Here is a 57,671-nt window from a genome sequence, read left to right as displayed (position 1 = left end):
TTTCTGCAACTATGCCTCCAATGCTGAAGAAGATCGTTGAACGTTTCCTTCGTGACCCTGTAACGGTTGACGTTGCTGGTAAAAACCACACTGTAGACAAAGTTCAACAACAGTTCTGGGTAGTGAAAGGTGTAGAGAAAGATGAAGCGATGTCTCGTCTTCTTGAAACTGAAGAAACTGACGCGTCAATCGTATTCGTACGTACTCGTCAAGATACTGAGCGTCTGGCTGACTGGCTATCTGCACGTGGCTTCAAAGCAGCTGCACTGCACGGTGACATTCCTCAGTCTCTACGTGAACGTACTGTTGATCACATCAAACAAGGTGTTATTGACATCCTAGTTGCAACTGATGTTGTAGCTCGTGGTCTTGACGTTCCACGTATTACGCACGTATTCAACTACGACATCCCATTTGATGTTGAGTCATACATCCACCGTATCGGTCGTACTGGCCGTGCTGGACGTAAAGGTAAAGCGATCCTTCTAGTTCGCACTAACCAAATTCGTATGCTTCGCACTATCGAGCGTGTAACTAAGTCATCTATGGAAGAAATCCAACTTCCTCTACGTGACCAAGTTGCTGAAGCTCGTCTAGCTAAGCTAGGCGCTGAGCTTGAAGCAGAGAAAGAGCACAAAGCACTAGACAAATTTGCTGAGTTGGTAGAGAAACTACAAACTTCTCTAGACATCGACCCTGCAACACTTGCTGCTATGCTTCTTAAGCGTCAGCAAGGCAAACGTCCTCTGTTCTATATTGGCGAAGACCCAATGGTTGAAGCAATTGAGCGTGACAAGCAACGTCGTAAAGAGCGCCGTGAAGGTGGTCGCGACGGCGGTCGTAACTTCAACAACCAAGACTGGGATACTTACCAGCTTCAAGTTGGTCGTGAGCAAGGCGTTCAAGTTAAAGACATCGTTGGCGCTCTAGCAAACGAACTAGGTCTAGGTAAAGGTTCTATCGGTGCGATCAAACTAGCTCAAGGTCACACATTCGTACAGCTACCTAAAGCAATGACTTCAGACGCGGCGAACAAGCTAAGCAAACTACGTATCCGTCAACAAGATGTTGGTGCTGTAGTATGTGACTTCGATGATTTCCGCGAGTCTCGTGGTGGTCGCCGTGACGGTGGTCGTCGCGATGGTGGTCGTCGTGATGGCGGTGGTTACCGTGGCAACCGCGAAGGCGGCAATCGTGGTGGTGATCGTCGTGAAGGCGGTCGTCGCGAAGGTGGTTTCCGTGGTAACCGTGACGGCAACCGCGATGGTAATCGTGAAGGTGGCGAACGTCGTTTCGATCGCAACCGTGGTGGTGATCACCGTGGTGCACATCGTGGTGAACGTGGTCACGGTCGTGGCCGTCGTACAGACGCATAATCACGAGTGATTAAAGCGACGGTTTAAGTTGCTACAAAAAGAATTGAAAGCCGAGCAAAGCGCTCGGCTTTTTTATGCGCGTCTAATACGGTTTTGCTTTTCATCGTGTTTGTTTACCCAACTTATTACTTCGTCTAAGGGCAGGGCAGAACAAGTAACCCTGAATGATGTCACAGCCTCGACTTCTCAAAAAATGCAGTGTGTCCATGTCTTGAACGCCTTCTGCTACGACCGAATACCCTAATCCATGTGCTAGCGCAATCGTGTTCTCAACGATAGAGCGGGAGCCTTCAGTGCGGCTTGCTGTGAAAAGAAATTAACCAGCTTACCTTGAAACGTATTATCAATCTTTCGACGTTTTTGAGGTTATCTCATAATTTGAATCAGTCATTGGCCTTCAGGTTGTGTCATGTCTTCGATAGACTCAAAGTAGTATTTACGATAAGGGAGCCCAGTAAGAGCGTCATGGACGGCATTGCGCTTCTCTCTTTCAGCAACAGTATGAAGCTTTAATATCGAATCGTTGCTCCACTTAATCACCAGCACGACAAAGATACTGCCGCCAAAAAGTATAAGAGAAACCCCCGTTTCTAAGAGAGAAGTAATAGGTTTTTGCATGATAGCGTGCAAAAAAACGGCATAAGCAAAAATGAAACAGCTGATTAACAATAATAGGAAAGTCCACCCGGTTACGTCAGTTTTCGAGCAGATGTTTTTTGTCATCTGCCATCCCCAGCAGAGCAAAATCAAACCTAAGATCACTAATAGAAATGCAATAGTGGGCACATTATTACCCCGATTTATTGATTGGTTTGTTATTTTTGTTCACCCAATAAACAACGTAGCTTATATATCTGACTTTGTACAAATTGACCTATTCATAAATTATGTTTAACAAGTGATATTTTTTAGTCTTCAAATAAAATCAAAACTTGCTACAGATCAACAAAATTTGTTCAATCAAATCGCTTTTACTAAAAGATTGTTGAAAGATTAAAAAATTATTGAATAATAGAGGGGCAAACAAGAAGTACGCAGCGCACAAGCGCTATTACAACCTCTGCTCTACAACAGGATAACTATTTCATGTCTAATTCGTTTGTACTGGTGATCAACTCTGGTAGCTCTTCATTAAAATTTGCTGTTATTGATTCTGAAACCGGTGAAGCTTTGGTATCAGGTATTGGTGAGTGTTTTGGCCTACCTGAAGCTGAAATCAGTTGGAAATATCAGGGAGAAAAAACCGTTGAAGCAATTCCAGCTGGCGGTAACCATCATCAGTACGCTGTTGAGCGAGTGGTAAAACTACTCGAAACTCTAGGTTTGAGCTCAAAATTTGTCGCTGTAGGCCATCGCATTGTCGCAGGCGGTGAAACCTTTAAAGGAACTGTGAAAGTTGATGAAACAGTTATTCAAGAAGTAGAGCGCCTTGCTGAACTTGCACCACTTCATAACAAAGCGAACGCTGAAGGCATGAGAGCGGCAATGGCGGCGTTCCCTTCACTGCCTCAATTTGCTGTATTCGACACTGCTTTCCACCAAACAATGCCAGCCAAAGCCTTTATGTACGCACTTCCTTACGAGCTTTACGAAGAGCATAAAGTGCGTCGTTACGGTGCTCATGGCACAAGCCACTACTACGTAAGCCGTGAAGCAGCGAAAATGCTAGATAAGCCGGTTGAAGAAAGCAGCTTTATCACTGTGCACTTAGGTAACGGTGCATCAGTGAGTGCGGTTAAAAATGGCGAATGTGTTGATACAAGTATGGGTTTGACGCCGTTAGCTGGCCTAATGATGGGCACTCGCTGTGGTGACCTCGACCCAAGTGTTATCGAGTTCCTTTTCCGTAAAGGCTGGGAAAAAGACGAAGTGTTCGAGATGATGAACAAGAAGTCAGGTTTCTTAGGTGTATCTGGTGTGACAAGTGATGCTCGTGGCGTACTAGAAGCAATGGAAGCGGGGAATTCACGTGCGAAGTTGGCATTTGAGATCTTCACTTACCGCGTTGCGAAATACATTACATCCTACCTCGCGGCTCTGGATTCATTAGACGGCATCATCTTCACTGGTGGTATTGGTGAAAACTCACTACCAATTCGTCGTGAAATCTTGAAAAACCTAAAACTGTTAGGTTTTGTTGAAGATCAGAAAGGTAACGAAGATGCAAGATTTGGTAACGCAGGTGTTATTGCAACATCTGAGTTGTTAGGTGCCAAAGCTCTTGTTATTCCTACTAACGAGGAATTTGTGATAGCCAAACAATCGGTTGAGCTATTGTAATATATAACGAAAACAGAAAGTTAAAAGCGAGCCTCGTGCTCGCTTTTTTTACTTAAAGCAATTTGACAATTACTCTTTGGGTTTCAGAGCTTCGCGCTTTTCGATTAAAAAATCCATCAAGACGCGGATTTTTTTCGGCATATGCTCTCGTGAAGGTATATACAAATAAAACCCTGGAAACTCTTTGCACCAAGGTGTCAGAACTCGGGTCAATCTTCCCTCATTTATGTGCTTTTCCACCCATAAATCAATATGCTTCACTAAACCCACACCCTGTATTGCAGCTTGTAACATACTATAGTCATCATTAAAAATAGCATTGCCTTTAGGCTCGAAAACGAGGGTGCGCTTTGCAACATCTGGAGAGGTTAGCGACCAATGATCAATTGTTCCGCTAGAGGTAAAACGATAAGCAAGGCAATTGTGATCTTCTAAATCCTCAGGAGTTTGAGGTAGTCCATTTTGCCTAAAGTATTCAGGAGAGCTCACTATTGCCGTTGTTAACGGCGGAGTAATAGGGATCGCAACCATATGTTCATCTAAGCTTAATCCTAAGCGAATGCCAGCGTCAACGCCTTCTGCGACGATGTTAGAAAACCCATCATCCATGATTAGCTCTAGGCGTATTTTAGGATAACGAGAGAGGAACTCACCTAGATAGGGCTCAATAAGCAGCCGAGCAGCGGTTCTTGATACACTGATACGGATTAATCCCGAAGGCTCAAGATGAGAGTCGTTCAATTCGTTAACGACCTGCTCAATGTTCACCAATGAAGGTTGCAAAATATCAAGCAGACGTTGGCCTTCTTCCGTCAGCGACATACTTCTGGTGGTTCGATTAATTAACCGAACTTGTAGCTGTTGTTCTAACGCTTTTAGGTGTTGTGATAAGGCAGCACGGGTTACCCCCATTTCTAAGGCTGCTTTAGTGAAACTGCGATGGCGAGCAATATGTGCAAACCACGTCAGTGATGAAATTAAAGAAGGTTCTATTCTCATTTGTTAAGTATAACTAAACAGTCATGTAGATAAAACGATATTTATCCGAAACAGTGTGTTGACTAATATTACATCGAAGCTTAGGTCAGCCTGAGATGAACAGTTAACCTCTAATGGAGAATGTCGCTATGTCTAAAGTCACTTTCAAAAATCTCAATGGTCAAGGTATTGAGATTTCAGCGGTTATCAACTTCCCTACAGATTTTGATGCAAGTAAACAATATGCGGCGGTTGTTGTTTCACACCCAGGTGGTGGCGTAAAAGAGCAAACCGCAGGCCTATATGCGAGTAAACTTGCAAAAAGCGGCATAATTGCCATTGCGTTTGACCGTTCGTATCAAGGTGAAAGTACAGGTGAGCCTCGCCAAATGGAAAACCCTTACACGAGTACTGAAGACGTGAGCGCAGTCGTCGACTATCTGACAACGTTAGAGTACGTCGATAACGATAAAATTGGCGCAATGGGGATTTGTGCTGGTGCGGGCTATAGTGCAAATGCAGCGATCAATGATCGTCGAATCAAAGCACTGGGTATGGTTAGTGCCGTAAACATTGGCCAAATGTTCCGTAATGGTTGGGATAATTCGGTTAACGATGCTGACGCTGTTGGTTACTTAGAATTTGGTTCGAATGCTCGCACAACCGACACGAATGGTACAGAATTCGCGACTATTCCTCTAGCTCCGATGCGTGAAGAAGATGCCTCAAATGCAGAGCTACGCGAAGCTTGGGAGTATTACCACACACCACGTTGTGAACATCCAAATGCGCCGGGTTTTGCTCTAACTCGTAACTTAAACCAGATCATTACTTACGATGCGTACCACAAAGCGGAAGCATTCCTAACTCAGCCAATTCTTGCTGTCGTTGGTAGTGACGCAGGCAGCAAATGGATGAGTGATGACCTGATAGAACGTGCAGCGAGTTCAGATAAAACCTTGTATGCCATTGATGGTGCAAACCATATGTCGCTTTATGATGTTGCCGAATACGTCGATGACGCAGTATCCCAACTCGCATCTTTCTTCCAACGCACTCTTTAATATTCCCGATGAAAGGCTCAATTGCTTCGAGCCTTTCTGCTCTCAAGGCTTTTTACTCTTAAGGTATTGATTATGAATATGCAAAAAATCACTTTTAGAAATGCTGATATGGCTTGGGATATGTCTGCATTAATTTTATTTCCAGAAGGCTTCAATGAATCGAAACGCTACCCAACAATGATAAGCGTTCATCCTTTTGGTAGTTGTAAAGAACAAACATCCAGCGCTGTCTATGGTAAAGCCCTTGCTGAGTTAGGTTACGTCGTGATCGCATTTGACGCGAGCTTCCAAGGAGAATCGGGAGGATTGCCTCGCTACGTAGAAGACCCAAGTCAACGTGTTGAAGATATCAGTCGCGTTATCGACTATGCAGTAACTTTACCATATGTCGATGAGAATAGAATTGGTGGACTCGGTATCTGCGGCGGTGGTGGTTACATGATCAATTCAGCCCTAACCGAAAAGCGCTTGAAAGCTGTCGTAGGTATTACGCCTGTTAACTTAGGCCGCTTGTTCCGTGAAGGCTTTAGTATGTACGACCCTATCGCCAATCTTGAAGCTATGGCTGCACAGAGAACAGCCGAAGCTCGCGGCTCAGAGCTGAAAATCGATGAACTTCTTCCTCCAAATATTGAATTTGCAAAAGAAAATGGATTAACAGAACGAGACGTGTTCGAAGCTACTGAATACTACAAAACATCACGTGGACAAACCGAAGGTGGTGCAACTCGTATGCTGTTTTCACATGCACAGAAAACACTGAGCTGGGATGCCTTTGCATTTGCCGAAACGTTATTGACTCAGCCTGTTATGGCCGTGGTAGGGCAAAAAGTCGGGGCGTTTGGTGCTTATCGTGATGGGCAGGAAATTTATGGCCGCTCTGTCCAATCAAAAGACCGACAGCTGGTTAATTTGGAAAATTGGTCTCACTATGAACTGTATGACCATCCAGAAGCAGTCGGCATTGCAATGGACAAGGTTTCTGCATTCCTTGAAACACACTTAAAATAATCTAATAAGTTAGAAGCGTTTTGTAGAGTTGCAAAGCGCTTATTTTTAACAGCGTAAGATGTAGTTCGAAGCGAGTAGGTCGGTAAATCTTCGTGCGAATAACCTCATCCACAGGCTATTGACTAAATACCACTGCCAAATACTGTTTAAGACAATGTACACTGAAACCTAATTAAAGGCGTTAGATAGGAATGAAGTTTAATTTATGCGCAAATCAGATAAGAAGGTCGAGAATCTAATTAGAGAAGTGTTGACCGAAGTTTGTGAAGATACGCTAAAAGGCTACGATGGCTTTCTTTGGGTGACTCATACCGTCAAATTCTCTTCTTTTCCACAAAGTTTAGAAATAGTCTGTGTATTCGAAACGAAGCAAGATCGAGCTAACTTTTTTGAAGGAGAGGGCCGCCAGCATGTTTCCACAACTATTCAAAAGGCATTTAATAAGGTAGGAGTGCAACTAAAGAACGTCAGTAAGCAAATCAGTTACGATACAAAACAAAAGCATTAGCGCAGGCAGCAATGGTCCGTAATAAAATGGTGCTTGGCTACCTTGCTATAAAAATGCAAAGGGCACTGGATGGGCAATGAAGCTTCAGCTCACTTAGATATACATCGGTGTAACTACGAGTTATGGATTGTGAATACGGTTGGTTTTCTAATGTTGCCTTAAGAGGCCATGATTAGTCGTTGACAATGAGTAAAGTACAAACTTCTGCATGGTGGATATCCGCAGAAAATTATTGAAAAGAAAGGCTCTAGCTGGAGCGGTCTATCATTTTCTTTGGGTTACCTCGACTATGAATAGCTTAATTGCTATGTTTCGCAAAATATATGGATATTCTTCTGCTCGTTATCTTCAGATGCCGTGCAGAAGAATGTGTTTGCCGGCTGAGGGAAAAATGAAAACCAAAATAATAATGTCTTTTCTACTCGCTACATTATGTGTCAGTGTCAGCGCCAGTACGAATGAGCCGAAATACCATTCTGCGCTAACAGTCAAAACGGGATTCAGTGAAGACAGAGACAAGCCTGTGGAAGTCTATTATTGGTATCCCACAACGAACGAAAAAAACAACTTCTCGTTTGGTAGGGGGAACATTTTTAAATCAGTCGAAACGCAGTTAGATGCCCCTTTAGCAAGTGGAAAATTTCCCGTTGTGCTTTTGTCGCAGGGCGGAACACGGTCAGCGTTTTCCCACAGTGGTTGGATAGCCTCGAGCCTGGCGCAACAAGGTTATGTCGTTGTGGTACCAAAGCCTCCTGCACCGAACGAAATCAATGCAGAAATGGCTGTTGATGAAATCACATTCAGAACCAGTGATTTGGTGCTTGGGCTGAACGAATTAAGTTCGGTCGGGATACTGTCCGCAGGCGTAGATACTGATGCAGTGCAGGGGGTCGGCTTTTTTCTGGGCGGCACATCTATGCTGATGCTCTCCGGAGCGCAAATAAGCCCGGAGAAATATCGAACATCGTGTCACAACGCCACCAATGTAGACTGTCATTGGTTACGTGAAAATAACGTTGATATTACCAGCATCCCGGATCAAAAATTCCCCCGATTTCAGTCTGAAAACAAACTGAAATCGGTCGTCGTTATCAACCCTGAGCTAACGAAAACTTTTGTCCCTGAAACTCTGGCCTTGATGAACAATGCTATCACCGTGGTGGCGCTCTCTGATCGGCTACATCCCGCACTGACACCAGCCGAATCACTTGTTGCTCTTCCCAATGTGACGTTTCAAGAGATCCCCAGTGCGAGTCAGTTTAGTGCGTTCTCAGAATGTACTGAGCGTGGCATTAAAATTCTCGCATCAGAAGGGGAGGAAGCACTTTGCCAGGAGCGTGACGAGGTTTCCAGAAAGGACAATCATCAGCACATTTTGGATGTAATTCTGGCCAGGTTAACAAAGTCATAAGAGTGCAACAATGAGGAGCTTTCTTACACATTGTGTGCTTGGACCAGCAAAGCGAGAAGTAAGTTTTTGCAGGCTTATCCTTTCACCATAGTGCAAGGCCTACTAGTGACCGTGTTATTTGCTCTAACTAAGTACTTGTACCAACATTTTGAAACTTAGAAGAACACACAAAATACCAACGATTTTCTTAAGAACTTTATTTGGGAAATACGCTGCACAACGCACGCCGAGGCTAGTAGTTAAGTAGCTACTAATGGAGAAGCTGAGCATTGCAGGAAGGTATATGTATCCTAATACTAAGTTGTTCCAATCTGTGTTTCCCCATCCGTTTAACATGTAACCGAGGCTTCCTGACAGCGCGATAGGGAAACCTATCGCAGCAGAGGTACCAATAGCACGTTTTACCTCAAAATTTTGCTGGACAAGATAGGGGATGATCAACCCCGCACCGCTTATAGAGACAAGTGCTGATACAGAGCCAATCACCGAGCCTACAGTGATATTACCGATAGCTCCATGTGGGTTCGGGTTGTACTCATTTTCAGTGTTGAGGAACATCTTATAAGCAACATACAACATGAATACGCTAAAAAAGCCTGCCAGATAGACGCCTTGTAGATACGATGCTACGAATGTGGCGCAAAATGTTCCGACTAGAACTCCGCTCAACATTTTTACTACCATTGTCGAGTCTACATTCTCTTTTTTGTAGTGAGCGCGCATGCTGCCCAATGTTGTAACAATCATCGAAGCCATTGATGTCCCCAACGCAAGATGCACTACTTCCGTATCAGCTATTCCCTGTAGTGAAAATAGAAACGCAAAAATAGGGACGGCCATTCCACCACCACCCACACCAACGAGTCCTGCGAGAAAGCCAATGCCCAAGCCTGCTGTAATGTAATAGATAATAAAGATAGGTTCGTTCATGATGGTTCTGCCTTCGATAAAATGGTCGTTGCTAAAATGTTACTCGAACGTGAACTTGCTATGGTAACGTTAAGAGGACAGAAAATAATGAATAATGGCCAAAATGGAATTGAGTAAATAAAGTGACAAACTCTGATTACAGCGAATGGAAAAATGGCGCCGCACTGATCGCTAAGGAGTGGCAGCATGAAAGGAGCGACTTCAACCATTTGGATCAACGGCCACATAATTGGCACAGTCATCATCGAGGCCAGTTACTGTGTATAGATGAAGGGCTAATACAGGTAAAAACCGATGAAGGAACGTGGATACTACCACCTCACCGAGCTGGTTGGATCCCCCCGGGTGCGATGCACAGTGTTTATTTTTGTGGTTCTCTGAAAGGTCGTTCATTACTGTTTACTCCAGAGAGTTGTGAGCGGTTTCCAATGAGACCTTGTGTTATCCAAATGAGCGATGTGTTGAAAGCCCTATCGGTTAGAGCATCGATATGGAGCAAAACAGACGATCTATCCATACAGTCTTTACGTATTCTTGCCGTAATATCCGATGAAATCGTCAATAGCCCTCATGAGTCACTCCACATCCCGCTGCCCAGAGATCCGAGACTGCAAAAAGTTACTCAAGCAATTTTAATAGACCCAAACAGCAAGCATTCTGTAGAGCATTGGGCCAATATTGGGGCAGTCTCATCTCGGACGTTAAGACGATTGATTCGAAGTGAGTTAAACATGAGTTTTAGTGAATGGCGGCAACAAGTACTGCTAATACATTCATTAGAAATGATAGCTCGAGGGGAATCGGTGGGAGATATTGCACATGCTTTAGGTTATTCGACGCCCAGTAACTTTATTGCGATGTTTCGTCGGGTCTATGGCGATTCACCCACGCGTTACTTTTCTAATCGCGGAATATAATTTCCGTGCTCGCATGCTCATGATGTTCCCCTAATTATCTTTAATCAAAAAAGGTAAATATTGAAAATATTAATTGTTATGTTATAACATTTCCTTGTTTGGGGCTCTACAATTTGTTGTTTAAAGAATTGATCTCACAACCAGTAGTCTCCTATTGAGAGAGAGTAAACGTTGATTTCTTCACAAGCGCTGTCTGACTTGACTCTACATGGGGTGGGACTGTGTCAATATGTCCGTGAACTAGAGCGAAATCGTAACGATTACTAGGTCTCATAGCCCTAGAAAATCAACGTTATTAAAACCTTTACCTGACCTTTTTAACGCTTGGGAGGAAGATATATGAGCATTGATGTAGTTGAGAACCCGCTTCGTGTCCAAACAACATCATCGTTGGCGATATCGACATCAGCGAACATACTTAGCGACATCTACAAACCAGAGCACAATATTGCCATATGGCAGCGAACGCTCTCGAAAGAGTTGACGAAGGACATTAATCTGATGCTGGCTCAGGAGCCTAGATTGGCACTGGTACAAAGTGTCACGCCAGATGATGCTGCACAATGGGTACGAAGCAAGTTAGAGGGCTATGCGTGTGCTGATGCGCTGAGTGAAGATGTTGCTTTAATCGTCGATATGTTCTGCTGTTTGTTTGAGGTTAAAGAAGCAGGTTTGAGACTAACTCGCCTAGACAGCCCGATGTGCCCGAAATTTCACTTTGATCGTGTGCCTTGCAGACTTGTCATAACTTATACCGGCCGAGCGACCGAATGGTTAACCAACGATACCATTGATCGCACTAAACTCGGTGCCGGTAGTCTTGGTCAACCTGATCACCTATCGGGCTTATACGACTCTGAAAGTGCCATACGACGAATGCAGCCTGGCGATGTTGCCCTGCTCAAAGGAAGTGGTTGGGAAGGCAATGAAGCCACTGGACTTATACATCGCTCTCCACATGTTGCAGATAATGAACGTCGCTTACTACTCACATTGGATTTCATCTAGAGATATGAGAAAGCTCAAAACGGTAGATGACGTCATGAAGCAGGTAGAGAAAATCTGCCTGCTGCGAGGTAAACAACTCACTACTAAACGGAAATTGATACTGACTTCGCTGCTATATGCGGAGAAGCCGCTTTCTGCCTACGAACTAGTTGACTACTGCAATCACAACTTTTCTCAAAACATTCAAGCGATGTCGGTTTATCGAATACTCGATTTCCTTGAAGCAGAGCACTTTGTCCATAAGCTCAATACATCTAGTAAATACGTCGTTTGTTCTCAAATCGCGTGCGATCAGGAGCATGGCGTTCCACAGTTTTTGATTTGCTCTCAGTGTGGAAAGGTTAGTGAAATAGCGGTTGAAGCCAATGTTATTTCTAGCGTATGTGCGAAAGCCATACAAGAAGGCTTCACCGTTCTTAGCTCACAATTTGAGATTTCCTGTGTTTGCGATGAATGCGCAAACCGCCCCCTATGAGGCAGACACACGATCTCCCCTTATAGCTTCACAAGGTGACCGAGTATTGGCCACATTTATAAATTATCTAAAAGAATGAATTATGTCAGCAACATTGATTAAAAACGCTCGGGTGGTCAACGAAGGAGCCATTACCGAAACAGATTTACGTATTGTTGATCAAAGAATTGACAAGATTGCTACTAATATATCCGTACAACACGGAGATATTGTAATTGATGCTAAAGGGGCTTATTTACTGCCAGGCATGATTGACGATCAAGTGCATTTCCGAGAACCTGGGCTGACACATAAAGGCACAATTGCAAGCGAGTCGCGGGCAGCGGTAGCCGGCGGTATTACAAGCTACATGGAAATGCCCAATGTTAGTCCGGCTACAACGACTATTGACTCGTTAGAGCGCAAGTTCGCTCTCGCTAAAGAAAGCTCGTTTGCGAATTATTCTTTCTACCTCGGTGCAACCGAAGACAATCTTGAACAGATTAAACAACTTAACCCCAAACAACATTGTGGTGTGAAAGTATTTATGGGGGCATCAACAGGAAATTTGTTAGTCGAAGATCCGCAAGCGTTGGAGTCAATTTTTCGTGACTCTCCAGTACTCATTGTTACTCATTGTGAAAGTGGGACTGTTATTAAACAAAACCAGCAAAAGCAAAGGCTTAAGAAGCCAGGTTTCACTATCGAAGACCATCCCATTTTGCGTGACGAAGAGGCCTGTTACGCTTCATCTTCTTATGCGGTAGAACTTGCCAAAAAGTATCACAGCCAACTGCATGTGCTGCACATCACAACGGCGAAGGAGCTAGCACTTTTTGACGAGGGAGACATTCGAGATAAATCAATCACCGCGGAGGCTTGTGTTCACCATCTTTGGTTCAGCAACAAAGATTATGGCGCTCTTGGTAATTTGATCAAATGTAATCCTTCAATCAAGTTTCCTAGTGACCGCGATGCGTTGTTAAAAGCGTTAAATACGGGGCAAATAGATATCATTGCAACAGATCACGCTCCTCACACTTGGCAAGAAAAACAAGTGCCTTACGAGCAGGCTCCAGCCGGACTGCCGTTAGTTCAGCATGCGTTACTTACTCTCTTCGAGTATGTCCGTTTAGGTCATATGAGTTTGACTCAAGTAGTCGAAAAAACTGCGCACAACCCGGCCATTCGCTATGGCATTCAAGGCCGAGGTTTTATTCGTGAAGGTTACTACGCCGATTTGGTGTTGGTTGATGCTCATACCCCAACACGAGTTAGCAACGAAAACAGTTTATATCACTGTGGTTGGTCGCCTTTTGCTGGACATGAATTTTCAGCTCAAATTCAAAAGACTTGGGTCAATGGCGCGCTAGTTTATGCCAATAACAAAGTCATCGATAAACCAGCTGGAGCGATGCGTTTATCCTTCAATCGTTAAGTCGCTGACCGCAAAGAAAGAGCCATAAACAAACTGGAAGCATTATGTTAAGAAGAAACCCAACGGGCCATATGCCACAGGTGTCCTCAACAGCCTTTATCGATCCAACCGCTATTATCTGTGGCAAAGTCATTATTGAGGATAACGTTTTTATTGGACCCTATGCTGTTATTCGAGCTGACGAAGTTAATAACCATGGAGACATGGAAGCTATCGTCATCAAACGTGACACCAATATCCAAGATGGTGTCGTAATTCACTCTAAGGCAGGGGCTGCGGTGACCATTGGTGAGCGCTCATCCATTGCTCATCGTTCGATTATTCATGGTCCTTGCCAGGTTTGTGATGATGTTTTCATTGGCTTCAACTCCGTCGTGTTCAATAGCGTCATCGGTGAGAGGTGTGTTATTCGTCATAACTGTGTCGTCGATGGCCTCGATTTACCCGCTTATTTCCATGTACCACCGATGACCAATATTGGTGTCGGTTTTGATTTAGAGAGTATCTCTAAAGTGCCGCCAGAATATTCAGCTTTTTCCGAATCCGTCGTTTCTGCCAACCATGAACTAGTCCAAGGCTACCGGAGAATTGCCAATGAACTTTAATAAGCCACTGATTTCGCGAGTGCCGACTAACATCATCACTGGCTTTCTCGGGGTGGGGAAAACATCGGCAATAATGCACTTATTGACCCATAAACCGAGTCATGAACGTTGGGCTGTATTGGTCAATGAATTTGGCGAAGTTGGTATTGATGGCAGCTTGTTACAAGGCCAAAAAAAACAACAAGACCAAGTGTTTATTCGAGAGGTCCCCGGGGGATGTATGTGCTGTGCAGCAGGTCTTCCGATGCAAATCGCCTTAAATCAATTATTGTCTGAAGCAAGGCCAGATCGATTGTTGATTGAGCCTACAGGCCTTGGTCATCCTAAAGAAGTACTGCAAGTGCTATCGACCGAGTATTATCGTCAAATTCTCGCTTTGCAAAAAAACATTACTTTAGTCGATGCACGTAAACTATCGGATCCTAAGTACACTGAGCATGAAACGTTTAACCAGCAAATCACTATCGCAGATACAGTGGTAGGTAATAAGCGCGATCTCTATCAAGATGAAGATGAGCAAAAGCTGACGGCTTATATAGCAAAGCTCGGTCTGCGGGAAACAAAAGTGATTTTCGCTGAACATGGCGCTATCCCTTTTCATGAATGTGAGGGAGCGACTCGTATTGACGTGCAAAAAACGCCCTCTGTTCTTTATCGTGAAAGAGAGAAAAAGTCACTTGTTCCTGAGTTGCCTATGCCTGAGAGCGGCATTCTAAAAGCAACCAATCAGGGGGAAGGTTTCTACAGTATCGGTTGGCGTATATCCGCTGAAAACGTGTTCGAACATCAAAAGCTGAGATTATTGCTGCTCGACCTCAAGGTCGAACGAATGAAAGCGGTTTTTATCACGGGAAGCGGTATTTTTGGTTACAATCTAACATCAGATGGACTCACAGAATTTGAACTAGACGAGTGTTCAGAAAGCCGCCTAGAACTGATCTCTTCCGGTCTAGATGACCAATTTGAAGATAGATTATTTCGATGTTTGGAGAAGGCATCATGATAGAAAAGAGAAAACTCTCCTTTTAACCATAATGTCTTACCTCCTTAAAATTCTAGTGGGGTTTCTTTTAAAGCTGCGCTTAGGGCACTTATGCTGCCGTATTAGGGTGGGGTTAGTACCCGTATTTTCTGCCTATGCGGTTCAGGCACAGTTTTATTCATGGGGTGAGGTATCCACGTTACACGTGGCCTAATTACTTGCTTTAAGTTACACGGAAGAAACACGTCTTTTTTTAGCGAGGGCCATTGCTATATTTGCGGTACTGTAGGCGCTCTCATTGATAAAGTGCGGGTAAATTTCCCCTTTGCCATTCCAATGGATATCATAACCAGCGAAAGTCGCTAATAAAGGTGCTCCTGGTTTGACCGCCTCAAAATCTCTGCCACAAATAGTAGGGTGTACTAGTGCTTGCCGCATACCCTCTTGATCAAGTGGAACCCTGATTTCTTCGGTGTAAAAAAACGCCTCATAATCGCTCAGTAAGCCTATTTGGTTGAGGTTGTGCTTTTCAACATAGTCCAATACTGCGGTAAGCATCTGTTTCATCAACTCCAACGTACTGTACTCTAGCGCACCATGTGCTTGCGCCCCGACCTCAATCATTATTCCATATTGCCCAGCAGTACAAAGGTAAGGTTGCTCTTGCCATTCTTTTCGCTCTTCGAAAAGGACATGTGCTGATGGCATTCGTTGTTTGACGTACGCGCCCAGTTTCCGATAAAACACATCGTTAGAAAGCAAAATCAACGTCGCTCCCATATTGCTTGTTGTATTGTGCAGGTCAACAATCAACAGTTTTTCTTGGTTTGCATATTTCTCGATAAATTGATGTGCAATCTTGCTTTCATGCAAACCAGGACAATGATTGCTATTCATTGCTGAGAACTCGCGATTTAAGTCTGTATCGATGTATCGGACGTTGTGTTTTACTGCTTCGGAGTTTGCGATGATCGAGCAGGCTGAAAAGGTTGATCTATTGACAGAGTAACGTTTTTCTTTGATTAGTTTATGTAAATAAATACCAGAAAGTTCGTTTCCGTGTGTTCCTGCAACGATAAGTGCTGAATTGAATGTGTTCATTATTGAGCCTTCTCAAAGAGAATGGGTTGAATGACTGGTCTTCTCTTAGCCAATCCAGTGAACTGAATAAACGTTTACTAAACTGAGTAAAAATAATCCTAGATATGTTATAACATAACAATCGTTGTTATTGATACTTAGTTTCTCATGAGTCAGTTTAAATTTATTGCTTTAATCGTTGCTGTGTTTTGTTTTTCGGTCGCTTTGCTTCTACCTACAGAGGATGAGCCAAATCAAGATAGTCACAGCACTCAACTGAATCAAAGCAGTGATTCGTCATCACCTCCATCATCAAAGATAGTGGTTCCCTCAGATATCAGTTTGACTCCGTTGCCTAAACCTAAACCTAAACCTAAACCTAAACAAATACACTACATAGTTAAAGTGGGAGATACGCTCAGTGGTATCTTCGCTCAATTGGGTCTCCCTTACGGTATTTTGCAGCAAATTCTCTCAGTTGATCTTGATCACCTCCAGCTAGATATGATTCAGCCCGGTGAAGAGCTTGAATTAGTGATGGATGACATGGGGCAATTGAGTCGACTAATTTATCATATGAGCCTTGTAGAGAGGGCTATCTACACTAGAGAAAACGATGGCTCCTTCTCTTACGAATTTCAGGAAATTTCAGGGGAATGGCGTGAAACCTTATTTTCGGGAGAAATCAAAGGGAGTTTTTCAGTCTCGGCACATCGAGTAGGATTGGCATCAGGCCACGTCGCAAATATTACGCAGGTGATGAAAGATAAGATTGATTTTGCGCGATCTCTTAGAGCCGGTGACCGTTTCGATATATTAGTGAAACAGCAATATTTAGGTGAACACAAAACTGGCAATAGTGAGATTAAGGCTATTTCTTTTAACTTAGCGAGGGGCGAAGTCGCTGCATTTCTAGCCGAGGATGGACGGTTCTATGATAGAGCTGGTAACAGTTTGGAGCGAGCGTTTAACCGTTATCCTGTCGATAGGGCATACCGCCGAATCACCTCTGGGTTTAACCCTAAGCGTAAACACCCAGTGACGGGAAGAGTCACCCCGCATAACGGAACGGATTTCGCGACACCAATCGGTGCGCCAGTTTATTCTACTGGGGATGGAAAAGTAATTGCGGTCCGCAAGCACCCTTATGCCGGTAATTATTTAGTGATTGAACATAACAGTGTGTACAAAACTCGTTACCTACACTTGAATAAAATCTTGGTTAAAAAAGGTCAAGTTATAAAGCGTGGGCAAAAAATAGCCCTCTCTGGGAATACTGGTCGTTCAACCGGACCACATTTACATTTTGAAGTTTTAGTTCGTAATCGTCCGGTTGATGCAATGAAAGCCGACTTACCTATCGCGAAGTCGCTTCCTAACATCCAGAAACCTTCATTTTTGGCGCGAGTATCAGAGTTTGATTATCTAGTAGAAACGAAAAACTGAGTCCCGACAATTTGTTGGGGCTCAGTTATGCTATTTTGTGTTGTGAGGTTGGAGCAATAGGTGAGTCTCAATATGTGTTCCTAGAAGAATAATGACTGCGATTTTTTCTTTTACGTGCGCCCACATCCGCAACATCGGACGCTTTGCAACAACCTCCGCCTTTGATCGGCCTACGTGAAAACATCACACCAATCGCGAGCATCGCAATACAACTTAGGAAAATAAGAACGGTAAGAACTAAAGTCATAACACCACCTCCTATAAATCGCTGTATTGTCATCTTTCTCCAATTTTATAAACAAAGCAATGGTCGTTTTGTAACCACTTATTGTTTTTATCAATAGTCAGACCTTTGCTGGTGATGAAACGTGCTGAGAAACGAAGGCGAGTTCTGAAAAATCAGTCTCTGTGGTCTTTACCGATTCTTAAGCTTTGGGTCTAAGACAGCAATTGGATTCCTTCTATAACTCATCAAATTGTTATGTTATAACATGTGTTTATTCAGAGTTTGTAGGTCAAAGGTATGCCATCAATTCCAGTCACTATTTTGCATGGGTTTCTCGGGTCAGGGAAAACCACTTTTTTACGCAACATTCTTCAACAAGCCGATTCTTCTGGTATTGATCTTTCCGTTATTGTGAATGACATGAGTGAGTTAGACGTTGATGGCGTGCTTATCTTAAATACCGATGCGGTGAGTGAAGAGCAGGGCAACTTTGTCACGATCAGTGGAGACAGCATCAGCAGCCCGAGTGGTGTAAAGCAGCTCGATAAAGCCCTTAAAAAGCTCTGCGCAGAAAAATGGCCAGAATGGATTGTGATTGAAACGTCGGGCAGTAGTCATCCTTTGCCTTTGGTTGAGTATTTTAAAAACAACGCACAATTCGCACTCAAAGACGTAATTACGTTGGTGGATGCGACTTGGTTGCGAGATGACTATCGACAAGGTTCTGCCTTAATCCCTAAGTGGCAGGAGAACGTGCAGCAGGGTGTTCGCGGCGTTGAAAACTTGTTGGTAGAGCAAATCATGTTCTCAAACCGTATCATGCTCACCAAGACGGACAAAGTGGACGACAATACCGTTCGCAACATCGCGCAGGCGATTCACCCGCTTAATGTTTACACCGAGATAATCAAAACGTCATGGGGAAACTTAGATATCCGCATGTTGAAAGGTGAGCAAGACTACAATTTCTTCCTCGTTGAGCAGTTAACCGCAGAACTTCGTGAGACGGCGAATGAGCCGTTGAATCTCTCTGATAAAGACGAACAAAGCCTTGTCGCCAAAGTGATCAAAGATGATCGACCTTTTCATCCTGCGCGTTTGTGGAATACCTGCCATCAGTATTTAACTAAAGGTGTGTTCCGCAGTAAGGGGTTCTTTTGGTTCCCAACTCGAGACGATGTTTCACTACTTTGGAGCCAAGTAAACGGCAATGTGGGGCTTGAAATTACAGGCTTTTGGCGCGCTTCGGTAATCAATGACGAATCGCAAAACTTCACAGAGGAACATCGTCAAATCCTACAAGATAAGATAGACAGCGTTGAAAGCCGCTTTGGTGATCGTCGTTGTCGCTTAACGGTGATTGGGCAAGAAAACGAAGTCGATGTGTTTATTGATGCGCTGGAAAACTGCTTTTTAACGGATGTGGAATTGGAGCAATGGCAACAAGGGGCAACATTTGAAGATCCTTGGCCAAAGAAAATAGCTAAGTTGAGCCAGAAGAAGACGGTTTGAATGCGATGGTGAGGATTCCCTCGCTGCATGTTTGCTCGGGTTGTTTCGAGAACGGACTTACTGAATTGGCTCGGTATACCAAAATTGGCTCTGTGTAACGAGAAAGCCTCTCGAATGGTGAGAGGCTTTTTTGTATCTCAGTCGTTTACTGTTCCCATTCAGGGAAAGGGTCTTCCAGAGATAACCAATAGTCGAGTCCTTGCTCCATCTCATCTTCTGTTAACAAGCATTCGTTAAGACGAGCAATCAATTTCTCTTGCTCTAATCCCTGACCAATAAACACCAATTCTTGTCGCATATCGCCGTATGGTTCTTGCCAAATGTCGTTTATAGCATCTAGGTAATCTTGATCCGTCGGCCATTCCTCCTTCGGAATCGCTTTCCAAAACATACCCGCAACACCATAACGTGCGATGCCTCCCGCTTGGCTCCATTGACCGACAAACTCTGGTCTGGTTGCTAGCCAAAAGTAACCCTTGGAACGAATCAGTTTGCCGTAATCTTTCGCATTGTGGAGGAAGTCGTAAAACTTCTCTGGATGGAAAGGGCGTCTCGCATGATAGGCAAAGCTGGAAATGCCGTATTCTTCGGTTTCCGGTATGTGCTCGCCTCGCATTTCCTTCAACCAACCTGGGGCTTGTTGTGCCTTTTCAAAACTGAAGCTTTGTGTGTCGAGTACCGCATCAAGTTCTACTTCACCATTCGAGATAGGAAGAATAGTGGCCGATGTATTAAGAGTTTTAAGAATCGCAAGAAGCCTTTCGATTTCTGATTTCTCAGCAAGGTCGGTTTTACTTATCAAGATAACGTCAGCGAACTCTACTTGATCAACGAGTAAGTCAGCAACGCTGCGTTCATCGTCTTCACCTAATGATTCGGCTGTCTCTGTTAAGAACTTAGCTTCATCGTAATCACGCAGAAAGTTAATCGCATCAACCACCGTAACCATGGTGTCTAAACGTGCAACGTCTGAAAGTGAAAGCCCGTTTTCATCGGCAAACGTAAAAGTCTCTGCAACGGGGAGTGGCTCGGCGATGCCAGTGGACTCGATAACTAAGTAATCGAATCTGCCTTCTTGCGCGAGTTTAGTGACTTCTTCAAGCAGATCTTCACGCAGGGTACAACAGATGCAACCGTTACTCATTTCAACCAACTTTTCTTCACTGTGGTTGAGAGAAACTTCATTCTGAACGGTCGCTGCATCGATGTTGACTTCGCTCATGTCGTTGACGATGACCGCGACTTTTCTGCCTTGTCTATTGTTAAGAATATGACTTAAAACGGTTGTTTTTCCTGCGCCTAGAAAGCCGGACAAAACCGTAACAGGGAGTTTCTGGGTGTTCATGCTCATGCTCTTTATAGTGTAATGTTATAATATAACAATTAATATAGTCGGTGATCTTAACTCTGGCATCAAGCAGTTTGTGAGTGTGTCGAGCACTGCACCTTATTGGCGGCTTTATTTGTCGTTTAGTTGCACAGGTTCAGATGTCCGGAATTTAGAGATCGAACTCTTATCTCGGTGTGGAGGTTCTATGAACGAAGAGAAAAAGCATGTCATGACAGAAGAAGAAATTCTTGCAGCGCCCGAGGCGGATTATATGAATGAAGCTCAGCTCGCATTTTTTGAAAACCGATTATTTGAGCTTTATGAATCGACGTTAGCGCATATTGAACGCGCGAAAGAAGAGATGATTGCGCCAATGGAATTCAGTGACGAAAGCGATAGGGCGTCCAGTGAGGAGCAATCTGCAATCGCATTAAGAATCATAGACAGAGAGCAAAAGCTGTTACCTAAGATTCAACAATCGTTAGCTCGTTTGCGCGCAGGGGAGTATGGTTACTGTTTAGAGTCCGGAGAACCTATCGGCATTCCAAGGTTATTGGCACGACCTACTGCTGAATATAGTGCAGAAGTAAAAGCTCAAATGGAGTCAAAAGAGCACTGGTATAAACACTAAAGCCTCACTATCTTATGACGTCGATATTCTTCTCGTTCACTTGTTTTTTTTTGATGTTCTCTGAGAAGTCTAAAGCGATGGCGACTACCGTTAGGTATGGTAGTCATTACCTTTGAGATATTAATAGTTATCGATAGGATAGAAGTAAGTTCTGTATTGTAAATAACGCATCATTTTTGTTTTTCTGAATGAGCTCTCGCTATGTTAGCGTCAAACATTTTCTCTGCTACTTCAAGCTGATCTTCTATCCTTAAAGCTAAATTGGTACTGGAGAAGTAGCAATGATTGACTTTGTGGCAACTTTTATCTTTTTCTTTGCTGTCATCGATCCCATAGGTACTGTGCCCGTTTTTATCGCAGCCACAAAAAGCTATGAAGAAGTGGCAAAGCGTAAGGTCGCTCTGTTTGCGACTCTATTCTCCGCTGCTATCCTACTGTTTTTTGTTGTTGCTGGTGAAATCATACTTACAGCAATGCGTATTCCCTTGTCTGCGTTTCAAATCTCGGGCGGTATCGTATTGTTCTTGTTTGCTTTGACTATGATATTTGGTGAGAGTAAACCAGCAGAAGAAATCAGAACGCTCAATAGTCATCATGATACAGCAGTTTTTCCTCTAGCCATTCCATCAATTGCTAGCCCTGGCGCAATATTAGCCGCCGTTTTACTCACAGAGAACGTGCGGTTTAATATTTGGGAGCAAGTCCAGACCGTGGCTATGATGCTGCTGGTACTATTGGTTGTTTATATCTTGCTATTAATGGCCAGCGGCATACACAGGATTATTGGGAATACAGGAGCTAGTGCTGTAAGTCGGATCATGGGGTTGATATTAGCCGCTGTGGCCACGACCAACACTCTGAATGGGATTGAAAGTTACTTTGACCTTTAAGGCTGTTTCGCAAACTGAGCTGAAGGTATACGTTAAGAGCTAATTTTACGGCGAGATGACCGACCACCTGACAATCACTTTTCTGGCTGTTACTTCTAGCCGGATGTAATCCTTCAGGCTACTCGTGACGACCTTGTTTAAGAGGACCACGGAAAAGTTGAAAGTAAAATGCATAGATGTTGAGGGTATATATCAGATGGGGGAACTGGAGCAACACTTGCCCCCCATTGAGCTGTGCCAATACTCAAAGATTAGCTGCTAGAAAACAATATCGATAATTTCTCCGCTTAGGCACTACTCTATAATCTTGTAGTCTCGCAGTATATAGAGCCTAGCATGGAGGAATTTATTAGCTTCAACGTGCCAAGACAAGACTTTTTCATGCCGTGAGAGTATCTGAAAAGTCGGGAGGCTGAGAAGTTTATTCAGTATGGCTCTTATTGGGCAGTTTATGGATCAGCCAGTAACCAAGACTCATACTAAGAACTACAGCCGCAATTCCAATCAGGTACATTGGAGACAAGGTTTCAAAGTCTATAATAATGACCTTTCGGGAGATTGCCATCAGCGCGGTGGCCATGACGATTTTTACATGAATAACATTTTCTCTCAGGTAAATAGTTATATTGATGAAAATTTCAATAGCAATTAAAACGGCCATAAAAGCACCAAAAGTGGCTAGCATATCTGAAATCGTCAGAATGAGTTTAGGTGGCGTGATAAGTTTTTGATATATCGTCCATGCAACATCTATCACACCCATGACGATTACAAACAACATAACTATCGACAATACTCTTACAGACCAATGAATCACTATCTGTAATTTTTTTGTTAACTTATCATTTTTATCGACTTCCATGGCCCTGTTTCCTTCGCTTGTTTATGTTCACTTAACCTTCATATGTTGAAGCTAGACAATTGAATACATGTCGTTTAAAGCATAGTTGCTGTGGTGAGAGATAGAAGCGTCCGAGGGAAGGAAGTTATGAAACTTAGGAGTGGGCACAATGTTGGACACATAATGTAATCTCTGGTGTCATGCGTTATTACCTCATTGCCTCATTTCTGATCGTGACGAATCGACTGATGAGGTGGTGATTCATCACCTTCACGGCAAACTGAATGAGCGAATACCACAACGTATTGATACTGGGCAAATCGATGCGCTTGTTGCTCCGTGCGTTGTTAATAGAAATACAAGCGAATAAGGAGTGGGTAATCGCTCAAAAGTCGGGTGGAAAAGCGGTAAAACGGCGAAAATTATTGGAACTAAGTCAAGGCCCTTTTTTTAAATGAAAAGGCTTATTGATCTGAACACACCACTTCTCCATATAAGTATATCCACAAATATAAACCTCAAATTGGCGATAAAGAGCTTTAATATTGATAAATATATAAACAACTTGGGTGCTGAAGAAATTTCAGTATACTGCGCTTAGGTTACACTGGAGAAAAAATCGCCGTATTCCCTGCGGGGTCCTTTGATAAGAAATAGAAATCGCGTTTGAATATGCAACCAAACGATTTTGCCGCTTGCAGTTTATTCGGTATACAAATAATAAACCTTTGACTAATCCGAAGGTCGGTCAAATGAGAGAAAGTCATGTTTTTTAATAAGTCGCTTCAACAAGAAAATCAACGATTAAAGCAGGAGTTGCAAATCCTGCAGCAAATCCAAACCAGTTTAGATGAAGAGATGATCCGCTTAACATTGGATAGTAAAGGTATCATTACTTCTGCAAATACTAAACTACAGCAAGAACTTTTCTTACATGATGATGAGATCTTAACGAAATCAATTACTGAATTGGTACCGTCAAATTCGCGCAATACAGACCACTTTCATCGAATGAAGAAAGCCGTCCAAGATAAAGTGTTCTGGAATGGGGCATTGCAAGTACAGAAAGGTAATGGTGAGGAAGCCTGGTTAAGAACGATTATCCAGCCTGTTTTAAATGAGCGCAGAGAAGTAGAAAGCTTTTTTGTTTTTGCTTCTGAACTTACGCGAACGATCAAATCATCCCGTGAGCAAGAGGACATGCTAAATGCATTAAGTCGTTCTATGGCGGTGATTGAGTTCACATTAGATGGCCATGTTTTAAAAGCCAACGATAATTTCTTAAACACAATGGGTTATACGCTTGATCAGATTCTAGGGAAGCATCATCGCATGTTTTGTGATCAGGAAGAGTCGAGCTCTCAAGCTTACCGTGAGTTTTGGCAACGTTTAGCAAAAGGGCAATTTTCATCAGAGCGATTCAAACGAGTTAACCGTCATGGTGAAGAGGTGTGGTTAGAGGCTTCATATAACCCTATCCATAACGACAGAGGAGAGCTCTACAAGGTCGTTAAGTTCGCGACAGATATTACCCAGCAGGTGATGCAGGAACAGAAAATGGCCCAGGCTGCGCAATTGGCGAATGAAATCTCGCAAGAAACTGGTACACAAACCCTGCAAGGGCAAGAGGTTATAGGCTCAACGTTAGAAAAGATGCAGATACTTTCCGAGCAAATGCAGCAAGCGAACACCGCGATTGACGAGCTTAAAGCGCACTCATCGCGTATTAGCGAGTTGGTAAATAGCATCAGTGGTATCGCTGACCAAACTAACTTATTGGCGTTAAATGCGGCGATAGAAGCGGCTCGTGCGGGTGAGCATGGTAGAGGTTTTGCCGTTGTTGCCGATGAAGTCAGACAGCTTGCTACAAGAACCAATGCAACCACCGATGAAATTGTCACAATGGTCAGTGAAAACCTACAGCGAACAGATAACGCAGTTAAGCTGATCGCTAAATGCCAAAAAGAAGCACTAGATACGCTAGAGCTCTCTGAAAAAGCAGGCAATGTGATGAATGAAATACAAGATGGCGCTAGCCGTGTTGTAGAGGCCGTGGAGCAATTTAACCGCTCGTTGTAGTCAGTTCTTCATGCCAGCACAGGCTTTTAAGTTCCTATATAATCAAATTGTTTACTAGTGCTACTCATCGCCAATCAAGCGTGTTTTTGGTGATGAGAAAGCCAGTTCATTCCTTTCTTAATATTTCGTATTTCTATCTTTACGTGTCGCTATTTTACAACACTGTTAATAAAAAGTAGCGTAATTTAATCTCCTGTTAACTTGGTTGCGAATCACAGTTGGGGGAGACCTACTTGGACTTACTAAATTTCACCATAGATAACTTAGCGCTGCTAGGTACGCTTACCATGGAGCACATCTCTTTGGTTGCTCTGGCTGTTGGGCTTGCCATCTTAACTGGCGTACCTATCGGCATTCTTATCACACAAAATGAGCGCGCTGCGAAAGTGGTGCTTTACGTAGCGTCCATCATTATCACCATTCCTTCAATCGCATTGTTTGGTTTGATGATTCCTCTCTTATCGACCATTGGTCATGGGATTGGCTACGTGCCCGCCGTGATTACCGTACTGCTTTATTCTCAGCTGCCTATTATTCGCAACACTTATACCGCAATTCACAACGTAGAACCATCGCTCAGAGAGGCTGCTCGCGGTATCGGGATGACGCCTTTTCAACGTTTGAAAATGGTGGAAATTCCATTGGCGATTCCGGTGATTATGGCGGGTGTGAGAACGGCAGTAGTAATGAATATTGGCGTTATGGCGATCGCCGCGTATATCGGAGCCGGTGGGCTGGGCGTGTTTATCAGCCGTGGCATCTCGCAAAGTGATCCTCGACAACTGATCGTTGGTGCCATCGCCGTCAGCCTTCTGGCTATCATCGCGGATTACGGATTGATTCGACTACAAAAAAGATTAACGCCACCGGGCCTAACCGCTGCTCGATAAAGGACAAATAATAGGGACATTCAAATGATCAAAATTGACAAGCTAACCAAAATTTTTGAAACGCCTAATGGCCCGGTGACTGCCGCAGATCACATTGAGATGGAAGTTCACAGTGGTGAAATATGTGTGTTACTTGGCCCGTCCGGTTGTGGCAAAACCACCACGCTGAAAATGGTCAACCGAATTATTCCCGCGACATCGGGCAAGATCTATCTTGGCGGTGAAGATACTTCTGGGATGGATACAGTCACTCTGCGCCGCAACATCGGCTATGTTATTCAGCAAATTGGCTTATTTCCCAACATGACGATCGGCGAAAACATCGCGGTGGTTCCCAAGTTATTAGGGTGGGATAAGGCAAGATACATGACGCGTGCAAAAGAGCTATTGGAGATGGTTGCTCTTGATCCTAGTGTCTTTCTTAATCGTTATCCAAATGAGTTGTCTGGCGGACAGCAGCAACGAATTGGAGTTGCTCGAGCGCTAGCTGCGGATCCTCCCGTCATGCTGATGGATGAACCTTTTGGTGCGATTGACCCGATCAACCGTGAAGTAATCCAGGATGAGTTCCTTAAAATGCAGCAAGAGCTCAACAAGACCATCATGTTTGTCAGTCATGACATTGATGAAGCGGTCAAAATGGCCGATAGAATTGCGATTTTCCGCGATGGTCATCTGGTTCAGTACGATACGCCTGACGATTTGCTCGCACACCCGAAAGATGATTTCGTGAAAAACTTTGTCGGAGATGATCGCGCACTTAAACGTCTACGCTTAGTGACGGCTGAGTCCGTCATGCAGACCACCTTTGCGCACGTGAAACCTAACGAGACGCTTGCCGACGCTTTAACCAAAATTGACGCGTATGGGTATCGCGACGCCGTGATATTAGTAAATGGCCAACACCAGCCTATCGGTTATGTGCCAAAAGCTACAGCAATCAATATGAAGGGGTACTGCGGCGAACATTATGTCGGCCTGAAAACAATCGCCCGAACCACGGATGATCTGCGTAAAGTCGCGTCGAAGATGTTCACGCACTACATTGTTTGGATGCCGTGTGTTGACGAGAATGGCCGCTTAGTGGGCGAAGTCACACAGCGCGGCATTACTCATTATCTAGGCGCAACTTATCAGCGCGATACCTCTCTTAGTGAGCCACAGCCATTGCATCAGGCTAAGGAGGCATCGTGACCAATCAGCTAAAACAAACCTACTATTTCGTTTTATTGGCGTGTGTCTTTGCGTTGGGTATTTATTTACAAGGCGCGGGTACGATCGATGATTTCCTCTACTACCAAGAAGACATTGTTTATTTGACGGTTCAGCACATTGAACTGGTGCTGCTGTCTGGTGGATTGGCGATCCTAATCGCTATTCCCGTCGGTGTATTGCTCAGCCGTCCTCGTTTTCAGAAAGTCGCAGAATCGGCGATGCAGGTTTTGAATGTGGGGACCACGATTCCTACTTTAGCTATTCTTGCGCTGGCAATGAGCTTTCTTGGCATTGGCACCGTGCCTGCGGTATTTGGGCTGACGATTGCCTCGTTGTTGCCGATTGTCAGAAACACCTACATCGGGCTGAAAGAAGTGCCCGCTCATTTAAAAGAAGCGGCGTCAGGCATTGGTATGACCGAGTTACAAATGTTATTTCAGGTTGAAATTCCTAATGCGCTGTTCGTCACTTTTGCCGGTATCCGCACGGCGTTAGCTGTCAACGTGGGCACCGTGCCACTGGCCTTCTTAATTGGTGGCGGTGGGTTAGGGGAGCTCATTTTTACCGGTATTGATCTGGATGAACCCATCATGATGCTGGCAGGCGCTATTCCTACAGCGATGTTGGCTATCGCTATCGACAGTGTGGTAGGAGCCGTTTCCTATGTCACTGTACCTAAAGGCTGTAACCCTATTAGAGCTAGACAATAACAATCCTAAAAATTGAACACAGACAGGAGTCAAACATGTTAAAGCAAATTACTCGCCGCTTGCTGGCCGTTGGTGTACTGCTTTCAAGTTTTCACGCATCCGCGGAAATCGTCGTAGGTGGCAAAAACTTTACAGAACAACAGCTTTTAACGGAGATCACGTCTCAATATTTAACCAAAAAAGGCTACGACGTTGATAAGCGTTCGGGCATGGGCAGTGCGGTTTTGCGTAAAGCGCAAGAAAACGGCCAGATTGATCTTTATTGGGAATACACGGGCACATCACTGATCATTTACAACAAAGTCAAAGACAAGCTCCCAGCAGAGCAAGTGTATCAACGCGTTAAGGAACTCGATGCGAAGAAAGGCCTAGTTTGGCTTAACCCTTCAAAAGCGAACAACACCTACGCGCTCGCTATGCGCAGTGACGATGCGAAACAACGTGGCATCTCAACCTTGTCCGAGTTTGCCGAGCAAATGCGCCAAGACCCGCCAATGACCATTGCTTTGAATGCGGAATTCTATGCACGAAAAGATGGCTTCCGACCTTTACAGAAAACCTACAAATTCAAAGCTTCACGAGACCAAGTGAAACGCATGGATACTGGGTTAACTTATGATGCGCTAAAAGGGCAAGAAGTCGATGCTGCGCTCGTATTTGCAACAGATGGTCGTATCAAAGCATTTGGTTTTACCGTTTTAACGGATGACAAACAGTTCTTCCCTGATTACGCGATCACTCCTGTGGTTCGCCAAGAAACGCTAGATGCGAACCCAGACCTTGCCGAGCAAATGAACGCGCTTTCTGCGGCGATCGATGGCGATACGATGTCGACATTGAATCAACAAGTTGATGTGGAGCGACGTTCGATCTCAGAAGTCGCAAGCCAGTTCCTATCTGAGCATAACTTGGGGTAATACCATGACTATCCTGCAAGTCAGTGTGGCCCAAATCAACGCCCAGTTAGGCGATGTGAATGCCAATCTGAATACTCATCAGGATTACATAAAGCAAGCTGCGGCCATAGGGTCGCAGCTATTGCTGTTTCCTGAACTCTCCTTGACCGGATACCAGCTCCAATCCTCTGTGCGTGAAGTTGCCATGAAGCGTGATGATGCTCGGCTTAAAGAGCTTGCGCAACTTGCACCGCAGATGTCCGTGATTGTCGGCTTTGTTGAACAGGCCGCTCCGGGAGAATACTACAACGCGATGGCTTGGTTGCTCGGTGGTACGGTGGTTGCTGTGCATCGTAAAGTCAATTTACCAACCTATGGTGGGCTTGAAGAGGGTAAGTGGTTTCATTCGGGAGAGGCTACCACCAGCGTTTGTCTTGATGAAAATTGGCGAGGCTCGGTTTTAATTTGTGCCGATTTATGGAACCCACCTTTGGTTCATTGCGCGCTACTCGATAAGCCTGAAATCTTGCTCGCGCCGATCAACTCGGCCAGCAGTATTGTCAGTAAAGACTTTTCCAACGAAGACAACTGGTTAGTTAACGTTAAATTTTATGCGGTGCTCTACGGAACTCCAGTTTTGATGGCTAATCGTTACGGGCCAGAGGGCGAAGCGTGGTTTTGGGGAGGAAGCTGTATTTTGTCTCCAACGGGCGAGCTATTGGCGCAGGCAGAAGACGGTGAAACCTTGATAACTGCAACCTTGTCATTGGACGATATTGATAAAGCCAGGTTCGAGCTGCCTACCGTGCGAGACAGCAATACACCATTGATCACAACGCTATTGTCGAAGGCAAAACGCTAAAACTGGAGCAGTAGATGATGCAATCTATTCATCGATTTATTCACGAATTAACCTTTGAACAGCTTCCTGCTGACGTTATTGAACAAGCGAAATATTGCGTCTTGGATCTGTTGGGTGTCGCCGCAGCAGGTAAAGCGACGCAACTGCAAAATATGGTAGCTAAACTCGCGCAGAAGCAGTTTGCCGGTGATACGCCGATGCTGTTTTCTGATCACACGGCCAGTGGTTGTGGGGCGACTCTATATGGCGGCATGTTGATTGACAGCATGGACGCGCACGACGGCCAAGTCCTGACGAAAGGCCATGTTGGCGTCGCTGTTTTGCCGGGGCTGCTCGCCAGTATGCATGAGTCAGCGATCACGGGAGAAGAGTTATTAACGTCCCTCATCATTGGCTACGAAATTGCAACTCGCGCCGGAATCGCGCTGCATCAAACCGCTTGTGACTATCATACTTCTGGTGCTTGGAATGCGTTGGGCGTCGCTGCGGTGTCTGCAAGAAGAAAAGACTTAACGGATGCACAAACAGAGCATGCGCTCGGCATTGCCGAGTTCTATGGCCCGCGCAGTCAAATGATGCGTTGTATTGAACATCCAACCATGCTCAAAGACGGCTCTGGCTGGGGAGCGATGGCGGGCTTTGCCAGTGCAGAGCTGGCAGAAGAGGGCTTTACTGGCGCGCCAGCCGTGACTCTGCTGGACCAACAAACTCACGCTTTGTGGGCAGATTTAGGGCAGCGCTGGTATATCCTGGAGCAATACTTTAAACCGTATCCGGTTTGTCGTTGGGCTCAACCCGCGGTTGAAGCGGTGAGAGCGCTGCAACAAGAAAATAAACTAGAACCTGATGAGATTGAACTTATCGAAGTTCACAGCTTTCACCAGGCGGTGTGCCTGCATACCAAGCGCCCTGAGACAACCGAGCAGGCTCAGTACAGTTTGCCATTTTCAGTCGCGAGTGCGGTTATAGATAATACGGTCACGGTAGAAGCCGTCACCAAAGGACTGAACGATCCTGCTCGCTTGGCACTTACGGAACGGATGAAGTTAATTGAAGAGCCTGCATACAATGATAAGTTTCCAGCCGAACGTTGGGCGCATGTCGTGGTGACGTTGAAAAATGGCGACAAACTGACTTCACCTCCCTGTATTGCGCGAGGTAATCCTGAAAATCCGCTCAGTCGAGGCGAGATGCGAGGTAAGTTTCGTACTTTGGCAGAGAAAGAACTGCCCGCCTCGCACGTGTCAGCGATAGAAGAGGGCTGTTTGCAACTTGATAAAGCCAGTAAAGAGCAGGTAATTGCTTGGCTATCATTGCTTTACCAAGGCACGTTGTCCGATAAGCCGTCTGACACATCACGATGAGATCGAAGAGATCGAACTCCTTTCTCTTACTCAATCTTAAGCTAAACGTCGCTCTTCACGCGGCGTTTTTTCATAGCGTTTTTTGTAGCAGCGCGCAAAATACGATGTAGAACTGAACCCACAAGCGGTGCTGATTTGAGTGATGGACAGCATGGTTTGCAACAACAAATGTTGAGCGCGTTCTAAGCGCAATTGAAGGTAGTAATTGCCTGGTTTGTCTTGCAAGTATTGCAAAAATAACCTTTCCATCTGCCTGACCGATAACCCTACTTGCTCGCCAATTTCATAGCACTTTAGTGGCTCTTCCATGTTGGCTTCCATGATCTCTACAGCGTCGAGCAGGCGCGGGTGGCGGATGTTGTGCTTACGGATTAACGACATCCGCTGTTTATCATGCGCGGGTCGAATCGCAGGGTGAATGCATTGCTCTGCCACTTGATTCGCCAAGTCACTCCCATGTTGGTTTGTAATTAAATGAAGCATCATATCCAAACCGGCTAAGCCGCCCGAACAAGTTGGTGTGCGTGGGTCGAATTCGTACAACTCACTGGTCACGTTAATGTTTGGAAACTCCTCTGCCAGGCTGTTGGCGGACTCCCAATGCACGGTACACGTTTTGTTTTTTAACAGGCCAGCTTTTGCTAACAATACGCTGCCTGTCGAAGTCGAGCCCACGGCGATGCCTTGACGAAGCGCTTGCTTTAACCACTGATTCACCGAGCCACTCGCAGCAGCAACATGGGCGCCAATACCTGCCACAACCAGCAGCAAGTCTAAATGAGCAATGTTGTTGACTGACTGTGTTGGCGAGAATGAAACGCCATTACTGGCCGACACTTCTTTATCTTCGAATCCATAAATATCCCACTGATACAAATCGCAACCAGCGAGGCGGTTGGCCATTCGAAGAGGTTCGATAACCGCCGAAAAAGAGAGCATCGAAAAATCAGGAATAAGGAAAAAACCAATGCGATACGTGTGTGTCGTTTTCATTCTCTGTGGTCACCAAGTGGGCAGTTCATCTATGTCGTATTTCTGGATAAGAATGTCGCAATTGTTAAATTATTGCTATCAAAATTCGAACATGATGTGACTTAAGACAAGGACTTCTTTGTCGAGCATACACATTCATTTGGACGAGATAATTATGATTGAACAAAAAGCCCCAGTAATTAGTGATGGTCTACGCCTTGATGGCGCTTTCTTTACTGACGAGAACGTTAACAACCCAGACTTACCGATCGTTATTGTCTGCTCAGGCTTTACTGGGCAAAAAAATATTCACCCAGAGCGTTACGCGAGAGCCTTAACTGCGAAGGGCTTTACAGTATTCGGATTTGACTACCGTGGCTTTGGTGAATCTGAGGGTATTCGTGAGCGAGTTATCCTAGATGAACAAGTACGTGACATCGCGAACGCGGTTGCGGTTGTGAAACAGCGCGCTGACGAGGAAGGCCGCAAAGTCGTACTGGCTGGCTGGGGCATGGCCGGTGGATTAATTCTTGATGCTTACCGAGTTTGTCAAGATGCGATTGATGGCCTTATCTCCATGAACGGCTTTTATGATGCGGTACGTGTTCAGGTTGCTCAACGTGGCGAGCACGGTTGGAAAGCGTTCCGTCAATTTATGTTAGAAGAGCGTACACGTCTTGCTCTTGGTGGAGAAAAGCAGGGGATTGATCCATTTGAAATCTACCCGCTTGACCCAGTAAGCCGCGAATATGTATTCACTGAACTGGTCAAAGCACCGGGCTACGGCGTGACATCTGATCTGGATTTTGCGGATTCTCTCATCAATTTCAAACCGGAAGCCCTACTGGACGAGCGATTTGCAGACGCGCCAATCTTGATTGCGCACGGTGCAGAAAACGATCTTCACCCAGTGACCGAAGCAAAGTCGCTGTACGCGAAATACCCTGGGCCGAAATCTCTATTCTTACTGCCTGAAGGTGGTCACACCGAGTGGATGTTGGACGACGATCCTAAGTTTATTCAGTTCTCTGGCGTGATCGCGAACTGGTTGAGTGAGAACTTCAGTTAAGTCTTCAAGAGGTGCTTTCGTTGATGGCACCTCTACCTTTCTGACAGGATGATTTTCGATGAGCATAATTCCATTTTGTGAAGCGGCGGACCCATTTGTAAATAAACCAACAATCGCGATTCCTGAAGGCGCGGTTGATTGTCATGCCCACGTTTTTTCTTCACGTTATCCGTACTGTGAAACGCGAACCTACACGCCACCCGATGCCAGCGTCGGCGCGTACCTGCATTTGCACCAGCAATTAGGCATCCGTCATGGCGTGCTGGTTCAGCCGAGTGTGTATGGCAATGACAACCAGTTGCATCTTGATACATTACGGTATTTACGCCAGCAAGGTTACGACTACAAAGGCGTCGCGGTCGTGGATGCGGATGTGTCCGAGCAAACGCTGGATGAGCTACAAGAAGCCGGATTTTGTGGGGTGCGGATGAACCTGCTGTTTAAAGGTGGTATTGAGTGGCGTGATGTTGAACGTTTAGCGGCTCGCCTTGCAGAGCGACACTGGCACCTTCAATGCTTAATTGATGTTTCGCAGTTTGATGACTTATATCAGCGATTAAGGGCTTTACCCGTGCCCGTAGTGATTGATCATCTTGGACATATGCCAACAAACAAGCTGATTTATCATCCTGGTTTTCAAACCTTATTGAAGCTTAAGGCCGAAGGGAAAGTGTGGACAAAATTGTCGGCACCGTATCGTTTGTCGCTTCAATCTCCGCCTTATGATGACGTTTCTTCGTTTGCTCAAGCTTTGTTAGAAGCGAATGAAGAGCAATGCGTCTGGGGCTCGGATTGGCCTCATCCATGTTTTGCTGCTGAGATGCCAAATGATGGCCAGCTATTAGATACCTTGTGGCACTGGACGCAAGATACGACACTGTTTAGCAAGATTCTGGTCGATAACCCCAAGCGCCTCTACCGCTTTTAACTCCACATTCATGTTATGAACCTAAAAAGACAACCGTAAGGCACTGATTCAAATTATGCTTCCTGCACTTCCGCTACAGGTTTCCTCTGATCCTGTGGTTATCAAGTTCTTTAACACCCTTAAACAGCTTGGTTTCAAGGGGGATACTGATGCTCGCTATACCACTCGATTGAGTATGGCGACTGACAACAGCGTCTACCAGCAACTTCCGTTGTCGGTCGTCTTTCCTGCCAACCATCATGATGTGGTAATACTTGGCAAGGTCAGTGCTCGTGATGAATTTAAACACTTGACCTTTTCGCCCAGAGGAGGCGGAACGGGCACCAACGGACAATCATTGAACTCGGGGATCGTGGTTGACCTGTCTCGCTACATGAATCGAGTGTTAGAGATTAACGAGCAGGAAGGTTGGGTGAGAGTGGAAACTGGGATAGTCAAAGATCAACTCAACGACATCGTTCGCCCTTATGGTTATTTCTTCTCGCCAGATCTGTCGACCAGCAACCGCGCAACATTAGGTGGGATGATTAATACTGATGCATCAGGCCAAGGCTCTTTGCAATATGGTAAAACCTCGGATCATGTGTTGGAGCTCAAAGCCGTATTGGCAGATGGCTCGGTGCTCGATACCGAAGCAATTCAACAAAACAAACGGTTAAACTGTGATGTAGTATCGCGAGCGTTAAAAATTACGGAGGAAGTTTGTCGAGACAAGCGTCAACAGATTCTGGATAAGTTTCCTCCTCTGAATCGCTTTCTTACTGGTTATGACCTAAAAAATGCCATCAACGACAAGAGTGAAGAGTTTGACGTCACGAGAATATTATGTGGCTCTGAAGGTACGTTAGCTTTTATTACTGAAGCCAAGCTCAATCTTACGCGAATACCTACTACGCGACGGTTAGTGAACGTTAAATACGATAGTTTTGATTCTGCATTGCGAAATGCTCCCTTGATGGTCGAAGCAGAGGCGCTATCGGTTGAGACAGTCGATGCAAAAGTAGTCAACCTTGCAAGAGAAGACATTGTCTGGCACTCGGTAAAACACGCGATCTCAGATGTGCAGGGCAAACAGATGCAAGGGATTAACTTTGTCGAGTTCGCAGGCAGTCAAAGCGATGATATTGAGGATAAAGTTGAACGCTTACTTTTAATTCTTGATAAAGAAATCGTTCATCGACGCAGTGGTATCATCGGTTATCAAGTCTGTCGTGAACCCCAAGACATCCAGGCCATTTATGGCATGCGCAAGAAAGCGGTTGGGCTGCTTGGCGCGACCAAAGGTCAGGCAAAGCCGATTGCATTCGCGGAAGATACCTGTGTGCCGCCTGAAAATTTAGCGGACTTTATCGAGGAATTTCGTACGTTGCTGGACGACAATAACCTGCATTATGGCATGTTTGGGCACGTGGATGCTGGCGTCCTTCACGTGCGTCCTGCGCTCGATATGTGTGACCCCGAGCAAGAAGCGTTGATGCATCAACTGTCCGATGATGTGGTCGCGCTGGTGGCAAAATATAATGGTTTAATGTGGGGAGAGCACGGTAAAGGATATCGCTCAGAATATGGACCAGCCTTCTTTGGTGATGAGCTCTTTACTGAATTAAGGCGTATTAAAGCGGCGTTTGACCCCGACAATAAAATGAATCCGGGCAAGATTTGCACACCACTGAATAGCGACGCTGAAATGGTAAAAGTCACAGCGACCAAGCGTGGCTACTATGATCGTCAGATCCCCGTAGAAGTCCGAGAGTCGCTTAAGCCCGTGCTGTCTTGCAATGGCAATGGGCTATGTTTTAATTACGATGCTGATAGCCCAATGTGTCCATCATTTAAAGTAACAGCCGATCGTCGCCACTCTCCGAAAGGGAGGGCTGGGATAATGCGTGAATGGCTGCGTCGCCTTAATGATAGTGATTTCGATTTGCTCGCTAACGAACAACAGCTTCTCAATCAAACATTATCGGTTAAGCTTTTGACTCAGAAGCTGAGTAAGTTGATATCTCGCCCCATATCTGACGACCTATCGCATGAAGTTTATGAGGTGATGAATGGCTGTCTAGCGTGCAAAGCGTGTGCGAGTCAGTGTCCTGTTAAAGTTGATGTGCCTGATTTTAGAGCACGTTTTTTACACGTCTATCACTCGCGTTATCGCAGACCTCTGCGCGACTATCTGGTGTCGAATATTGAGCAACTGCTGCCGATTATGGCAAAAGCTCCCAAGCTGGTTAATCAAATTGCATCTAGTAGGCCTGTTACGCAAGTATTAGAGACATCCATCGGTTTTATTGATTCGCCAGTGCTATCGATCCCTACGTTGCAAAGTCGATGTCAGGCACTTGGAGTGAGCCCGTTTGACTTTGTGTATCTAGAATCGCTTTCCCCAGAAGTGAAGCAAAATTACGTCTTGATTGTTCAAGATCCATTTACCAGCTTTTATGAAGCCGAGTTGGTTGCGGACTTTATTCAGTTATTGCAGCGGTTAGGGAAACACCCTGTTGTTCTGCCTTTCAAACCCAATGGGAAAGCTCAACATGTAAAAGGTTTCCTTAAGGCATTCGCCAGAAATGCACAAAACACCTCGGATTTTCTCAAACAAGTTGCTGAGCTTGAAATTCCTATGATCGGTATCGATGCAGCCTTAGTGCTTTGTTATCGTGATGAATACCATCAGGTTCTAAAAGAAAAGCGGGGCGAATTTACAGTTTATACGGCTCATGAATGGCTGGTGGATACACTCAACGAATGGCCAGCTGTACGCGCATCAGATGAAGAGCCTTGGTATTTGATGGCGCATTGCACAGAAAAGACCAAAATACCGGAGACTGAGAAATCTTGGCAGTCTATTTTTCAGCACTTTGGCTTAAATCTGCAAGTCATACCTACGGGATGTTGTGGCATGGCTGGGACATTCGGACATGAAGTGGATAAGAAAAGTACGTCTGAAGCTATATATCAGCTTAGTTGGAAACTGAATATAAAGAACCTGCCCACTGAGCGTGTGTTAGCCACGGGGTACTCCTGCCGCAGTCAAGTTAAGCGTTTTGAAGGGGAGGTAGTTCGACACCCGGTACAGGTTTTAGCCAGTTTGCTTGCTGTATAGAATGCTAAAGTAATTTAGTATGCGAAAAGGCTTGCCTTAAGACTTTGCCTGCATTTAATGTATCTAGAAGCAGAACTTCAATCTGCGTGACAACAATACAGGAGAGGATCGGGCTTTCACTTTTTCGCTCGACACAAACCCCTTTCAAATTTACACAATAGCGCAGTAAAACTCTCTTGCTGCGCTATTGTGTGTTCCATATTTTGTGAGTACTTATGTTTAACTCAGAACGCAAAGCGACGGTTATTCTGGTTGCGACGACGATGATCGCGGCACTTGGCTGGATATTCTCTAAGGAAACAATACAGGGTTTACCACCTTTTGGCTTTATTGGGGCGCGATTTACTATCGCTTCGCTCTGCTTACTGCCTCTATGTTACCGACCTTTGCTGAAAGCAAACTTAAAAGATGTGCTTTCTGCTGGTGGTGTCGGGCTCCTGTTAGGCAGTGCCGTTATGACATGGATTTACGCTATTTCTATCAGTGATACTCTCGGGGAAGGCGCATTTATCATGAGCCTTTCCATGCTGTTTGTGCCGATTGTTGCATGGGTTATGTTTCGTCAACGACCACAACGAATTTTCTGGCTTTCTTTGCCTATCGCTGTATTAGGTCTTGCTTGTCTTTCTTTAGTTGGTGGCTGGAAACAATCGGCCAGTCAATTGTGGTTTCTTGGTGCAGCACTGGTTTTGGCGCTTCATTTTAATGTGAACAGCAAATACTCTCAAAAACTACCTGTGCTGCTGCTTACTTGCGTGCAACTTTTTTCAGCAGGTTGTTTAGGTTTGTTGGTTTCATTTTTTATGGAATCTTTCCCGGTAGAGGTGGACTCCTCTATTTGGTGGTGGTTTGCGTTGAGTACCTTATTAGCGACGAGCTTGCGTTACGTAATGCAAACCATGGGGCAAAAATTTGTTCAGGCAGGTAACGCTGCTCTAATTATGATATTAGAACCAGTTTGGACGGTTATTCTGAGCGTGCTGTGGTATGGCGAAGTACTAACGGCAAATAAACTAGTAGGTTGTGTGCTTATCTTATTTTCTCTAATTATTTATCGTACTGGCGGGCGGTTTCGCTTCCCTACCCGAAAGTAGAGCAAATTAATTTGGGTTGGGAGAATTTGAGGTGCCGGATGGCCTTCTACGAAAGTGATAATACGCGGTTACGCAATGCTAATGACACTTTTGATGTAGGCTGTCGACCCAGCTCTTCGCTGATCATCCAGCCAGCTTTAGCCAGTAGCTCTAAGTCGATCCCTGTTTCTATTCCTAACCCTTGGCACAAATACAGTACATCCTCCGTTGCGACATTTCCTGATGCGCCTTGAGCGTATGGGCATCCACCCAGCCCAGCTACACTACTGTCGATGGTATTGATGCCCATACTCAGTGCCTGATAAATGTTGGTGAGAGCTTGTCCCCATGTGTCGTGGAAATGGACAGCAAGCTGGCGAAGAGGTGCAACCAACATGACGGCTTCCAGCATAGCAGCGATACGGTTTGGCGTGCCTGTACCGATTGTGTCGCCTAGAGACACCTCATAACACCCTAAATCGATGAGTGATTTGACCACGCTCGCCACTTGTTTAGGGGCTGTCGGGCCATCGTAAGGGCAGTCGGCAACGCAGGATAGATAGCCACGAACAGGGATGCCGTGTTTGGTGGCTAATCGCATTACAGGTTCGAAGCGAGTTAGGCTTTCTGCAATCGAGCAATTGATATTGTGTTGGCAGAATCCTTCTGATGATGAAGTGAAAATCGCGACCTGATTGGCACCAGCCTCCAAGGCTTGTTCGAAGCCTTTTAGGTTTGGTGTCAGGGCAGAATAAGTAACATGATTTCGCCTTGTTATTGCTTTCATGACCTCTGTTGAGTCCGCCATTTGTGGCACCCATTTGGGCGAAACAAAAGAGCCCGCCTCAATATGCGTTAGCCCAGTATCAGAGAGTAAGTTGATCAACCGGATTTTAGTCTGGGTCGCAACAGGAGATTCATTTTGCAATCCATCTCGTGGACCTACTTCGACAATATTTACTTTGGAAGGCAGCATTACTTGTCCTGTGATTTGGTTACCCAACTTGGGCTTCGTTTTTCAAGAAACGCTTGCAAGCCATCTTGGCCTTGTGGCGATACCCTAATGTCCGCAATGAGCTTGCTAGTATAGTGAATCAGTTGTTGATCGATGGGGTTTTGATGACATTGGTGACAGAGCGTTTTCGCTTTACGCATCGCATCTGGGCTATTAAGTAGTAACGTCTTGATCACGCTATCGACCGCATTTTCAAGTTGTTTGGCTTCTTTCACTTCGTGCACAATACCAAACCGTTCGGCATCCTCGGCTGAAATGACTTCACCACTTAAGATATAGCGTCTAGCTTGTCTATTCCCCATCGCGCGCATGACGTAAGGCGCAATGGTCGCTGGAATTAAACCAAGCTTAACTTCACTTAAGCAAAAGTTGGCACTTTGGCTTGCGATGGCGATATCACTACAACAAATCAACCCTAAAGCACCACCATAAGCGGAACCTTGAACAACTGCGATGGTGGGTTGAGGGAACGAATCTAATGTTTCCATGAGTCTTGCCAAGTTTTGGGCATCAACGAAGTTATCTTGCCTCGTGCTGTCGGCCATCGACTGCATCCAATTCAAATCGGCCCCGGATGAAAAGTGCTTGCCGTTACTTCTTAATACCAAGCACCGCACATCCGTTCGTAAAGCGAGATAATCTAGGCGGTGGATCAGCAAGTCGATCGTACAAGCGTCAAAAGCATTGTGCTTGGCTGTTCTGTTTAGAGTGATGGTCGCTACGCCATTGTCATCGACATGCCAAAGAACATCATCTTGCCTTTGGGCGTTGGGAATAATGCTTGGTTGCATTTCCTGCATACTAACTTCCTTAATTCATCTTTGGATATTTACATTCTGAAGACGCCAAACTCGCTATCAGGAATGGGGGCATTTAATGCTGCCGTTAGCGCATGACTCAACACCTGACGCGTTTTTTTAGGGTCAATAATTCCGTCATCCCATAGCCGAGCGCTCGCAAAATAGGGATGTCCTTGTGTTTCATACAAGTCTATGATCGATTCTCTAAAAGTGTGTTCTTCTTGCTCTGACCACGCTTCTCCCTGGCGTTCCTTCGCGTCTTTTCGAACTTGTGTTAAGACGCCTGCCGCTTGTTCTCCGCCCATCACAGAAATACGCGCGTTCGGCCACATCCACATCATGGTTGGATCATACGCTCGGCCGCACATGCCGTAATTACCAGCGCCGTACGATCCACCGATGATCACGGTAAACTTCGGCACGTCAGCACAAGCGACGGCCATCACTAGCTTGGCGCCATGTTTTGCGATGCCTTCTTCTTCAACCTTTTTTCCGACCATAAAGCCGGTAATGTTTTGGAGAAAGAGAAGCGGTGTTTTCCGTTTGGCGCACAGCTCAATAAAGTGCGCGCCTTTTTGTGCCGATTCAGAAAACAAGATACCGTTGTTTGCCACAATACCAATCAAATGTCCTTGAATACGAGCGAAGCCACACACTAGCGTTCTGCCATACAAGGCTTTGAATTCGTCGAAATCAGAATCATCGACGATGCGGGCAATAATTTCTCGAACGTCGAATGACAGTCGTAAGTTGGCATTCACTATTCCGTAGATTTCTTCTGCGTCGTAGCGGGGAGGAAGCACGGTGTTTTCTGGCTTAACAGGTCTTGTTCTATTGGCATTGGCAATGGCTTCTCTCGCAAGCATTAGGGCATGTTCATCATTTTCAGCGTAATAATCTGCGACACCAGATTTTCGACAATGCACGTCTGCACCGCCGAGCTCTTCACCCGTCACGACTTCGCCAGTGGCCGCTTTCACCAAAGGTGGCCCCGCCAAAAAAATGGTGCCTTGCTCTTTAACCATAATGGACACATCCGCCATGGCAGGAACGTACGCGCCCCCAGCAGTGCAAAGCCCCATCACAACAGCAACTTGGGGAATGCCTTTCGCTGACATTCTCGCTTGGTTAAAGAAAATGCGACCAAAGTGTTCTTTGTCGGGGAAGACGTCGGACTGATGAGGGAGATTTGCGCCACCGGAGTCCACCAAGTACACGCAGGGGAGTTGGCAACGTTGGGCAATCTCTTGCGCTCTTAGGTGTTTTTTTACCGAGAGTGGGTAGTAGGTTCCACCTTTTACCGAAGCATCGTTGGCGATGACCATGCATTGAATCCCCTCTATGATACCAATGCCGGCGATAACACCAGCGCAGGGGATCTCTTCGTCATACACCTGCCAGGCGGCAAACTGGCTGATTTCAAGAAAGTCAGTGTTGTCATCAAGCAAGCGCGCGATGCGTTCTCGGGCGGGGAGTTTTCCTTTTTGCCTCTGGTGCTGAATGGCTTTTTCACCGCCTCCCAGTTTGATGGTATCGATGTGTTGATTCAGTTGAGTGACCAACGTTTCCATCACGGCTTTATTGGAAAGAAATAACTCGTCAGTTGGCTTAGTTTTACTTTTGATAATGGCCATAATGACTTCCTTGTCGTATGTTCCGTTAGCGAGATTCTTCGAACAGCTCTCGGCCTATTAACATGCGGCGAATCTCTGAGGTACCCGCGCCGATTTCATAAAGCTTTGCATCACGTAGCAAACGACCAGCAGGGTATTCATTGATGTAGCCATTCCCACCGAGCAGTTGTATTGCATCGAGTGCCATTTGTGTGGCGAGTTCTGCACTGTACAAAATCGCGCCAGCGGCGTCTTTGCGTGTTGCGTTACCTCGATCACAAGCCGCTGCGACGGTATATACATACGCTTTTGCTGCACTCATTCGAGAGTACATATCGGCGATCTTGCCCTGAACTAACTGAAACTCGCCAATGGGTTTTCCAAACTGCTCTCGTTCATGTACGTACGGGACCACAATGTCCATGCAAGCTTGCATTATCCCGAGTGGTCCGGCAGCGAGGACGACGCGCTCGTAATCCAGCCCACTCATTAACACCTCGACGCCTTGATTCAACTCGCCAAGAATATTCTCTTTTGGCACTACGCAATGGTTAAATACAAGTTCGCAAGTATTCGAGCCTCTCATGCCTAGTTTGTCCAGCTTTTGAGCATGAGTGAAACCTGTGAAGTTACGTTCAATAATGAATGCGGTAATGCCACGTGAACCTGCGCTGACATCCGTTTTAGCGTAAAGCACCACTACGTCAGCATCGGGCCCGTTTGTTATCCACATTTTGTTGCCATTCAGTACAAAATGGTCGCCCTTGTTCTCCGCTTTCAGTTGCATGCTTATCACGTCTGAACCGGCATTGGGCTCACTCATCGCTAGGGCGCCAACGTGCGTACCATCAATGAGTTTTGGAAGGTATTTTTCGCGTTGAGAAGGCGTACCGTTACGAAAGATTTGGTTGACGCACAGGTTAGAATGAGCGCCGTAGCTTAAAGCGACAGATGCAGAGGCACGGCTGATTTCTTCCATGGCAACAACGTGAGCGAGGTATCCCATGCCTGCACCACCAAGCTCTTCATCGACGGTCACACCAAGCAACCCCATTTCTCCGAACAAAGGCCATAAATGATTCGGGAACTGGTTATCGCGGTCTATCTCAGCGGCGATGGGCGCAATATGTTCCGTAGCAAAGGCATTAACGTGTTCTCGGAGCATATCGATGGTATCACCAAGTCCGAAATTGAGTGGGGTATAGGTGCTTTTCATAACGTCTCCCGGTATCAGAGGTAAGGTGGAAAAGCCTGTAGCGGTGTTGCTAATTGAGTATAGCGTTTATGTCTGCTTGCTTTTGAGTGTTTGAATACAACGCTCCTTAGCGGCATTCAACTCTGCCATAACGACGCTGATGTCGTTGAGTTGTTGCTGTAGGACGGCTTGTTTCTCTTCAATGATATTGAGCATTTTCAATAACTGTCCTTCGGTTTGTTGCATGTCGTAGAGCTCGAAAAGTTCACGAATTTCTGCCAACGAAAAACCGAGTCGTTTCCCTCTTAAAATCAGTTTGAGGCGAATTCTATCCCTGCGTTGATAAACGCGCATATTGCCTTTTCGCTCTGGTTCAATCAGACCCACGTCTTCATAAAACCGGATACTGCGAGTAGTAATATCAAACTCCTTGGCGAGGTCACTGATCTTGTATTTTTCCATAACATACTTACCTCGAATAAAAATCCAGTTTCTGGAAATCGAACCTTAAATGGGAAGGCCGAACATCAACTTTGAAATATAAACGTCTGCTTGGTGTGTTTTTTCATCTCATTGTAAAGGCTAGTGCTATGCTTACGTAAACGTCAAGAAATCGCGGAATGAAAGTTTGTTAGTGAAAAAGGCGATAAAGGCTGGTGTGGCGCTTGGTGAGTAATTCTATGTAGGGTGTCATCAGTCTGCCAAGTGTTCACATATACCTTAAGGGAATGCGAATCATGGGAAAAGACATCTGGATTGTCAGCGCGAAAAGAACGCCAATTGGGCGCTTTCAAGGCAAGTTGCAAACTTACTCTGCTCCTCAATTAGGCGCACTGGCGATCAAGGCGGCAATGCACGAAGTGAATGTGACTTCGGTGGATGAAGTGTTCATGGGATGTGTGCTTCCAGCAGGGTGTGGACAAGCTCCTGCGAGGCAAGCATCTATGGGGGCAGATCTTCCTTTGGGTGTAGGGGGCACCACCATTAACAAAGTGTGTGGCTCTGGCATGAAGAGCGTCATGTTAGCGCACGATCTCATTAAAGCTGGAACGATTCGCTCTGCCATTGCTGGTGGTATGGAAAGTATGACCAATGCGCCGTATTTGCTGAGGGAGGCGAGAAAGGGAATGCGTATGGGGCACCAGTCTGCGTATGACCACATGTTTCTCGATGGGCTACAAGATGCTTACGAAGGGCACTTAATGGGTGTTTATGCTCAGCAAGTCGCTGACAGGCTTAAGTTCACCAGAGAGCAAATGGATGAATGGGCCGTGATGTCGGCAAAACGTGCGTTGGAAGCTCAAGAGCGAGGCTTGTTTGCCGATGAACTTTCGCCGGTTTCACTCAATACCAAGTCAGAACAAGCGGTGCTGGACTACGATGAGCACCCACGCTCGATTGACCTTGGTAAAATTCCTCAACTCAAACCTGCATTCGATGAAAAAGGTACGGTGACCGCTGCTAATTCGAGTGCCATTTCAGATGGCGCAGCGGCTCTTGTGCTTATGGATGAAGACACTGCGCGTCATCAGGGGCTTAAACCACTTGCGATCATCAAGGCGCACTCTACACATGCCAGAAAACCTGCAGAATTTACTTTGGCACCCGTCTACGCAATTGAGCAACTGCTGTTCCAGCTAGATTGGTCAATTTATGAAGTGGACCTGTGGGAAATCAATGAAGCCTTTGCCGTCGTGACACAAATAGCGGTGGCGGAACTTGGACTAGATACGAGCAAAGTAAATATTAAAGGTGGAGCCTGTGCGCTTGGGCATCCGATAGGGGCTAGTGGCGCACGAATTCTGGTGACATTGATTCACAGTTTGCGTCAGCTACAAGCGTTAGGCACCAATGGTGATCTCGAAGCCAAAAAAGTGATGCGGGGTGTTGCGTCACTTTGTATCGGTGGTGGAGAAGCCACGGCGATAGGCATTGAAATACCGCTTTAATTGAAATCAGAAAGGAGTAAATGATGACTCGTTTGGTTCCCTTGTTTATTGGTGGCGAGTTTCGTGAATCTCAAACATCGGATTGGGTTGAGGTAACCAATCCCGCCACTAATGATGTCATTGCGTACGTTCCATGTTCCACAGAGCACGAGATGGAAGCCGCCATTGATAATGCGAAAGAGACATTCCAATCTTGGAAGGAAGTGGCAGTATCCGAGCGTGCCAGAGTCATGCTTCGCTATCAGCACTTGCTCAAAGAACATCATGATGAGCTTGCCACACTGCTTTCTCATGAGACGGGTAAGATTTTAGCGGATGCCAAAGGCGATGTGTGGCGTGGTATCGAGGTGGTTGAGCAGGCGGCAAACATTGCTAGCAACATGATGGGAGAAACCGTCGAAAACGTTGCCACGGATATTGATAGTTACTCAATGATTCAGCCCTTAGGTGTGTGTTGTGGGATCACGCCGTTTAACTTTCCTGCCATGATTCCGTTGTGGATGTTCCCAATCGCCATCGCTGCGGGCAATACGTTTGTGCTCAAACCCTCCGAACAAGTGCCATTGACCTCTATTCGTTTAGCCGAACTATTTGAGCAAGCCGGCGCGCCAAAAGGGGTGTTGCAGATCGTTCATGGCCGCAAAGAGCAAGTCGACTTTCTGCTGGCTCATCCTGATATTCGAGCGGTGTCATTTGTTGGCTCGGTTCCTGTTGCCCGTTATATCTACACTACGGGTACGAAACACTTTAAACGCGTTCAAGCTTTTGCTGGTGCTAAAAATCACATGGTGATCATGCCTGATGCGAACAAGGAACAAGTGGTGAATAACTTAGTGGGGTCCTCCGTTGGGGCGGCGGGGCAGCGTTGTATGGCAATTTCTGTTGCGGTATTTGTCGGCGATTCAAAACAATGGATTACAGACCTTAAACAGGCAATGGCGAAAGTACACCCAGGGCCTTGGGACGATGAGCAAGCTGCTTATGGCCCACTGATCAGTGAGCAAGCCAAACAACGCGTATTGGACCTAATCGAAGATGGCAAACAACAAGGCGCAGTGTGTGAACTGGATGGCAGTCAGTGTGAAGTGGAAGGCTTTCCCGATGGAAACTGGATTGGCCCAACCTTGTTTAGCGGTGTAACAGCGAATATGTCGATTTACACGCAAGAGATATTTGGCCCTGTTTTAGTTTGTATGGAAGTCGAAACGTTGCAAGAGGCCATTGAGTTAGTGAATCGCAACCCTTACGGCAACGGAACTTCTATATTTACCGCTAATGGCGCTGCTGCGAGAAAATATCAGCATGACATTCAAGTCGGTCAAGTTGGGATTAATGTGCCAATTCCAGTCCCTTTACCATTTTTCTCCTTTACTGGTTGGAGAGGCAGTTTCTATGGTGATTTACATGCGTATGGTAAACAAGCGGTACGTTTTTATACCGAGACTAAAACGGTGACGGCACGTTGGTTTGATGACGATATTCCGACGGGGCCTAATTTGACCATCCAACTGCGCTGAGTGAATAAAAGGAGCTTTTATGGACTTTGAACTTAATGAAGATCAACGTGCATTTGCTGATACCGCTCAGCAATTTGCCGATGAGTGTTTAGCACCGATGGCGGCGGAGTGGGATGAAAAGCAGATCTTCCCCAAAGACGTATTGAGAGAGGCGGGGGAACTGGGGTTTCTCAGTCTCTACACTCCAGAAGCGCAAGGTGGCCTAGGGCTGAGTCGCTTGGATGCTTCAATTATCTTTGAACAACTGGCCATGGGATGTACGTCCACTACGGCGTTTATGACGATTCACAACATGGTCAGTTGGATGATAGCCAGTTTTGCTACCGATGAAGCCAAAACGCAGTTCTGTCCGAAATTAGTTACGGGGGAGTGGTTAGGCTCCTATTGCTTAACCGAGCCTAATGCGGGATCGGATGCCGCTTCGTTGGCCACAACCGCGAGCAAAAAAGGTGATACTTACGTGTTGAATGGTGGCAAAACCTTTATCTCTGGCGCAGGAGAGACAGATGTTTTGGTCGTGATGGCGCGAACCGGAGAAGCGGGTGCCAAAGGCGTGTCCGCATTTGTTATTCCTGCTCACGCTGATGGTATCAGCTATGGGCGCAAAGAACCCAAAATGGGTTGGAACAGCCAACCAACACGAGCGGTTACTTTTGAAAATGTCGTTATTCCAGCTAGCCATTTACTGGGCGAAGAAGGGCAAGGTTTTGTCTTTGCGATGAAAGGGCTTGATGGAGGGCGTATAAATATTGCGACCTGTTCCGTCGGTACGGCTCAACAGGCCCTTGAACGGGCGGCACGGTACATTCAAGAACGTAAGCAGTTCGGCAAGTCGCTTGCGCAGTTTCAAGCCTTACAATTCAAATTGGCAGACATGGCAACAGAGCTAGTGGCTGCGCGGCAGTTAGTGCGCTATGCCGCCAGTAAACTCGACCGAAATGACCCGGATGCCACGGCTTATTGCGCGATGGCAAAACGGTTCGCAACTGATGTGGGCTTTCAGGTTTGCGACCAAGCGCTGCAGCTTTATGGCGGCTATGGTTACATCAAAGAGTATCCAATGGAGCGTCATTTCAGAGATGTGCGTGTGCATCAAATTCTGGAGGGAACGAACGAAATCATGCGCTTGATCATCGCGCGCCGTTTGCTCTCTGAGGAATCGGCCTTGCTGTAGCGAAGTATTGGATTTGCTCATTGAGAAAGGATTCAGATATGCCATTAACCCAAACTGCCATTCAACATACGATCGCTAATCACGTTGCGCTGGTGACGATGAACAACCCGCCAGCCAATACGTGGACAGCAGAGAGTCTCAAGGCACTGAAATCGCTGATACTCACACTTAACGATGATAACCAGGTTTATTCACTGGTTTTAACTGGCAGTGGAGAAAAGTTTTTCTCTGCTGGTGCGGATCTCAAGTTGTTTTCTGACGGTGACAAAGCGGTTGCGTCAGACATGGCGCGATGCTTTGGTGAAGCCTTTGAAACGCTCTCGGAATTTCGTGGTGTTTCCATTGCCGCCATTAATGGTTACGCCATGGGCGGAGGGTTAGAAGTGGCATTAGCTTGTGATATTCGAGTCGTTGAAGAGCAAGCGGTACTTGCTTTACCAGAAGCCAAAGTCGGACTTTTGCCCTGTGCTGGTGGTACCCAAAACCTCACAGCGTTAGTGGGGGAAGGCTGGGCAAAGCGCATCATTTTATGTGGAGAGCAAGTCAGCGCTGACAAAGCAAAAGAACTAGGCCTAGTTGAGGAGTTGGTTCCCAAAGGCGAAGCTTTAAGTAAAGCGCTGGAGCTTGCTGAATCTGTTGCGAACCAGTCACCATCTTCTGTCGCCGCATGTAAGGCGCTCATTCAAAATATGCGCTCTGCGCCACTTAAGCACGGCTTAATGAAAGAGCGAGAGTTATTTCTGAATCTTTTTGATACGGAAGATCAAGTTGAGGGTGTTCGCGCCTTTTTAGAAAAACGCCCACCGCAATGGAAAAACCGATAGGAGGCCACATGGCAGGGATGGTAACCATTAGTGAAATAGAGTGCTTAGATGGCGTGCACCGCATTGGTATCGCAACGTTAGAAAACACCGCTTCATTGAATGCATTGACGTATGACATGTTGGTCCAACTCAACGATCAGCTTATCAAGTGGCAAGATGATCCACATATGGCTTGTGTGGTACTGACTGGCGCTGGAGAAAAAGCATTCTGTGCTGGTGGTGATGTTCGAGCTATGTATCACGTCATGCATAACGAGAGTAAAGAAAAAATCGTAGAGTTCTGTACGAACTATTTCTCGTTGGAGTATGAGTGTGACTATCTCATCCACACTTACAACAAACCCATTATCGGTTGGGGAGAAGGTATTGTCATGGGCGGTGGGATGGGGCTTTTTATGGGAACCAGCCATAAAGTTGTGACAACAACATCACGCCTTGCTATGCCAGAAATCAATATCGGACTGTATCCTGATGTGGGAGGTACGTGGTTTTTAAGCCAGATAGATCCGCAAGTGGGCTTATTCCTCGGATTGACAGGTTCAATGGTAAATTCAAGTGACGCTGTCACTATTTGTTTGGCCGATTGGTTACTGTTGGAAGAGCAGTATCCCACCTTACTGGATGAGCTAAAGCGGCTCCAGTGGGGCAAAGAAGACGCGAAAGAGTTGGTAACTGCACTACTACAGTTAATGGAAGAACAAGTTATTGATAGCAAACCAACCACGCAAATTTGTCCATACTTAGATCAGATAGAGGAAGCGTGCAAAGGCTTTGATCTTAATGCGATAGCACAGCGAATCATGACTATCGAAGGGAATAGCCAGTGGATAGAAAACGCGAAACAAACGTTCGCATCGGGCAGTCCGATCACCGCGCATATTTGCTTTAGACAAGTGAAAGAGTACCACAGCTTACCGCTTGCAGATTGCTTCCGTTTAGAGTTGAGTTTGTCGGTTCGCAGTGCCTTATTAGGTGAGTTTAAAGAGGGCGTCCGTTCTCGGCTCATTGACCGGGATGGCGAGCCGAGCTGGATGTTTAACAGTGTCAGTGAAGTCGATGAAGATGTTATCGATACTTTGTTTACCTCACTTTGGCCGGATGACGAACATCCGCTTGCTGGTTTGGGTGAACAAACACTAGGTCAATAAGGAGAATGATCATGAGTACCATCGCATTTATCGGTTTAGGAAGAATGGGGCATCCTATGGCGCAAAACTTACTCGCGTCTGGATTTAACGTGCAAGTATTCGATGTCGATAGCGAAGCCGCAAAGCAACTAGTACCTTTTGGTGCGGTGGTGGCGAGCTCTATCGAAGAGGTAGTAGATGGTGCTAGCACAGTCATCACGATGCTACCAGCAGGGTCTCACGTTCGTTCCGTGTATCTTGGTGACTTACACGGCGGCGTAGGTGTCCTCAATCTTGTCTCGCCAAGTACCTTGATGATTGATTGTTCAACCATTGATCCGGACTCTGCGCGATTAGTCGCCAATGAAGCGGCAAATAAACGTGTGTTGTTTGTCGACGCGCCCGTTTCGGGAGGCGTTGCTGGCGCGAAAGCGGCGACATTAACCTTTATTGTTGGTGGTTCGGATCAAGCGTTTTCTAAAGCCAATGCGATTTTGCAGTATATGGGAAAAAATGTTTTCCATGCTGGCAAAGCAGGCGATGGTCAAATGGCGAAAATCTGTAACAACCTTATGCTCGGCATTTTAATGTCTGGTACGTGCGAGGCATTAAACCTAGGTATCGATCATGGACTCGATCCAAAAGTGCTATCAAACATCATGCTGCAAAGCTCTGGCCGAAATTGGGCATTGGAGCTTTACAATCCTTGCCCAGGTGTGATGGACAGTGCGCCAGCCAGTCACGATTACCAGCCGGGCTTTATGAGCAAACTCATGCTAAAAGATCTCGGCTTGGGGTTAGATGCGGCGTTACAAACACATTCTTCGGTTCCGATGGGGTCGTTAGCGCGCAACTTATATTCTTTCCACAACGCGAGCGGCCACGGCGAGCTCGATTTCTCAAGCTTATTTGAGTTATACAAGAGTAAGAAAGGCTAGACCGAGTTTTGTGACAAACCAGCCCGAGATGGTGACCTAAAACGCGCATCATTTCGGCCAACTTAGACTGGTTGAGATAGAGAACATTACGAGCTATGGAGTGCACCAATATGGACATAAAAAGTAGTGTTATTGCCATTACAGGAGCAGGGCAGGGGCTTGGGCAAATGATGGCCATTACTCTTGCTCAAGCTGGCGCTGATTTAGCGTTGTTGGATGTAAACGCCAGTGGCTTAATGGAAACACAAGAGCAGTGTCGAATGCTGAGTGCGAAAGCGTTGACATATCAAGTGGATGTCACCAACGAAATCGATGTTGAAACCACGTTTGAAGCGATTATCCAAGATTTTGGTCAACTCAATGGGTTAGTCAATAACGCTGGCGTATTAAGAGATGGACTACTTGTAAAAGCAAAAGATGGCGTGATCAGTAAGATGTCTTTGGATCAATTCAATTTGGTCATGAACGTTAACGTGACAGGAACATTTTTGTGTGGGCGTGAAGCTGCCGTCAAGATGATTGAGAGTGGCTCCCAAGGCGTTATCATCAATATTTCTAGTGTTGCGAGAGCAGGAAATATCGGACAAACCAATTATTCTGCGTCAAAAGCGGCGGTCGCGACCATGGCGACAACATGGGCCCGTGAGCTCGCAAGATACGGTATTCGCGCGGCGGCGGTTGCACCAGGTGTAGTACACACCGCGATGGCAGAGCAAATGAAACCAGAAGCCATAGAGCGATTAGAAAAGATGATCCCAGTTGGCAGGATGGGCGAAACAAGCGAAATCGCGCATGCAGTAAAATACATTATTGAGAGTGATTACTTTACTGGCAGGGTTTTAGAAGTGGATGGCGGCATTCGTATGTAAGTGGCCACTGAAATAAGGCTCTGATAGACCTGAATAATAAGTCTCTTTCCATTTCAACATTTTCTATGTTGTGGAGTGCTAATTCTGCGCAACCCAAATGTATTTACAACTTATGTTTGGATTTACTTTGAGAATGATTTCTCACAATCCAATAAAGAGATGTAAATACCACTCAAATATTAAGTGAAATCATTAATTTGACGTTGATCACACTTTTTGTTTTTTAGTTTCCGCTTCTCATTAAGGCTATCTGCATAAATGAAGTTGATAGTCAGTCTCATCAATTTTAAGTTTCAACTGTTTGTTTTTAAATAATTAATTGTTGAAGCACGAGAAATTCGTGTTGAGGTTAATATTCGATTTAAAGTGTGTAACTTCCATTAATGGAAGGTTAGTTTCCAGTTGTGGCTAATGAGCTTTAACTTTTTACTCCTCATAATGCGCCAAATGTAACATAGTGTTTCAAAGTGTAACAATAAACTCACACTAAGAGTGTGGTTTTGATCTCCACTCAATTCCGTTTTGTTTCGCTCTGAGCCCGACGTTACTCATGCTCAACACATAAACATTCTAATGACTATAACAACTGGTTCTTGGCTTGATACCAATCGTATCGTAGTAAATAACGGTTCACTCTAGCTGGTTAAATGCTTGATGACGAAGTTGAAAAATTGTAAGTAGAATAACTACTTATCGAAGTTTTTTCTTGTTCTCATACATTACCTCTGCGCTATTTGTGAGCTCTTATTTACTTTGATTGGCATCTGCTTTGAAACCAGACAACCATCGAGAAAGTTAATGGAAGCCTCAAGATATAAACGCATCTTGTCGAGGGGAAGTTTGGCGTCCGTCATACTTATGCTCTCAGGATGTAATTCAGCTTTACTTGACCCCAAAGGTGCCATTGGTGTGCAAGAAAAAGAGTTAATTATTACTGCTCTTTTGCTGATGTTGATCGTTGTAATCCCTGTGATTTTAATGACGATTTACTTCGCTTACCGATACCGCGCCTCTAACACTGAAGAAGAGTACGCACCCGAGTGGTCACACTCGACCAAAATCGAAGTGGTGGTATGGACAATTCCAATCATCATCATTGCGATTCTTGCGACGATCACATGGCGTTCTACTCATGAACTAGAGCCATCCAAACCTTTGGAAAGTGATGTTAAACCAATGACCATCGAAGTGGTGTCACTCGATTGGAAATGGTTGTTCATCTATCCAGAAGAAAACATTGCGACGGTGAACTATGTGGCGTTCCCGAAAGACGTGCCAGTGCAGTTCAAACTGACTTCGGACAACATCATGAACGCTTTTTTCATCCCTCGCTTAGGTACACAGATCTACGCGATGCCAGGCATGGTAACCAAGCTCAACCTGATAGCGAACCACGAAGGTGACTACAAGGGTTTTGCATCGAACTACAGCGGCGAAGGCTTTTCGCAAATGAAGTTCACAGCTTCAGCAATGTCTGATCGTGCTGCGTTCCTAAATTGGGTGCAGAAAGTGAAGGCGAGCCCTGATCGTATTGAAGATTGGGAGCAATACAGCTCACTGGCAGCGCCAAGTATCGCAGAGCCAGTCACTTTGTTCTCTAGCGTTCCTCCGTTCTTGTTCACCGACGTTGTGACCCAGCATCCTGGTTCAATGAACTGTTTGCCTGAAAACCAAGGATAATCGTAATGTTTGGAAGATTAACTCTTGATTCAGTTCCATTCCACGAACCTATTATCGTCATCACCCTAGCGGTTGTGGCGCTGGTTGGTTTAGCCGTAGTTTACGCGGTGACCAAAGCCGGAAAGTGGCAATATTTGTGGAATGAATGGTTTACTTCAGTAGACCATAAAAAACTTGGCTTCATGTACATCGCAGTAGCGATGGTGATGCTTGTTCGTGGTTTTGCTGACGCAGTCATGATGCGTAGTCAGCAACTCCTTTCTTCTGCGGGTGAAGCAGGTTACTTACCACCGCATCACTACGATCAAATTTTTACTGCCCACGGCGTGATCATGATCTTTTTTGTAGCGATGCCATTGGTCATTGGTTTGATGAACATCATCGTGCCATTGCAGATTGGTGCACGTGACGTAGCTTTCCCGTATCTGAATAACTTGAGCTTCTGGCTGTTTGTTGTAGGTGTCATCCTAACAAACATGTCTCTCGGCTTAGGTGAATTTGGTCGTACAGGTTGGCTAGCGTATCCGCCGCTTTCAGGTATTGAGGCAAGCCCAGGAGTCGGGGTCGACTATTGGATTTGGGCGCTGCAGATATCAGGTGTTGGTACGACGTTAACAGGCGTGAACTTCTTCGCGACCATTTTGCGTATGCGTACACCGTCTATGCCAATGATGAAGATGCCAGTTTTCACTTGGGCGTCTCTGTGTGCAAACATTTTGATCATCATTTCATTCCCAATCCTAACGGTGACTATCGCTCTGCTAACGCTGGATAGATACCTAGGCATGCACTTCTTTACCAATGATCTTGGCGGCAACGTAATGATGTACGTCAACCTTATTTGGGCTTGGGGTCACCCAGAAGTGTACATCTTGATCTTGCCAATTTTTGGTGTGTTCTCAGAAGTCACCGCAACCTTCTCACGTAAAAAGTTGTTCGGTTACACATCGCTAGTTTGGGCTACCGTAGTTATCACGATTCTTGCCTTTGTCGTTTGGCTACACCACTTCTTTACGATGGGGTCTGGCGCGAACGTAAATGCCTTCTTCGGTATTGCCACGATGATCATTTCTATCCCAACTGGGGTGAAGATCTTCAACTGGTTATTCACCATGTACAAAGGCCGCATCCGCTTTACGACGCCAATGATGTGGACGGTGGGTTTCCTGATCACCTTTACTGTTGGTGGTATGACGGGCGTACTAATGGCTGTTCCGGGCGCAGATTTCGTTCTGCATAACTCAGTATTCCTTATCGCTCACTTCCACAACGTTATCATCGGTGGTGTCGTGTTTGGATGTTTCGCTGCGATCACTTACTGGTTCCCGAAAGCGACCGGTTTCACCATGAATGAAACTTGGGGCAAACGTGCGTTCTATCTTTGGATTATTGGTTTCTTAATGGCGTTCCTGCCGCTTTACGCGCTGGGCTTTATGGGGATGACTCGTCGTTTAAGCCAAGACATCAACCCAGAATACTTCCCACTGTTGTCGATTGCCGCAGCAGGTACGGTTGTGATTGCGCTGGGCGTATTGTCTCAGTTCATCCAAATTTACGTGAGTATCCGTGACCGCGAGCAAAACCGTGATTTAACTGGTGACCCGTGGGGTGGTCGTACTCTTGAGTGGGCAACATCGTCTCCACCGCCGTTCTACAACTTTGCGCACCTACCAAAAGGTGATGTGCTAGATGCCTTCTGGTACCAGAAACAAAGTGGCGAGTTCGATCCAACTAAAGAAGTGGAATACGAACGTATTCATATGCCAAAAAACACGGCAACAGGCATCTACGTGTCGGCTTGGTCGCTCCTATTTGGCTTCGGCATGATTTGGTACATCTGGTGGCTAGCGGCGGCAAGTTTGGTCGGTATTATCGTGACGTGTATTCAGCATAGCTATAACGATGATGTGGATTACTACGTGGAAGTTGAAGAGATCAAAGCAATTGAGGCCGAACGTCGAGCTCAGCTTGAAGAAGCGAAGAAAAACTCAGTGAAAGACAGCGAAAGTAAAGATGATCTGGAGGTGACGTATGCAAACTAATATCGCAGCACATCACGACCATGATCACCACCATGACACGAATGGCAACAAGCTATTTGGCTTCTGGGTTTACCTGATGAGTGACTGTGTATTGTTTGCGACCTTGTTCGCGACGTACGCTGTGCTGTCGAGCAATTCAATTGCAGGCCCAACAGGTAAAGACATTTTCGAACTCCCATTCGTGTTTGTCGAAACCATGCTGCTGCTGTTTAGCAGTATCACATTTGGTTTTGGCATTATCGCGATGAAGCGCAACAACGTTGCTGGTCTCAAACGCTGGATGTTAGTCACGTTCGCGCTTGGTCTTGGCTTTATCTGTATGGAGGTCTATGAGTTCCATCACCTGATTGAAGAAGGCTATGGGCCACAAACAAGTGCATTCCTATCGGCATTCTTTACGTTGGTTGGTACGCACGGCCTGCACGTAACCTTTGGTCTGATTTGGTTAGCGGTAGCGTATCATCAACTGTCGACGAAAGGTCTGAACGACAATATGGCAATGCGCTTTAACTGCTTAAGCCTATTCTGGCACTTTCTAGATATCGTTTGGATTTGTGTCTTTACCATCGTTTACTTACTGGGGGTAATGTAATGGATCAACATGTAGAAACCAGTGCGTCAGATTACGTGAAAGGCTTTATTGCCTCACTGATTCTGACGGTAATTCCGTTCTACTTTGTTTGGACGAAATCATTACCAGATACAACGACCTATGCGATTCTATTTGGATGTGCATTAGTGCAGATATTTGTTCACTTTAAATACTTCTTGCACATGGAAACAAAAACATCCGACGGACGTTGGAACCTTGTATCACTGATGTTTACCGCCATTGTTGTACTTATCCTTATCGCTGGCTCGGTATGGATCATCTACAACATGAACGTCAACATGAAGTTGTAGGTCAAGGTATGCTGAAAAGTTATTTGTCTATCACTAAACCGGGCATTATTTTCGGCAACCTGATTTCTGTTGCGGCGGGGTTCTTCCTCGCCGCAAAAACAGAACCAGCCAGTCTAATGTTGTTCGTTACGACGTTAGTTGGTGTTGGGTTAGTCATCGCTTCAGGTTGTGTGGTGAATAATATTTTCGATCGTGATATCGACCAAAAGATGGCACGTACACGAAATCGTGAAACAGTGAAAGGCAACATCAATATCGATATTGCGTTTGTTTATGCACTTGCTTTATTGCTGGTAGGAACCGCACTGTTATTTATCCGAGTGAATCCACTATCCGCTGTCGTCGTGTTGCTTGGCTACGTGTATTACGTGTTCTTTTACACGATGTGGTACAAACGTAACTCGGTGTATGGAACCTTAGTGGGAAGTATCTCAGGCGCAGTTCCGCCATTGGTGGGTTACTTGGCGGTAACAAACTTCATTAGCTTGGAAGCGATTTTACTCTTTGCCATGTTCTGTCTCTGGCAAATGCCGCACTCGTATGCCATTGCCATGTTCCGCATGCAAGACTACCGAGAAGCCGGGATTCCCGTATTGCCAGTTAAAGAAGGCATTCATAAAGCGCATCGACACATGAAAGCGTATGTCGTGGCTTTTGGGGCAGCATCATTGGGGTTATTTTTACTAGGTGAAGCCGGGTATGAATACTTAGCGGTTGCAGCGGTTGTTTGCTTTATGTGGACGAAAGTAACCTTTCGCAGCATTGATGACAACAACTACATCGCTTGGTCAAAGTCGGTGTTTAAAGTCTCACTGCTAGTGGTGATGGGGATCAGTGGTGTGCTTGGTGTCGAGTTGATTCCTCTAGCTCTGTAACAACCAGACCTAAGCGTTTGCTAAGCGCCAATATCTTTTGCTGCTGAATGCATGAATGGCCTTACCTAGAAGTAAGGTCATTTAGCTTTCTATTGTCCTTTATTTTCACTGTTTTTCCTGTTCCTCCTCTAGCTTCACTATCACGTATTCATATCTAAAAGCAAAAACAACCAGTTTGTAAAACATAGTGGGTCGCGCGTTTCCGCTGACGCGTAATAATGCCAAGAGATAGCGACTATTAAGCTAAAAAGTATAAACAGCGCAATAACTCTATTTACCATATGAGAATTCAATATCGATAGTTTGTAATGTAAACATTTGGGGTAGTGCTAGTTCCGATAGCAGCATACAAACTAACAATGTGAATGTTTGAGTTGAATCACCTGCTAGCGAAATACACAAGTTTTACGACTGAAAGTGGGTGACGAAGCATCTTAGCTCCAGTGAAATGAACACGATTAAGAATCATCCTTTTACATAATCTAAAAACTCACTAAACATTAACCCAGATTAAAGTTTTGTCGTCTCCGAGGCATTAAGGTGCGCCTGTAGTTTGCAGGTCTCAAGGATTCAGAGAAGGAACAGCCATACATCGTGTATCGCTGTTCCTTTTTCGTTCTTGTTTACTTGCGAACAGATAAAACATAAAGACAACTTTAAGAGGACTGGTTTTGAGCATTTTGTTTTCCGAAGCCCGCATTGGCAACATGACCCTAAAGAACCGTTTTGTGAGAAGCGCAACGTGGGAGAACATGGCGACCGAAGATGGTCATATGACGGCAAAGCTTTACGATATTTACGAAACGCTTGCGAAAGGGGAAGTTGGGCTTATTGTTACGGGTTATGCCAATATCGTTGAAGAAGAGAAACCCAACGCAGGTATGATGGGGATCTACAACGACTCTTTTATTGAAGAATACAAAAAGCTAACAGAGCTAGTACATCAACAAGATTCTAAAATCGTGATGCAAATTGCTTACGGTGGCACCAAAACCACCCATAACGTCGGTGAGCGTGTCATCTTCGCTCCGAGTGACGTGCCTGAGCGTGGTACAAATACGCAAGGCAAAG

General features: G+C 45.5%; 52 protein-coding genes and 2 pseudogenes (2 of these 54 running past the window's edge). 41 read left to right on the top strand and 13 right to left on the bottom strand.

Annotated features, from left to right (window positions below; genetic code table 11):
• On the top strand, positions 1-1,376 hold the 3' portion of the coding sequence (locus tag R7041_RS00770; RefSeq protein ID WP_005375680.1) for a DEAD/DEAH box helicase. 556 nt of this gene lie to the left of the window's left edge; the window shows 1,376 of its 1,932 coding nt (coding positions 557-1,932); its start codon lies beyond the left edge, outside the window; it ends in the stop codon at positions 1,374-1,376.
• Positions 1,377-1,448: 72 nt separating this feature from the next.
• Here R7041_RS00770 and R7041_RS22700 read toward each other — a convergent pair.
• Positions 1,449-1,692: pseudogene (locus R7041_RS22700) on the bottom strand (EAL domain-containing protein); the annotation flags it as partial.
• A gap of 71 nt (positions 1,693-1,763) precedes the next feature.
• The gene (locus R7041_RS22695) at positions 1,764-1,994 is read right to left on the bottom strand and encodes a hypothetical protein (protein ID WP_224721257.1); all 231 of its coding nucleotides are present in this window, start codon (positions 1,992-1,994) and stop codon (positions 1,764-1,766) included.
• A 468-nt stretch (positions 1,995-2,462) separates the two neighbouring features.
• Between R7041_RS22695 and R7041_RS00760 the strand changes: the two genes are divergently transcribed.
• The gene (locus tag R7041_RS00760) at positions 2,463-3,656 is read left to right on the top strand and encodes an acetate/propionate family kinase (protein ID WP_017821080.1); all 1,194 of its coding nucleotides are present in this window, start codon (positions 2,463-2,465) and stop codon (positions 3,654-3,656) included.
• Positions 3,657-3,725: 69 nt separating this feature from the next.
• Here the strand turns inward: R7041_RS00760 and R7041_RS00755 are convergent, their stop codons facing one another.
• On the bottom strand, positions 3,726-4,655 hold the full coding sequence (locus tag R7041_RS00755) for a LysR family transcriptional regulator (protein WP_017821079.1): 930 nt from the start codon (positions 4,653-4,655) through the stop codon (positions 3,726-3,728).
• Between the two features lie 128 nt (positions 4,656-4,783).
• Here R7041_RS00755 and R7041_RS00750 point away from each other — a divergent pair, with 128 nt between their 5' ends.
• The 4 genes from R7041_RS00750 to R7041_RS00735 all read left to right on the top strand — a co-directional run bounded on the left by R7041_RS00750 (position 4,784) and on the right by R7041_RS00735 (position 8,628).
• Positions 4,784-5,698, top strand: a complete 915-nt coding sequence (locus R7041_RS00750; protein WP_017821078.1) for an alpha/beta hydrolase — start codon at positions 4,784-4,786, stop codon at positions 5,696-5,698.
• A 72-nt stretch (positions 5,699-5,770) separates the two neighbouring features.
• On the top strand, positions 5,771-6,709 hold the full coding sequence (locus R7041_RS00745; protein ID WP_005375705.1) for an alpha/beta hydrolase: 939 nt from the start codon (positions 5,771-5,773) through the stop codon (positions 6,707-6,709).
• A gap of 205 nt (positions 6,710-6,914) precedes the next feature.
• Positions 6,915-7,217, top strand: coding sequence for a hypothetical protein (locus R7041_RS00740; protein WP_005375707.1), 303 nt, complete (start codon positions 6,915-6,917; stop codon positions 7,215-7,217).
• Positions 7,218-7,608: 391 nt separating this feature from the next.
• Complete coding sequence (locus tag R7041_RS00735; RefSeq protein WP_206949092.1) at positions 7,609-8,628, top strand: alpha/beta hydrolase family protein; 1,020 nt, start codon at positions 7,609-7,611, stop codon at positions 8,626-8,628.
• Positions 8,629-8,751: 123 nt separating this feature from the next.
• On the opposite strand, the gene R7041_RS00730 is transcribed toward R7041_RS00735, so the two are convergent.
• Positions 8,752-9,558, bottom strand: coding sequence for a sulfite exporter TauE/SafE family protein (locus tag R7041_RS00730; RefSeq protein WP_064354623.1), 807 nt, complete (start codon positions 9,556-9,558; stop codon positions 8,752-8,754).
• A 122-nt stretch (positions 9,559-9,680) separates the two neighbouring features.
• On the opposite strand from R7041_RS00730, the gene R7041_RS00725 reads away from it, so the two are divergent.
• The 6 genes from R7041_RS00725 to R7041_RS00700 all read left to right on the top strand — a co-directional run bounded on the left by R7041_RS00725 (position 9,681) and on the right by R7041_RS00700 (position 14,983).
• The gene (locus R7041_RS00725) at positions 9,681-10,475 is read left to right on the top strand and encodes an AraC family transcriptional regulator (RefSeq protein ID WP_054729357.1); all 795 of its coding nucleotides are present in this window, start codon (positions 9,681-9,683) and stop codon (positions 10,473-10,475) included.
• 339 nt (positions 10,476-10,814) lie between these two features.
• Positions 10,815-11,483 carry a DUF1826 domain-containing protein gene (locus R7041_RS00720; RefSeq protein WP_025767648.1) on the top strand — a complete coding sequence of 223 codons (669 nt, stop codon included), beginning with the start codon at positions 10,815-10,817 and terminating at the stop codon, positions 11,481-11,483.
• Positions 11,484-11,487: 4 nt separating this feature from the next.
• A complete protein-coding gene (locus tag R7041_RS00715; protein WP_206949053.1) occupies positions 11,488-11,958 on the top strand; it encodes a Fur family transcriptional regulator in 471 nt (156 codons plus the stop codon).
• Between the two features lie 82 nt (positions 11,959-12,040).
• A complete protein-coding gene (locus R7041_RS00710; RefSeq protein ID WP_206949052.1) occupies positions 12,041-13,375 on the top strand; it encodes a dihydroorotase in 1,335 nt (444 codons plus the stop codon).
• A gap of 44 nt (positions 13,376-13,419) precedes the next feature.
• Positions 13,420-13,980 (top strand): carbonate dehydratase, encoded by a 561-nt coding sequence (locus R7041_RS00705; RefSeq protein WP_017821071.1) that lies wholly within the window; start codon positions 13,420-13,422, stop codon positions 13,978-13,980.
• Complete coding sequence (locus tag R7041_RS00700; RefSeq protein ID WP_170890052.1) at positions 13,970-14,983, top strand: CobW family GTP-binding protein; 1,014 nt, start codon at positions 13,970-13,972, stop codon at positions 14,981-14,983. The genes R7041_RS00705 and R7041_RS00700 overlap by 11 nt, the downstream gene beginning before the upstream one ends.
• A 207-nt stretch (positions 14,984-15,190) precedes the next feature.
• On the opposite strand, the gene R7041_RS00695 is transcribed toward R7041_RS00700, so the two are convergent.
• A complete protein-coding gene (locus R7041_RS00695; protein WP_206949051.1) occupies positions 15,191-16,063 on the bottom strand; it encodes an aspartoacylase in 873 nt (290 codons plus the stop codon).
• A 147-nt stretch (positions 16,064-16,210) separates the two neighbouring features.
• Here R7041_RS00695 and R7041_RS00690 point away from each other — a divergent pair, with 147 nt between their 5' ends.
• Together R7041_RS00690 and R7041_RS00680 are read left to right on the top strand one after the other, a co-directional pair.
• Positions 16,211-17,488 (top strand): peptidoglycan DD-metalloendopeptidase family protein, encoded by a 1,278-nt coding sequence (locus R7041_RS00690; RefSeq protein WP_206949050.1) that lies wholly within the window; start codon positions 16,211-16,213, stop codon positions 17,486-17,488.
• Between the two features lie 523 nt (positions 17,489-18,011).
• Positions 18,012-19,226 (top strand): CobW family GTP-binding protein, encoded by a 1,215-nt coding sequence (locus R7041_RS00680; protein WP_206949049.1) that lies wholly within the window; start codon positions 18,012-18,014, stop codon positions 19,224-19,226.
• A gap of 145 nt (positions 19,227-19,371) precedes the next feature.
• On the opposite strand, the gene zigA is transcribed toward R7041_RS00680, so the two are convergent.
• Positions 19,372-20,571 (bottom strand): zinc metallochaperone GTPase ZigA, encoded by a 1,200-nt coding sequence (gene zigA / locus R7041_RS00675; protein WP_005375723.1) that lies wholly within the window; start codon positions 20,569-20,571, stop codon positions 19,372-19,374.
• A gap of 190 nt (positions 20,572-20,761) precedes the next feature.
• Here zigA and R7041_RS00670 point away from each other — a divergent pair, with 190 nt between their 5' ends.
• The gene (locus R7041_RS00670; RefSeq protein WP_053303728.1) at positions 20,762-21,187 is read left to right on the top strand and encodes a TraR/DksA C4-type zinc finger protein; all 426 of its coding nucleotides are present in this window, start codon (positions 20,762-20,764) and stop codon (positions 21,185-21,187) included.
• Positions 21,188-21,468: 281 nt separating this feature from the next.
• Positions 21,469-22,077 (top strand): MarC family protein, encoded by a 609-nt coding sequence (locus tag R7041_RS00665; RefSeq protein ID WP_017635732.1) that lies wholly within the window; start codon positions 21,469-21,471, stop codon positions 22,075-22,077.
• Positions 22,078-22,498: 421 nt separating this feature from the next.
• Here R7041_RS00665 and R7041_RS00660 read toward each other — a convergent pair whose 3' ends face one another.
• Positions 22,499-22,939: a phosphate-starvation-inducible PsiE family protein gene (locus R7041_RS00660; RefSeq protein WP_005375731.1), complete on the bottom strand. Its 441-nt coding sequence runs from the start codon at positions 22,937-22,939 to the stop codon at positions 22,499-22,501.
• Positions 22,940-23,683: 744 nt separating this feature from the next.
• Here R7041_RS00660 and R7041_RS22690 point away from each other — a divergent pair.
• The 8 genes and pseudogenes from R7041_RS22690 to R7041_RS00625 form a co-directional block, all read left to right on the top strand.
• Positions 23,684-24,463: pseudogene (locus tag R7041_RS22690) on the top strand (PAS domain-containing protein); the annotation flags it as partial.
• The gene (locus tag R7041_RS22685) at positions 24,461-24,997 is read left to right on the top strand and encodes a methyl-accepting chemotaxis protein (RefSeq protein WP_372036153.1); all 537 of its coding nucleotides are present in this window, start codon (positions 24,461-24,463) and stop codon (positions 24,995-24,997) included. The pseudogene R7041_RS22690 and the gene R7041_RS22685, both read left to right, overlap by 3 nt.
• 287 nt (positions 24,998-25,284) lie before the next feature.
• Positions 25,285-25,887 (top strand): ABC transporter permease, encoded by a 603-nt coding sequence (locus R7041_RS00650; protein WP_017635730.1) that lies wholly within the window; start codon positions 25,285-25,287, stop codon positions 25,885-25,887.
• Positions 25,888-25,911: 24 nt separating this feature from the next.
• On the top strand, positions 25,912-27,081 hold the full coding sequence (locus R7041_RS00645; protein ID WP_206949048.1) for an ABC transporter ATP-binding protein: 1,170 nt from the start codon (positions 25,912-25,914) through the stop codon (positions 27,079-27,081).
• Positions 27,078-27,812 carry an ABC transporter permease gene (locus tag R7041_RS00640; protein ID WP_005375743.1) on the top strand — a complete coding sequence of 245 codons (735 nt, stop codon included), beginning with the start codon at positions 27,078-27,080 and terminating at the stop codon, positions 27,810-27,812. Before R7041_RS00645 ends, R7041_RS00640 begins: the two co-directional genes overlap by 4 nt.
• A 35-nt stretch (positions 27,813-27,847) precedes the next feature.
• Entirely contained in the window at positions 27,848-28,729 is an 882-nt protein-coding gene (locus R7041_RS00635) for a glycine betaine ABC transporter substrate-binding protein (RefSeq protein WP_005375745.1), read from the top strand.
• A 4-nt stretch (positions 28,730-28,733) separates the two neighbouring features.
• Positions 28,734-29,570, top strand: coding sequence for a nitrilase-related carbon-nitrogen hydrolase (locus tag R7041_RS00630; RefSeq protein WP_005375747.1), 837 nt, complete (start codon positions 28,734-28,736; stop codon positions 29,568-29,570).
• 14 nt (positions 29,571-29,584) lie between these two features.
• Complete coding sequence (locus tag R7041_RS00625; RefSeq protein WP_005375749.1) at positions 29,585-30,934, top strand: MmgE/PrpD family protein; 1,350 nt, start codon at positions 29,585-29,587, stop codon at positions 30,932-30,934.
• Positions 30,935-30,970: 36 nt separating this feature from the next.
• Here R7041_RS00625 and R7041_RS00620 read toward each other — a convergent pair whose 3' ends face one another.
• Entirely contained in the window at positions 30,971-31,927 is a 957-nt protein-coding gene (locus R7041_RS00620) for a GlxA family transcriptional regulator (protein ID WP_005375751.1), read from the bottom strand.
• Positions 31,928-32,081: 154 nt separating this feature from the next.
• Between R7041_RS00620 and R7041_RS00615 the strand changes: the two genes are divergently transcribed.
• The 4 genes from R7041_RS00615 (at position 32,082) to R7041_RS00600 (ending at position 38,100) form a co-directional block, all read left to right on the top strand.
• Entirely contained in the window at positions 32,082-32,975 is an 894-nt protein-coding gene (locus R7041_RS00615; protein WP_005375755.1) for an alpha/beta hydrolase, read from the top strand.
• Positions 32,976-33,033: 58 nt separating this feature from the next.
• Positions 33,034-33,903, top strand: a complete 870-nt coding sequence (locus R7041_RS00610; RefSeq protein WP_017634271.1) for an amidohydrolase family protein — start codon at positions 33,034-33,036, stop codon at positions 33,901-33,903.
• Positions 33,904-33,958: 55 nt separating this feature from the next.
• Entirely contained in the window at positions 33,959-37,006 is a 3,048-nt protein-coding gene (locus tag R7041_RS00605) for an FAD-binding and (Fe-S)-binding domain-containing protein (RefSeq protein WP_206949047.1), read from the top strand.
• Between the two features lie 215 nt (positions 37,007-37,221).
• Entirely contained in the window at positions 37,222-38,100 is an 879-nt protein-coding gene (locus tag R7041_RS00600; RefSeq protein WP_017634269.1) for a DMT family transporter, read from the top strand.
• Positions 38,101-38,146: 46 nt separating this feature from the next.
• On the opposite strand, the gene R7041_RS00595 is transcribed toward R7041_RS00600, so the two are convergent.
• The 5 genes from R7041_RS00595 to R7041_RS00575 form a co-directional block, all read right to left on the bottom strand.
• Complete coding sequence (locus R7041_RS00595) at positions 38,147-39,055, bottom strand: hydroxymethylglutaryl-CoA lyase (RefSeq protein WP_017634268.1); 909 nt, start codon at positions 39,053-39,055, stop codon at positions 38,147-38,149.
• Positions 39,055-39,894: an enoyl-CoA hydratase-related protein gene (locus tag R7041_RS00590; protein ID WP_193837739.1), complete on the bottom strand. Its 840-nt coding sequence runs from the start codon at positions 39,892-39,894 to the stop codon at positions 39,055-39,057. Before R7041_RS00590 ends, R7041_RS00595 begins: the two co-directional genes overlap by 1 nt.
• A gap of 29 nt (positions 39,895-39,923) precedes the next feature.
• Positions 39,924-41,528 carry a carboxyl transferase domain-containing protein gene (locus tag R7041_RS00585; RefSeq protein WP_193837738.1) on the bottom strand — a complete coding sequence of 535 codons (1,605 nt, stop codon included), beginning with the start codon at positions 41,526-41,528 and terminating at the stop codon, positions 39,924-39,926.
• Between the two features lie 25 nt (positions 41,529-41,553).
• Positions 41,554-42,723 (bottom strand): isovaleryl-CoA dehydrogenase, encoded by a 1,170-nt coding sequence (locus tag R7041_RS00580; RefSeq protein WP_017634265.1) that lies wholly within the window; start codon positions 42,721-42,723, stop codon positions 41,554-41,556.
• Positions 42,724-42,789: 66 nt separating this feature from the next.
• The gene (locus tag R7041_RS00575; protein ID WP_017821195.1) at positions 42,790-43,164 is read right to left on the bottom strand and encodes a MerR family transcriptional regulator; all 375 of its coding nucleotides are present in this window, start codon (positions 43,162-43,164) and stop codon (positions 42,790-42,792) included.
• Positions 43,165-43,439: 275 nt separating this feature from the next.
• On the opposite strand from R7041_RS00575, the gene R7041_RS00570 reads away from it, so the two are divergent.
• The 13 genes from R7041_RS00570 to R7041_RS00510 form a co-directional block, all read left to right on the top strand.
• Entirely contained in the window at positions 43,440-44,651 is a 1,212-nt protein-coding gene (locus R7041_RS00570; RefSeq protein ID WP_053303721.1) for a thiolase family protein, read from the top strand.
• 23 nt (positions 44,652-44,674) lie between these two features.
• Entirely contained in the window at positions 44,675-46,168 is a 1,494-nt protein-coding gene (locus R7041_RS00565; RefSeq protein ID WP_017634263.1) for a CoA-acylating methylmalonate-semialdehyde dehydrogenase, read from the top strand.
• 19 nt (positions 46,169-46,187) lie between these two features.
• On the top strand, positions 46,188-47,342 hold the full coding sequence (locus tag R7041_RS00560; protein WP_005375772.1) for an acyl-CoA dehydrogenase family protein: 1,155 nt from the start codon (positions 46,188-46,190) through the stop codon (positions 47,340-47,342).
• Positions 47,343-47,380: 38 nt separating this feature from the next.
• Positions 47,381-48,166, top strand: a complete 786-nt coding sequence (locus R7041_RS00555) for an enoyl-CoA hydratase (RefSeq protein ID WP_005375773.1) — start codon at positions 47,381-47,383, stop codon at positions 48,164-48,166.
• Between the two features lie 8 nt (positions 48,167-48,174).
• The gene (locus R7041_RS00550) at positions 48,175-49,314 is read left to right on the top strand and encodes an enoyl-CoA hydratase/isomerase family protein (protein ID WP_206949046.1); all 1,140 of its coding nucleotides are present in this window, start codon (positions 48,175-48,177) and stop codon (positions 49,312-49,314) included.
• Between the two features lie 11 nt (positions 49,315-49,325).
• Entirely contained in the window at positions 49,326-50,231 is a 906-nt protein-coding gene (gene mmsB, locus R7041_RS00545) for a 3-hydroxyisobutyrate dehydrogenase (RefSeq protein WP_005375775.1), read from the top strand.
• A gap of 110 nt (positions 50,232-50,341) precedes the next feature.
• Positions 50,342-51,100, top strand: coding sequence for an SDR family oxidoreductase (locus R7041_RS00540; RefSeq protein ID WP_005375778.1), 759 nt, complete (start codon positions 50,342-50,344; stop codon positions 51,098-51,100).
• A gap of 798 nt (positions 51,101-51,898) precedes the next feature.
• A complete protein-coding gene (gene cyoA, locus R7041_RS00535) occupies positions 51,899-52,780 on the top strand; it encodes a ubiquinol oxidase subunit II (RefSeq protein WP_005388604.1) in 882 nt (293 codons plus the stop codon).
• 5 nt (positions 52,781-52,785) lie between these two features.
• Positions 52,786-54,822: a cytochrome o ubiquinol oxidase subunit I gene (gene cyoB, locus R7041_RS00530; protein ID WP_005375781.1), complete on the top strand. Its 2,037-nt coding sequence runs from the start codon at positions 52,786-52,788 to the stop codon at positions 54,820-54,822.
• A complete protein-coding gene (gene cyoC / locus R7041_RS00525; RefSeq protein ID WP_005375782.1) occupies positions 54,812-55,414 on the top strand; it encodes a cytochrome o ubiquinol oxidase subunit III in 603 nt (200 codons plus the stop codon). The genes cyoB and cyoC overlap by 11 nt, the downstream gene beginning before the upstream one ends.
• Positions 55,414-55,725, top strand: coding sequence for a cytochrome o ubiquinol oxidase subunit IV (gene cyoD, locus R7041_RS00520; RefSeq protein ID WP_012842490.1), 312 nt, complete (start codon positions 55,414-55,416; stop codon positions 55,723-55,725). The genes cyoC and cyoD overlap by 1 nt, the downstream gene beginning before the upstream one ends.
• Positions 55,686-56,600, top strand: a complete 915-nt coding sequence (cyoE, locus tag R7041_RS00515) for a heme o synthase (RefSeq protein WP_064369193.1) — start codon at positions 55,686-55,688, stop codon at positions 56,598-56,600. Before cyoD ends, cyoE begins: the two co-directional genes overlap by 40 nt.
• A 671-nt stretch (positions 56,601-57,271) precedes the next feature.
• Positions 57,272-57,671, top strand: the 5' end (the start) of a protein-coding gene (locus R7041_RS00510; protein ID WP_031781216.1) for an NADH:flavin oxidoreductase. The gene runs 707 nt beyond the window's last position; only the first 400 of its 1,107 coding nucleotides appear in the window; its start codon is at positions 57,272-57,274; its stop codon lies off the right edge, out of view.

It is taken from the genome of Vibrio sp. 1751, from assembly GCF_033339895.1.
GTDB lineage: Bacteria > Pseudomonadota > Gammaproteobacteria > Enterobacterales > Vibrionaceae > Vibrio > Vibrio alginolyticus.
Note: the sequence above shows the minus strand (reverse complement) of the source record. Positions and strands in the feature narration are given on the sequence as shown.

Coding starts and splice junctions, on each gene's coding strand:
- R7041_RS22695 (WP_224721257.1), bottom strand. CDS start 1,994: ATGCAAAAACCTATTACTTCTCTCTTAGAAACGGGGGTTTCTCTTATA.
- R7041_RS00760 (WP_017821080.1), top strand. CDS start 2,463: ATGTCTAATTCGTTTGTACTGGTGATCAACTCTGGTAGCTCTTCATTA.
- R7041_RS00755 (WP_017821079.1), bottom strand. CDS start 4,655: ATGAGAATAGAACCTTCTTTAATTTCATCACTGACGTGGTTTGCACAT.
- R7041_RS00750 (WP_017821078.1), top strand. CDS start 4,784: ATGTCTAAAGTCACTTTCAAAAATCTCAATGGTCAAGGTATTGAGATT.
- R7041_RS00745 (WP_005375705.1), top strand. CDS start 5,771: ATGAATATGCAAAAAATCACTTTTAGAAATGCTGATATGGCTTGGGAT.
- R7041_RS00740 (WP_005375707.1), top strand. CDS start 6,915: ATGCGCAAATCAGATAAGAAGGTCGAGAATCTAATTAGAGAAGTGTTG.
- R7041_RS00735 (WP_206949092.1), top strand. CDS start 7,609: ATGAAAACCAAAATAATAATGTCTTTTCTACTCGCTACATTATGTGTC.
- R7041_RS00730 (WP_064354623.1), bottom strand. CDS start 9,558: ATGAACGAACCTATCTTTATTATCTATTACATTACAGCAGGCTTGGGC.
- R7041_RS00720 (WP_025767648.1), top strand. CDS start 10,815: ATGAGCATTGATGTAGTTGAGAACCCGCTTCGTGTCCAAACAACATCA.
- R7041_RS00715 (WP_206949053.1), top strand. CDS start 11,488: ATGAGAAAGCTCAAAACGGTAGATGACGTCATGAAGCAGGTAGAGAAA.
- R7041_RS00710 (WP_206949052.1), top strand. CDS start 12,041: ATGTCAGCAACATTGATTAAAAACGCTCGGGTGGTCAACGAAGGAGCC.
- R7041_RS00705 (WP_017821071.1), top strand. CDS start 13,420: ATGTTAAGAAGAAACCCAACGGGCCATATGCCACAGGTGTCCTCAACA.
- R7041_RS00700 (WP_170890052.1), top strand. CDS start 13,970: ATGAACTTTAATAAGCCACTGATTTCGCGAGTGCCGACTAACATCATC.
- R7041_RS00695 (WP_206949051.1), bottom strand. CDS start 16,063: ATGAACACATTCAATTCAGCACTTATCGTTGCAGGAACACACGGAAAC.
- R7041_RS00690 (WP_206949050.1), top strand. CDS start 16,211: ATGAGTCAGTTTAAATTTATTGCTTTAATCGTTGCTGTGTTTTGTTTT.
- R7041_RS00680 (WP_206949049.1), top strand. CDS start 18,012: ATGCCATCAATTCCAGTCACTATTTTGCATGGGTTTCTCGGGTCAGGG.
- zigA (WP_005375723.1), bottom strand. CDS start 20,571: ATGAACACCCAGAAACTCCCTGTTACGGTTTTGTCCGGCTTTCTAGGC.
- R7041_RS00670 (WP_053303728.1), top strand. CDS start 20,762: ATGAACGAAGAGAAAAAGCATGTCATGACAGAAGAAGAAATTCTTGCA.
- R7041_RS00665 (WP_017635732.1), top strand. CDS start 21,469: ATGATTGACTTTGTGGCAACTTTTATCTTTTTCTTTGCTGTCATCGAT.
- R7041_RS00660 (WP_005375731.1), bottom strand. CDS start 22,939: ATGGAAGTCGATAAAAATGATAAGTTAACAAAAAAATTACAGATAGTG.
- R7041_RS22685 (WP_372036153.1), top strand. CDS start 24,461: ATGCAGGAACAGAAAATGGCCCAGGCTGCGCAATTGGCGAATGAAATC.
- R7041_RS00650 (WP_017635730.1), top strand. CDS start 25,285: ATGGAGCACATCTCTTTGGTTGCTCTGGCTGTTGGGCTTGCCATCTTA.
- R7041_RS00645 (WP_206949048.1), top strand. CDS start 25,912: ATGATCAAAATTGACAAGCTAACCAAAATTTTTGAAACGCCTAATGGC.
- R7041_RS00635 (WP_005375745.1), top strand. CDS start 27,848: ATGTTAAAGCAAATTACTCGCCGCTTGCTGGCCGTTGGTGTACTGCTT.
- R7041_RS00630 (WP_005375747.1), top strand. CDS start 28,734: ATGACTATCCTGCAAGTCAGTGTGGCCCAAATCAACGCCCAGTTAGGC.
- R7041_RS00625 (WP_005375749.1), top strand. CDS start 29,585: ATGATGCAATCTATTCATCGATTTATTCACGAATTAACCTTTGAACAG.
- R7041_RS00620 (WP_005375751.1), bottom strand. CDS start 31,927: ATGAAAACGACACACACGTATCGCATTGGTTTTTTCCTTATTCCTGAT.
- R7041_RS00615 (WP_005375755.1), top strand. CDS start 32,082: ATGATTGAACAAAAAGCCCCAGTAATTAGTGATGGTCTACGCCTTGAT.
- R7041_RS00610 (WP_017634271.1), top strand. CDS start 33,034: ATGAGCATAATTCCATTTTGTGAAGCGGCGGACCCATTTGTAAATAAA.
- R7041_RS00605 (WP_206949047.1), top strand. CDS start 33,959: ATGCTTCCTGCACTTCCGCTACAGGTTTCCTCTGATCCTGTGGTTATC.
- R7041_RS00600 (WP_017634269.1), top strand. CDS start 37,222: ATGTTTAACTCAGAACGCAAAGCGACGGTTATTCTGGTTGCGACGACG.
- R7041_RS00595 (WP_017634268.1), bottom strand. CDS start 39,055: ATGCTGCCTTCCAAAGTAAATATTGTCGAAGTAGGTCCACGAGATGGA.
- R7041_RS00590 (WP_193837739.1), bottom strand. CDS start 39,894: ATGCAGGAAATGCAACCAAGCATTATTCCCAACGCCCAAAGGCAAGAT.
- R7041_RS00585 (WP_193837738.1), bottom strand. CDS start 41,528: ATGGCCATTATCAAAAGTAAAACTAAGCCAACTGACGAGTTATTTCTT.
- R7041_RS00580 (WP_017634265.1), bottom strand. CDS start 42,723: ATGAAAAGCACCTATACCCCACTCAATTTCGGACTTGGTGATACCATC.
- R7041_RS00575 (WP_017821195.1), bottom strand. CDS start 43,164: ATGGAAAAATACAAGATCAGTGACCTCGCCAAGGAGTTTGATATTACT.
- R7041_RS00570 (WP_053303721.1), top strand. CDS start 43,440: ATGGGAAAAGACATCTGGATTGTCAGCGCGAAAAGAACGCCAATTGGG.
- R7041_RS00565 (WP_017634263.1), top strand. CDS start 44,675: ATGACTCGTTTGGTTCCCTTGTTTATTGGTGGCGAGTTTCGTGAATCT.
- R7041_RS00560 (WP_005375772.1), top strand. CDS start 46,188: ATGGACTTTGAACTTAATGAAGATCAACGTGCATTTGCTGATACCGCT.
- R7041_RS00555 (WP_005375773.1), top strand. CDS start 47,381: ATGCCATTAACCCAAACTGCCATTCAACATACGATCGCTAATCACGTT.
- R7041_RS00550 (WP_206949046.1), top strand. CDS start 48,175: ATGGCAGGGATGGTAACCATTAGTGAAATAGAGTGCTTAGATGGCGTG.
- mmsB (WP_005375775.1), top strand. CDS start 49,326: ATGAGTACCATCGCATTTATCGGTTTAGGAAGAATGGGGCATCCTATG.
- R7041_RS00540 (WP_005375778.1), top strand. CDS start 50,342: ATGGACATAAAAAGTAGTGTTATTGCCATTACAGGAGCAGGGCAGGGG.
- cyoA (WP_005388604.1), top strand. CDS start 51,899: ATGGAAGCCTCAAGATATAAACGCATCTTGTCGAGGGGAAGTTTGGCG.
- cyoB (WP_005375781.1), top strand. CDS start 52,786: ATGTTTGGAAGATTAACTCTTGATTCAGTTCCATTCCACGAACCTATT.
- cyoC (WP_005375782.1), top strand. CDS start 54,812: ATGCAAACTAATATCGCAGCACATCACGACCATGATCACCACCATGAC.
- cyoD (WP_012842490.1), top strand. CDS start 55,414: ATGGATCAACATGTAGAAACCAGTGCGTCAGATTACGTGAAAGGCTTT.
- cyoE (WP_064369193.1), top strand. CDS start 55,686: ATGGATCATCTACAACATGAACGTCAACATGAAGTTGTAGGTCAAGGT.